52 protein-coding genes and 2 pseudogenes (2 of these 54 running past the window's edge) are annotated in these 56240 nt (G+C 73.7%); 28 read left to right on the top strand and 26 right to left on the bottom strand.

Features of this window, described 5'->3' with window-relative positions; all coding sequences use genetic code 11:
* From OIE51_RS26320 to OIE51_RS26310, 3 genes are all read left to right on the top strand, one after another.
* On the top strand, window positions 1-152 hold the 3' portion of the coding sequence (locus OIE51_RS26320; protein WP_326600372.1) for a hypothetical protein. It extends 124 nt beyond the left edge of the window; 152 of the gene's 276 nt are visible here — the last part of the coding sequence; its start codon lies off the left edge, out of view; it ends in the stop codon at window positions 150-152.
* A 155-nt stretch (window positions 153-307) separates the two neighbouring features.
* Window positions 308-643: an ArsR/SmtB family transcription factor gene (locus OIE51_RS26315; RefSeq protein ID WP_326600371.1), complete on the top strand. Its 336-nt coding sequence runs from the start codon at window positions 308-310 to the stop codon at window positions 641-643.
* Between the two features lie 2 nt (window positions 644-645).
* A complete protein-coding gene (locus tag OIE51_RS26310; protein WP_326600370.1) occupies window positions 646-1377 on the top strand; it encodes a cation transporter in 732 nt (243 codons plus the stop codon).
* A gap of 509 nt (window positions 1378-1886) precedes the next feature.
* On the opposite strand, the gene OIE51_RS26305 is transcribed toward OIE51_RS26310, so the two are convergent.
* Window positions 1887-2276 (bottom strand): transposase family protein, encoded by a 390-nt coding sequence (locus tag OIE51_RS26305; RefSeq protein WP_326600369.1) that lies wholly within the window; start codon window positions 2274-2276, stop codon window positions 1887-1889.
* A 367-nt stretch (window positions 2277-2643) separates the two neighbouring features.
* On the opposite strand from OIE51_RS26305, the gene OIE51_RS26300 reads away from it, so the two are divergent.
* Both OIE51_RS26300 and OIE51_RS26295 read left to right on the top strand, forming a co-directional pair.
* Window positions 2644-3663, top strand: coding sequence for a Ppx/GppA phosphatase family protein (locus OIE51_RS26300; RefSeq protein ID WP_326600368.1), 1020 nt, complete (start codon window positions 2644-2646; stop codon window positions 3661-3663).
* Window positions 3664-3824: 161 nt separating this feature from the next.
* Window positions 3825-4139: a hypothetical protein gene (locus OIE51_RS26295; RefSeq protein WP_326600367.1), complete on the top strand. Its 315-nt coding sequence runs from the start codon at window positions 3825-3827 to the stop codon at window positions 4137-4139.
* A gap of 124 nt (window positions 4140-4263) precedes the next feature.
* Here OIE51_RS26295 and OIE51_RS26290 read toward each other — a convergent pair whose 3' ends face one another.
* The gene (locus OIE51_RS26290; protein ID WP_326600366.1) at window positions 4264-5256 is read right to left on the bottom strand and encodes an AurF N-oxygenase family protein; all 993 of its coding nucleotides are present in this window, start codon (window positions 5254-5256) and stop codon (window positions 4264-4266) included.
* The gene (locus OIE51_RS26285; protein ID WP_326600365.1) at window positions 5253-5975 is read right to left on the bottom strand and encodes a TetR/AcrR family transcriptional regulator; all 723 of its coding nucleotides are present in this window, start codon (window positions 5973-5975) and stop codon (window positions 5253-5255) included. Before OIE51_RS26285 ends, OIE51_RS26290 begins: the two co-directional genes overlap by 4 nt.
* A gap of 681 nt (window positions 5976-6656) precedes the next feature.
* On the opposite strand from OIE51_RS26285, the gene OIE51_RS26280 reads away from it, so the two are divergent.
* Complete coding sequence (locus tag OIE51_RS26280) at window positions 6657-7550, top strand: alpha/beta fold hydrolase (protein WP_326600364.1); 894 nt, start codon at window positions 6657-6659, stop codon at window positions 7548-7550.
* On the opposite strand, the gene tpg is transcribed toward OIE51_RS26280, so the two are convergent.
* The gene (tpg, locus tag OIE51_RS26275) at window positions 7529-7954 is read right to left on the bottom strand and encodes a telomere-protecting terminal protein Tpg (protein ID WP_326600363.1); all 426 of its coding nucleotides are present in this window, start codon (window positions 7952-7954) and stop codon (window positions 7529-7531) included. The two genes, OIE51_RS26280 and tpg, sit on opposite strands and share 22 nt — an antisense overlap.
* 156 nt (window positions 7955-8110) lie before the next feature.
* Here tpg and OIE51_RS26270 point away from each other — a divergent pair, with 156 nt between their 5' ends.
* A complete protein-coding gene (locus OIE51_RS26270) occupies window positions 8111-9796 on the top strand; it encodes an ABC transporter substrate-binding protein (protein ID WP_326600362.1) in 1686 nt (561 codons plus the stop codon).
* A gap of 51 nt (window positions 9797-9847) precedes the next feature.
* Here OIE51_RS26270 and OIE51_RS26265 read toward each other — a convergent pair whose 3' ends face one another.
* Entirely contained in the window at window positions 9848-10438 is a 591-nt protein-coding gene (locus OIE51_RS26265; protein WP_326600361.1) for a helix-turn-helix domain-containing protein, read from the bottom strand.
* An 82-nt stretch (window positions 10439-10520) separates the two neighbouring features.
* On the opposite strand from OIE51_RS26265, the gene OIE51_RS26260 reads away from it, so the two are divergent.
* The 7 genes from OIE51_RS26260 (at window position 10521) to OIE51_RS26230 (ending at window position 16895) form a co-directional block, all read left to right on the top strand.
* Window positions 10521-11621 carry an NAD(P)/FAD-dependent oxidoreductase gene (locus tag OIE51_RS26260; RefSeq protein ID WP_326600360.1) on the top strand — a complete coding sequence of 367 codons (1101 nt, stop codon included), beginning with the start codon at window positions 10521-10523 and terminating at the stop codon, window positions 11619-11621.
* A gap of 38 nt (window positions 11622-11659) precedes the next feature.
* A complete protein-coding gene (locus OIE51_RS26255) occupies window positions 11660-12322 on the top strand; it encodes a class I SAM-dependent methyltransferase (RefSeq protein ID WP_326600359.1) in 663 nt (220 codons plus the stop codon).
* 213 nt (window positions 12323-12535) lie between these two features.
* Window positions 12536-12952 carry a DUF2267 domain-containing protein gene (locus OIE51_RS26250; RefSeq protein WP_326600358.1) on the top strand — a complete coding sequence of 139 codons (417 nt, stop codon included), beginning with the start codon at window positions 12536-12538 and terminating at the stop codon, window positions 12950-12952.
* A 23-nt stretch (window positions 12953-12975) separates the two neighbouring features.
* The gene (locus OIE51_RS26245) at window positions 12976-13482 is read left to right on the top strand and encodes a DUF5709 domain-containing protein (RefSeq protein ID WP_326600357.1); all 507 of its coding nucleotides are present in this window, start codon (window positions 12976-12978) and stop codon (window positions 13480-13482) included.
* Between the two features lie 633 nt (window positions 13483-14115).
* Entirely contained in the window at window positions 14116-14898 is a 783-nt protein-coding gene (locus OIE51_RS26240) for an SGNH/GDSL hydrolase family protein (protein ID WP_326600356.1), read from the top strand.
* Window positions 14899-14908: 10 nt separating this feature from the next.
* On the top strand, window positions 14909-16339 hold the full coding sequence (gene purB, locus OIE51_RS26235; RefSeq protein WP_326600355.1) for an adenylosuccinate lyase: 1431 nt from the start codon (window positions 14909-14911) through the stop codon (window positions 16337-16339).
* 22 nt (window positions 16340-16361) lie between these two features.
* Window positions 16362-16895: a helix-turn-helix domain-containing protein gene (locus OIE51_RS26230; RefSeq protein ID WP_326600354.1), complete on the top strand. Its 534-nt coding sequence runs from the start codon at window positions 16362-16364 to the stop codon at window positions 16893-16895.
* A gap of 71 nt (window positions 16896-16966) precedes the next feature.
* Here OIE51_RS26230 and OIE51_RS26225 read toward each other — a convergent pair whose 3' ends face one another.
* Window positions 16967-17713 (bottom strand): GntR family transcriptional regulator, encoded by a 747-nt coding sequence (locus OIE51_RS26225; RefSeq protein ID WP_326600353.1) that lies wholly within the window; start codon window positions 17711-17713, stop codon window positions 16967-16969.
* Window positions 17714-17843: 130 nt separating this feature from the next.
* On the opposite strand from OIE51_RS26225, the gene OIE51_RS27070 reads away from it, so the two are divergent.
* The 3 genes from OIE51_RS27070 to OIE51_RS26210 all read left to right on the top strand — a co-directional run bounded on the left by OIE51_RS27070 (window position 17844) and on the right by OIE51_RS26210 (window position 21295).
* Window positions 17844-18809 carry a hypothetical protein gene (locus OIE51_RS27070; RefSeq protein WP_442812023.1) on the top strand — a complete coding sequence of 322 codons (966 nt, stop codon included), beginning with the start codon at window positions 17844-17846 and terminating at the stop codon, window positions 18807-18809.
* Window positions 18810-18896: 87 nt separating this feature from the next.
* Window positions 18897-19550 carry a GNAT family N-acetyltransferase gene (locus OIE51_RS26215; protein WP_442812022.1) on the top strand — a complete coding sequence of 218 codons (654 nt, stop codon included), beginning with the start codon at window positions 18897-18899 and terminating at the stop codon, window positions 19548-19550.
* Window positions 19551-19609: 59 nt separating this feature from the next.
* Window positions 19610-21295 (top strand): DUF885 domain-containing protein, encoded by a 1686-nt coding sequence (locus tag OIE51_RS26210; protein ID WP_326600351.1) that lies wholly within the window; start codon window positions 19610-19612, stop codon window positions 21293-21295.
* Window positions 21296-21392: 97 nt separating this feature from the next.
* Here the strand turns inward: OIE51_RS26210 and OIE51_RS26205 are convergent, their stop codons facing one another.
* The 5 genes from OIE51_RS26205 to OIE51_RS26185 form a co-directional block, all read right to left on the bottom strand.
* Window positions 21393-24443: an AAA family ATPase gene (locus OIE51_RS26205; RefSeq protein WP_326600350.1), complete on the bottom strand. Its 3051-nt coding sequence runs from the start codon at window positions 24441-24443 to the stop codon at window positions 21393-21395.
* A complete protein-coding gene (locus tag OIE51_RS26200; RefSeq protein WP_326600349.1) occupies window positions 24440-25603 on the bottom strand; it encodes an exonuclease SbcCD subunit D in 1164 nt (387 codons plus the stop codon). Before OIE51_RS26200 ends, OIE51_RS26205 begins: the two co-directional genes overlap by 4 nt.
* Window positions 25604-25787: 184 nt before the next feature.
* On the bottom strand, window positions 25788-26447 hold the full coding sequence (locus tag OIE51_RS26195) for an FMN reductase (RefSeq protein WP_326600348.1): 660 nt from the start codon (window positions 26445-26447) through the stop codon (window positions 25788-25790).
* 27 nt (window positions 26448-26474) lie between these two features.
* Complete coding sequence (locus OIE51_RS26190) at window positions 26475-27587, bottom strand: LLM class flavin-dependent oxidoreductase (RefSeq protein WP_326600810.1); 1113 nt, start codon at window positions 27585-27587, stop codon at window positions 26475-26477.
* Between the two features lie 79 nt (window positions 27588-27666).
* Window positions 27667-28338 (bottom strand): YigZ family protein, encoded by a 672-nt coding sequence (locus OIE51_RS26185; RefSeq protein ID WP_326600347.1) that lies wholly within the window; start codon window positions 28336-28338, stop codon window positions 27667-27669.
* 250 nt (window positions 28339-28588) lie between these two features.
* On the opposite strand from OIE51_RS26185, the gene OIE51_RS26180 reads away from it, so the two are divergent.
* A complete protein-coding gene (locus OIE51_RS26180; RefSeq protein WP_326600346.1) occupies window positions 28589-29002 on the top strand; it encodes a CoA-binding protein in 414 nt (137 codons plus the stop codon).
* A gap of 713 nt (window positions 29003-29715) precedes the next feature.
* Window positions 29716-29979: an SHOCT domain-containing protein gene (locus OIE51_RS26175; protein ID WP_326600345.1), complete on the top strand. Its 264-nt coding sequence runs from the start codon at window positions 29716-29718 to the stop codon at window positions 29977-29979.
* Between the two features lie 54 nt (window positions 29980-30033).
* Here the strand turns inward: OIE51_RS26175 and OIE51_RS26170 are convergent, their stop codons facing one another.
* From OIE51_RS26170 to OIE51_RS26160, 3 genes are read right to left on the bottom strand one after another with little or no spacing between them, the layout of a single operon-like run.
* Window positions 30034-31032: an Acg family FMN-binding oxidoreductase gene (locus OIE51_RS26170; RefSeq protein ID WP_326600344.1), complete on the bottom strand. Its 999-nt coding sequence runs from the start codon at window positions 31030-31032 to the stop codon at window positions 30034-30036.
* A 29-nt stretch (window positions 31033-31061) separates the two neighbouring features.
* Window positions 31062-32411: a nicotinate phosphoribosyltransferase gene (locus OIE51_RS26165; protein WP_326600343.1), complete on the bottom strand. Its 1350-nt coding sequence runs from the start codon at window positions 32409-32411 to the stop codon at window positions 31062-31064.
* Between the two features lie 37 nt (window positions 32412-32448).
* Window positions 32449-33102, bottom strand: a complete 654-nt coding sequence (locus tag OIE51_RS26160) for a helix-turn-helix domain-containing protein (RefSeq protein WP_326600342.1) — start codon at window positions 33100-33102, stop codon at window positions 32449-32451.
* A gap of 164 nt (window positions 33103-33266) precedes the next feature.
* Between OIE51_RS26160 and OIE51_RS26155 the strand changes: the two genes are divergently transcribed.
* A complete protein-coding gene (locus OIE51_RS26155) occupies window positions 33267-34973 on the top strand; it encodes an NAD(P)H-dependent oxidoreductase subunit E (RefSeq protein WP_326600341.1) in 1707 nt (568 codons plus the stop codon).
* Window positions 34970-37735, top strand: a complete 2766-nt coding sequence (gene fdhF / locus OIE51_RS26150) for a formate dehydrogenase subunit alpha (RefSeq protein ID WP_326600340.1) — start codon at window positions 34970-34972, stop codon at window positions 37733-37735. Before OIE51_RS26155 ends, fdhF begins: the two co-directional genes overlap by 4 nt.
* A 56-nt stretch (window positions 37736-37791) precedes the next feature.
* Here the strand turns inward: fdhF and OIE51_RS27065 are convergent.
* The 4 genes and pseudogenes from OIE51_RS27065 to OIE51_RS26135 all read right to left on the bottom strand — a co-directional run.
* A pseudogene (locus OIE51_RS27065) lies at window positions 37792-38301 on the bottom strand (GNAT family N-acetyltransferase); the annotation flags it as partial.
* Between the two features lie 117 nt (window positions 38302-38418).
* On the bottom strand, window positions 38419-38862 hold the full coding sequence (locus OIE51_RS26145; RefSeq protein ID WP_326600338.1) for a CBS domain-containing protein: 444 nt from the start codon (window positions 38860-38862) through the stop codon (window positions 38419-38421).
* 122 nt (window positions 38863-38984) lie between these two features.
* Window positions 38985-39200 carry a cation transporting ATPase C-terminal domain-containing protein gene (locus OIE51_RS26140; protein WP_326600336.1) on the bottom strand — a complete coding sequence of 72 codons (216 nt, stop codon included), beginning with the start codon at window positions 39198-39200 and terminating at the stop codon, window positions 38985-38987.
* Between the two features lie 143 nt (window positions 39201-39343).
* Window positions 39344-39733 (bottom strand): annotated as a pseudogene (locus OIE51_RS26135) (cation-translocating P-type ATPase C-terminal domain-containing protein); the annotation flags it as partial.
* A 645-nt stretch (window positions 39734-40378) separates the two neighbouring features.
* On the opposite strand from OIE51_RS26135, the gene OIE51_RS26130 reads away from it, so the two are divergent.
* Complete coding sequence (locus tag OIE51_RS26130; RefSeq protein ID WP_326600335.1) at window positions 40379-40981, top strand: TetR/AcrR family transcriptional regulator; 603 nt, start codon at window positions 40379-40381, stop codon at window positions 40979-40981.
* Window positions 40982-41495: 514 nt separating this feature from the next.
* Here OIE51_RS26130 and OIE51_RS26125 read toward each other — a convergent pair.
* A complete protein-coding gene (locus tag OIE51_RS26125) occupies window positions 41496-43073 on the bottom strand; it encodes an APC family permease (RefSeq protein ID WP_326600333.1) in 1578 nt (525 codons plus the stop codon).
* 581 nt (window positions 43074-43654) lie between these two features.
* Between OIE51_RS26125 and OIE51_RS26120 the strand changes: the two genes are divergently transcribed.
* Complete coding sequence (locus OIE51_RS26120; protein ID WP_326600332.1) at window positions 43655-45124, top strand: aldehyde dehydrogenase family protein; 1470 nt, start codon at window positions 43655-43657, stop codon at window positions 45122-45124.
* A gap of 70 nt (window positions 45125-45194) precedes the next feature.
* The gene (locus OIE51_RS26115; RefSeq protein ID WP_326595381.1) at window positions 45195-46730 is read left to right on the top strand and encodes a GMC family oxidoreductase; all 1536 of its coding nucleotides are present in this window, start codon (window positions 45195-45197) and stop codon (window positions 46728-46730) included.
* Here the strand turns inward: OIE51_RS26115 and OIE51_RS26110 are convergent.
* Entirely contained in the window at window positions 46723-47058 is a 336-nt protein-coding gene (locus OIE51_RS26110; RefSeq protein WP_326600330.1) for a hypothetical protein, read from the bottom strand. The genes OIE51_RS26115 and OIE51_RS26110 overlap by 8 nt on opposite strands.
* A gap of 50 nt (window positions 47059-47108) precedes the next feature.
* Window positions 47109-48119 carry an alcohol dehydrogenase catalytic domain-containing protein gene (locus tag OIE51_RS26105; protein WP_326600329.1) on the bottom strand — a complete coding sequence of 337 codons (1011 nt, stop codon included), beginning with the start codon at window positions 48117-48119 and terminating at the stop codon, window positions 47109-47111.
* A 228-nt stretch (window positions 48120-48347) separates the two neighbouring features.
* Here OIE51_RS26105 and OIE51_RS26100 point away from each other — a divergent pair, with 228 nt between their 5' ends.
* The gene (locus tag OIE51_RS26100; protein ID WP_326600328.1) at window positions 48348-50078 is read left to right on the top strand and encodes a sensor histidine kinase; all 1731 of its coding nucleotides are present in this window, start codon (window positions 48348-48350) and stop codon (window positions 50076-50078) included.
* A 5-nt stretch (window positions 50079-50083) separates the two neighbouring features.
* On the opposite strand, the gene OIE51_RS26095 is transcribed toward OIE51_RS26100, so the two are convergent.
* The 3 genes from OIE51_RS26095 to OIE51_RS26085 form a co-directional block, all read right to left on the bottom strand.
* Window positions 50084-50539, bottom strand: a complete 456-nt coding sequence (locus OIE51_RS26095) for a Crp/Fnr family transcriptional regulator (protein ID WP_326600327.1) — start codon at window positions 50537-50539, stop codon at window positions 50084-50086.
* Between the two features lie 30 nt (window positions 50540-50569).
* The gene (locus OIE51_RS26090; protein ID WP_326600326.1) at window positions 50570-51265 is read right to left on the bottom strand and encodes a CBS domain-containing protein; all 696 of its coding nucleotides are present in this window, start codon (window positions 51263-51265) and stop codon (window positions 50570-50572) included.
* A 157-nt stretch (window positions 51266-51422) separates the two neighbouring features.
* Entirely contained in the window at window positions 51423-51812 is a 390-nt protein-coding gene (locus OIE51_RS26085) for an STAS domain-containing protein (protein WP_326600325.1), read from the bottom strand.
* Window positions 51813-52005: 193 nt separating this feature from the next.
* On the opposite strand from OIE51_RS26085, the gene OIE51_RS26080 reads away from it, so the two are divergent.
* Window positions 52006-52878 (top strand): universal stress protein, encoded by an 873-nt coding sequence (locus tag OIE51_RS26080; protein WP_326600323.1) that lies wholly within the window; start codon window positions 52006-52008, stop codon window positions 52876-52878.
* A gap of 24 nt (window positions 52879-52902) precedes the next feature.
* On the opposite strand, the gene OIE51_RS26075 is transcribed toward OIE51_RS26080, so the two are convergent.
* Both OIE51_RS26075 and OIE51_RS26070 read right to left on the bottom strand, forming a co-directional pair.
* Window positions 52903-53922 (bottom strand): 2-hydroxyacid dehydrogenase, encoded by a 1020-nt coding sequence (locus tag OIE51_RS26075; RefSeq protein ID WP_326600322.1) that lies wholly within the window; start codon window positions 53920-53922, stop codon window positions 52903-52905.
* A 16-nt stretch (window positions 53923-53938) separates the two neighbouring features.
* Complete coding sequence (locus OIE51_RS26070; protein ID WP_326600320.1) at window positions 53939-54628, bottom strand: response regulator transcription factor; 690 nt, start codon at window positions 54626-54628, stop codon at window positions 53939-53941.
* Window positions 54629-54849: 221 nt separating this feature from the next.
* Between OIE51_RS26070 and OIE51_RS26065 the strand changes: the two genes are divergently transcribed.
* Together OIE51_RS26065 and OIE51_RS26060 are read left to right on the top strand one after the other, a co-directional pair.
* Window positions 54850-55437, top strand: coding sequence for an Rv1733c family protein (locus OIE51_RS26065; RefSeq protein WP_326600319.1), 588 nt, complete (start codon window positions 54850-54852; stop codon window positions 55435-55437).
* Window positions 55438-55639: 202 nt separating this feature from the next.
* Window positions 55640-56240, top strand: the 5' portion of a protein-coding gene (locus OIE51_RS26060; protein ID WP_326600318.1) for a universal stress protein. Its footprint extends 89 nt past the window's final position; only the first 601 of its 690 coding nucleotides appear in the window; it begins with the start codon at window positions 55640-55642; its stop codon lies beyond the right edge, outside the window.

Genomic DNA, 56240 nt, shown 5'->3' with positions numbered 1-56240 from the left:
CCCGCGCCGTGACCGACGCCGTCCAGGGCGTCCGCCGTCGCCTCCTCTCCCCACGCGCCAGCCGGAAGTACCCCCGGGCCATCAAGAAGCCGCCCCGGTGGCCGGTGCAGCGGACCCGGGCCGACCGCGACAAGGCCGAGCGCAGCCGGTGAGCCTGGCGCCCACTGCGAAGACGAAGTCCGACCGCCGAGCCGGAAGGGCCTACGGCAGCAGGCCCAGCGCCCGCCACGTCTCACCGCCCCGGTGAAATCCGAACTTCGGGTTCACGAGAGTGTGAATTCACCAATCCCTGTACTAGCGTGGTGGGGTGCTGACTGTTGCTTCCGACATCAAGGTGCTGGTCCGGTTCGGCCGCGCGCTCGCCGACCCGATCCGCTGCCGCATCCTGCTCGCCCTGCGCGAATCGCCTGCCTACCCCTCCGACCTCGCCGACGCGCTGGGGATCTCCCGTACGCGGCTGTCGAACCACCTGGCGTGCCTGCGGGACTGCGGCCTGGTCGTCACCGTCCCCGTGGGCCGCCGCACCCGCTACGAGCTGGCCGACCCCCGCCTGGGCCATGCGCTGGACGACCTGCGCACCGCCGTGGTCGCCGTGGAGACCGACCGGACCTGCCCGGACGCCAAGGAGAAGGGCTGCTGCTGACCATGACCGACGGCATACCGATGTCCCTCGGCCCCGGCCTGGCCCGCCGCGATGTGCTCACCGGGCGGATACGGCTGCTGGTGGCCGCGACCATCACCTACAACGCCATCGAGGCGGCCGTCGCCCTCACCGCCGGCGCCCTCGCCTCCTCCTCCGCGCTGATCGGCTTCGGCCTGGACTCCCTCATCGAGGTCTCCTCCGCCGCCGCGGTCGCCTGGCAGTTCTCCGCCGCCGACCACGCGGCGCGCCAGGCCCGCGAGAAGACCACCCTGCGGATCATCGCGGTCTCCTTCCTCGCGCTGGCCGCCTACGTCACCCTCGACGCCACCCGCGCCCTGGCCGACGCCAGCGAGGCCGACCCCTCCCTCCCCGGCATCGTCCTGGCCGCGCTCTCCCTGCTCGTGATGCCCTTCCTCTCCGCCGCCCAGCGCCGCGCCGGGCGCGAACTCGGCTCCGCCAGCGCGGTCGCCGACTCCCGGCAGACCCTGCTGTGCACCTACCTGTCCGCCGTCCTCCTGGCCGGCCTGGTCGCCAACGCCACCCTCGGCTGGACCTGGGCCGACCCCATCGCCGCCCTGGCCATCGCCGCCATCGCCGTCAAGGAAGGCCGCGACGCCTGGCGCGGCGAAGGCTGCTGCGCCACGCCCCCGCCCGGCACCACGGCGGCGATCCCCTCCCCCCGCGCCGAGACCGACGCCTGCGGCTGCCGCCCCGGCTGCGCCTGCTGCACCTGACCCTCCGCACCCCCGCAAGGAGCCCCGGCCGGTACCGGTGCTCTGCGGCTGCTGCTGCACTTCCGAGCTCGGCCTCACAGCGGCCAAAGGCAACTGAATTGCCCCTGCGGGCCCCTGCTCCAGCCGCTGACTGCGGCAATGGCGACCCGCCGGGCGCGGATGCCGGAAATGAGTCCGGAAGTGCCTTGACGTGGCGGTGACAAGACCGGCCAGCGGGCGGGCGGCCGACACCCCGGTGTCCACCACCACAGGCGCCAGCACACCACCGGGCCACCCGCCGCCTGGTCCCCGCCGTCCGTACCGTCCGTGCCGTCCACGACCACCGACGCCACGCCCCGGGCACGCCATGCCGCACGGCCCGGGCGGGCCGCTTCCCCGGACAGTGCGCAAACGGGTGAGGTCACGTCTCCGCGGCCGGTGTTCCCGCTGGTCAGGCGCGGTGCGGTGTGCTGGCCGGAGCGCAGCTTCGACATACGTGAAAGCACACCCGGCCGGGCGGGTCCGGCCGCCTACTGGCCCAGGTCGACGTCCAGGTAATCGACGTCGGTGACCGTGACGTCCAGGTCGATCGCGCCCAGGGCCGAGCGCAGCCGCTCGGTGGCCTGGCCGTGGCGGCGGGTCAGTCCGGGCACCTGCTCGGCGAACGTCCGCCGAGGGCACGAAGAGGAGGCGCACCAGAACCGGCGGACGCGCAAGGCCAGCACCGCGCGCCGTCCGGCGCTGGGAAGATCCGCCGGAAAGCGCAGGTACGAGCTGTGGACGCGCTCCGACCAGTCGCCACAGTCCGGACAGGCCGGACCTGCCGCCGCGCATCGGGCCTCGACGCGTATCGCCTCACCGGCCGTCTCGATGGACACGACCGCGACACCGGCGACCGACGGCAACAGCAACTTCTGCAACTTGGGGCAACACCTGGCTCACGGCGACCGAATGTCAGCCACACCAGCCGATCGAGGAGCGAAAACAAGGCGACTTCCACACTGCCCCAACCGGGTCAACAACTACGACCCGTCACCATCGCACGGAACTTGGGCCAGAGCCGTACCTCGTGGACAAAGCCACTCGTCAGGCGATTGCATCCCGTAGTTCGGAAAACTTGACGCTGCTTGCACTGCGGGTGGGGCCGGGCCGCTGCCGGAAGAAAAGTACAACGTCCACGGCAGAAGGTAAAACGCTTTCTGCAAAAACGGGCTCGGCCGCGGCGTTCGCGGGGCGCGCGGTGGTGTCGGCGGCGTACCGGGCACGGGGCCGGGTACAGGGGCGGGCATGCGGATGAGCGTGGTGGACGTGGGATCGAACACGGCGTGTCTGGTCGTCGCGGACGTGGCGGGCGGGTGGCCCGTACCGGTGCACACGGCCAAGTACCGGCTGCGTCTGGGGCAGCACCTCGACCGCGGCGGGCGGCTGCCCGAGCGGCAGATCGCGCAGGTCGCGGAGGCGGTCGGCGCGGCGCGGGCGGAGGCGGAGCGGTGGGGAACGGCGCGGCCGCTGACCTTCGCGACCGCCGTCGTGCGGGACGCGCCCAACCGGGCCGAGGTGCTGCGGGCGGTACGGTCCGGGACCGGGACGCGGCTGTGCGTCCTGCCGGGCGAGCTGGAGGCGGAGCTGTCGTTTCTGGCCGTCCGGCGGTGGATGGGCTGGCAGGCCGGGCCGCTGACGCTGATGGATCTCGGCGGCGGGACGCTGGAGGTGGCGTTCGGCCGGGGACGGCTGCCGGACTACGCGGTCTCGTTGCCGCTGGGGGCCGGGCGGCTGACGCGGGAGCACTTCACCCAGGAGTCGCGTGACCCGCCGCCGGCCGAGGCGATCCGGGCCGTGCGGCGCCGGGTGCGGACCCAACTGCGGGACGTCGCCGCGCGGATCCGGCAGGAGCGGACGCACACGGCGGTGGCCGCCTCGCGCACGTTCCAGCAGCTCGCCCGCCTGTGCGGGGCCGCCCCTGAGCGGCAAGGGCCGTTCGTTCCACGGCAGTTGTCCCGGCCGGATCTGCGCCGGGCCGTGGACCGGCTCGCGGATCTGCCCGTCGACCGGCGGGCGTCGCTGCCGGGGATCTCGGCGGCGCGTTCCCGGCAGGCGCTGGCGGGCGCGGTGGTGGCGCACGCGACGATGAAGCTGATCGGGGTGGGAGCGGCCACGATCTGCCCGTGGGGGCTGCGCGAGGGGATCATGCTGCGGCACGTCGAGGATGGAGCCGACTGGTGGGCGGCGGCGGACCTGGGCCACGGGGCGGGCGACGCGGGCGGGCGGGACGCGCCGGCCGGGCGGCCGGTGCGGGCCGGGGAGTGAGTGAGGTCCTGGCCAGGTCGGGGGTGTCCTGGCCAGGACCGGTCCGGCTGACGTGCGGGCCGGTTCGCGAACCCGCACGACCGGTTGAATAGTAAAGCAGTGGTGGGCGACGTGGCGGTCGGATGCGGAATGTGTGCGATCGGGGTGGGTACGCGGGACGCATGGAAAAGGGTAAAGGCGAAGAAAATCGAAAGAAGCTGGACAAAGCCGTCGAGGAGCAGCGGGAGACAGACCGCGAGCGCCGCGTGTCCCGCCCGTTCGACTATCCCTACGCGGAACGGCGGGCCGGGGTGCGGGCCCGGCGTCACATCAGCAGGGACCGGGCGGACGCGGACATCCCGCCCGGCATCACCGGCGGCTACGGGGCGACCGGCGGCGAGCAGTCGGCCGGCGGCCCGACCGGGCAGAAGGAGGGCGCGGAAGGCCGCGGGAAGCGCGGTGAGAGGGGCCGGAGCGGCGAGGGCGGGAAGGGCTGACCCTCGGTGACCTTCCGGTGCGGCCCGTCCCCCTCGTCGCACCGGGGGCGCCGTGCCGCGCCCCCGGCCCGCGGCGCGGGTGGGCGCCGGGGGCCGGGCGGCCGGGGGCGGCGGCCCTGTCCGGTCAGGCCGCCCGGGCGGCGGCGCGCCCGCCGGGCTTGTACCAGATGCCGAACGCCTTCCACACCCGCTTGTTGACCGGTGTGACGACGCCCAGCTCGGCCATCAGGTCGCGGATCTTGCCGACCGAGGAACGGATCTCGTCCTGGGCCGCCTCGCTCTTGTACGCCTCGCGGACGACTGCGGCGGGGATCTTGAAGTGGCGGACCATCGGGCCGGGCGGGGAGAGCATGATCCGCGCCATGACGCCGAGGATGGCGGGGGTGGCCAGGCCGAGGGCGCGGCGCCTGAGACGGGCCATGCCCGGCACCCGGTACTTCAGGTAGTGCCGGGCGAAGGAGATGTGCCGGGCCTCCTCGGCGATGTGGATACGCATGATGGTCTCTTCGAGGGGGTGCTTGATGTGCCCGCCCTTGAGGGACTTGCGCTGGACGTAGTCGATGGGGTCCTCACCGCCGAGCACGAACACGAAGAACAGCTCGGTGTTGATCAGCGGTATCAGCGGGGTGAGCTGGGCGATCATGCTCAGCGACCGGGGCATGCCGCGGATCGGGAGGGCGGTGCGGTTGACGAACTCCTGGAACATCATTCCGTGATGACATTCCTCGGTCGTCTCGTGGTAGACGTACCGGAATTCGGGACGGCCGTTGGGCAGGCGGTAGGCGTAGTTGAGCAGCCCCCGCTTGAGCAGGTTCTCGAACTGGAGGCCGATCTTCATGGCGGTGGCCACCCGCCAGAGCCCGATCTGGGCCTGGATCTCGGGGGGTTGCGACTGGTACCACGTGGTCTGGCCGAGCCGGTCGACCGGCGGCAGGATCCAGCGGGGGTCGTTCTTGTCGACCGCGAAGTCCGGGTCGTCCCACGGGATGTCGGTGTACGCCTCCCAGTGCTTGTCCACCGACGCCTTGTTGAGGCGATCGATGACGCCCAGGTAGGCCGTGCGGTCCTTGACCTGGAGGCGCAGCTCCTCGGCGAGGTCCGTCGGGGGTTTCGTCATGTCAGGCGCTCCCTTGCGCTCGTTCGGTCGGATGCGGCGTCGGGTTCGTCGGTGAGGGGCGCGGCGTCGGGCGCGGCGCCGGGGACGAGCAGCCGGGCGAAGTTCTTGACCTGGGTCAGCACGTCCCGGTGATGGCCCTCGGCGTCGTCGTCGAGGGCGTTCTGCACGGACAGGCCGATGTACAGCGCGAACAGGCTGCGCAGCAGCGTCGGCACGATCTCGGGGTGCAGGGGGTTGCGGGGGAAGAGCCGCTCGAAGGTCGCCAGGATGGTGGCCAGGATCCGCTCGTTGAGGTCCAGGCACAGGCCGCGCAGCTCCTCGTCGGTGCGGGCGGCCATCGCCAGCTCCAGCAGGGCCCTGGCCGGGCGGCTGCGGAAGACCTCCCACAGCAGGTCAAGGGCGCCCTCGACGTTGTGGCGTTCGGGCGGCAGCTCGGTGAACGCGGCCTCGTAGGCGAGGCGTTGGGCGGCCAGCAGGTGTTCGAGGGCGGCGGCGACCAGCGCCATCCTGGTCGGGTAGTGGTGCTGCTGCGCGCCCCGCGAGACGCCGGCCCGGCGGGCCACTTCGGTGGTCGTGGTGCCCGCCCAGCCGAGGTCGGCGAGACAGTCCATGGTGGCGTCGAGCAGCCGCGCCCTGGTGCGCGACCGCCGCTCGTCCTGGGTGCGGCGGGCGGGGCGGTCGGGGACACGGGTGTGGGGCTGACGGCTGCTCACTGACACGTGACGACGGTAAGAGCGCCACATACAAGCAAGCAAGCCTGCTTGTATGTGGCGCGCGTCACAGCCCCGGCACCCCGGCGCCGGCGGGGAGACCGCGACCGCCGGGCGCCGGGGCGTGGGGCGGCCGGCCCCCGGTGCCGCCGCCCCCGCCGGCGACCCGGCCGCACCTCTCACTCTGGCGGCGGGCCATAAACAGCCGATCAACGTCCGCTCGCGGCGCGGGCCGTCACTGGCCGCCGGCCCTGCCGCTCGCCGACGGCGGGGCCGCCGGAACGGACGGGTGACGACGCGGACCGCGCCGGCCCCGGCGACCACCGACTCATGACCTCCGGCCTCCGACCCGGACGGGTCGGAACACGGCCGGTCGTGGGACCACTTGCGCGGTCGGGTCGGGTGTGTGGGGAGTCGCGGGTGTGTGGGGAGTGGCGTCGCAGATCCGCTGGTCGTCGTCCACGACCACCGTCACCGTGCCGTCGCGCGCCAGGCGGGCCGGCAGCTCGGCTTGGCGATCCGTGCCGGGCGGCGGTCGCGTTCCGCGCGCATCGGCAACGGGCCCGCGGGCAGTCCGTGGCGCGTCGGCCAGGTCTCGGTGTCCCGCCCGCATGACGGCGCCGGACCGGGACAACCGGGAGGGGAGCGACAGGAACACCGGAACGGAACGCGCGGACGAGGAGACGGGTCGTGTTCGAAGGATTCACACTGACCGACGCCGAGGGCGACGGGGTCCGGCTGCGCGTGCGGCACGGCGGCGGCGGGCCACCGGTGCTGCTGCTGCACGGGCATCCCCGGACGCACGCGACCTGGCACCGGGTCGCCCCGCTGCTGGCCGCCGCCGGGTACCACGTCGTCTGCCCGGACCTGCGGGGCTACGGGCAGTCCGCGAAGCCCCCGACCGACGCCGGGCACCGGCCGTACTCCAAGCGGGCCATGGCCCGCGACTGCCTGGCGCTGATGCGCGGCCTGGGGCACGAGCGGTTCGCCGTGGCCGGGCACGACCGGGGCGCCTACGTGGCCACCCGGCTGGCCCTGGACCACCCGCGCGCGGTGCGTTCGCTCACGGTGCTGGACGCGGTGCCGATCGGCGAGACCCTGCGCCGGTGCGACGCGGGGTTCGCGTCGAGCTGGTGGCACTGGTTCTTCCTGGGACAGACGGAGAAGCCCGCCGAACGGGTCATCGACGCCGATCCGGACGCCTGGTACGGGGGCGATCCGGCGCGGATGGGCGCCGAGGCGTACCGGGACTACCACCGCGCCATCCACGATCCGGCGACCGTGCACGCGATGTGCGAGGACTACCGGGCGGGGCTGGGCGTGGACCGTGACCACGACGAGGCCGACCGGCGGGCGGGGCGGCGCGTCGCCTGTCCGGTGCAGGTGCTGTGGGCGACCGGGGACGATCTGCCGGAGCTCTACGGCGACGTGGTCGGCGTGTGGCGGGACTGGGCGGGCGACCTGCTGGCCGGCGGACCCATCGACTCCGGGCACCACATGGCGGAGGAGGCGCCGCGCGAACTGGCCGGCGCCCTGCGGGCCTTCTGGCGGGCCCTGCCGGATCAGAGCTCGATGTCAAGGTAGTCGATGTCCTGGATGGCCACGTCCAGCCCGGCGGCGCGGCGGCCGTGGTCGCGGAAGTACGCCTGGCCCAGGCCCTGGGCCAGGATGTCGCGGAGCCGCCCCTCGTCGGCGCCGGCGTGGTAGGAGGCGAGCAGCCGGGCGGCCGTCTCGGCGGGCAGGGCCTCGGTGACGCGGCGGATGCGCGGGGCGTCGGTGGAGCCGGGCGCGGCGGTGAAGCCGAACCGGGCCCGGGTCTCGACGGTGATGCCGGTCTCGGCGGCCCGGCGGATGGCGCGCTGCCGGACCCGCGGCTGCCCATCGCGGCGGACCTCGCGTTCGGGCGGGGGCGGCAGCTCATGCCGCGCGGCGACCTGCTCCACGAGCGCGTCAACTGCCGCGAACAGGTCGTTTTCCGTCTCGGGCATGGCCACCTCCTCGGCTCACCTCAACGTCGCCCGCCGTGTGACGGATGAGGCGCGGGTAGGGTGCTGACCTGCCGATGGTGGCGATGCTCAACGTTGACGGTCCGGCGGCTCAACTCCCCTGTCAGAAGGCCGGGGTGAGCCATGAGAGGAACGAGCATGTCCCTGCACCTCAGGTCGCGGCACCTGCGAAGACTCGTGGCGCTGGCCGCCACGGCCGGGTTACTGGCCGCCGGCTGCGGCGGCTCGGGGAGCGGCACCCAGCTCCCCGATGACACCCTGGTGGTCTACGCGGGAGTAGCCGGTGACTTCCAGCGTAACTTCAATCCGTACGCGACGGCCCTGATGGAAGGGCAGGGCTCCATCTACGAGCCCTTGTTCTTCTACAACATCGCCCGGCAGGACGAGCCGGTCCCCCGGCTGGGCACCGAGTTCGCCTGGAACGACGACGGCACCCTGCTGTCGATCACCCTCAGGGACGGGGTGAAGTGGTCGGACGGCGAGGACTTCACCGCGGACGACGTGGCGTTCACCTTCGACATGCTGGTCGCGCACCAGCAGATCAACGCCATCGGCTACGACGGCGAGACCGAGGTGGTCGACCCCACCCATCTGCGGGTGAGGTTCGACGAGCCGTCCTACATGATGGCGCCCCAACTGCTGGGCAAGACCTGGATCGTGCCGCGGCACATCTGGTCGGCGACCGAGGATCCGGTCACCCATGTGGTCGCGGACCCGGTCGGCACCGGGCCGTTCACCCTGGGGGAGTTCGCGCCCCGGGAGTTCACCCTGGCCGCCAACCCGGGCTACTGGGACGGCCGTCCGGAGCTGCGCAACGTCCGTTACGTCTCCCTGTCCGGCCCCGACGCGGGCGTGGAGGCGATGGAGGACGGCGCCGTGGACTGGCTGACCCAGCCGGTGCCCGACCTCGCCGACGTGGAGAACGACTACCCGGGCTACAAGGTCATCACCATACCGATGAACCAGCTGGTGCTGATGTCGTGCTCCGACGCCGGACTCGGCTGCCGGGGCCCGCAGACCGACCCGGCGGTGCGGCGCGCGATCTACTACGCCATGGACCGTGAGGAGGTGAACACGGTCGCCTTCCAGGAGACCGGCAGCGAGATCTCGCCGGGATTCGCGCTGCCCGAGCGGGACGCGGCCTATGTCTCGGCCGCGCTCGGCGACCGGACCGCGCCGATGACCGCCGACCCCACCGCGGCGGCGGGAATCCTGGAGAACGCCGGGTACGTGCGGGGGCCGGACGGGATCTACGCCAAGGACGGCGAGCGGCTCGCGCTGACGGTCCGCGTCATCTCCGCCTGGACGGACTACGTCGCGGCCGTCACCACGATCGGCGAGCAGCTCCGCGAGGTCGGCATCGAGCTGACCGTGCAGCAGTCCTCGTACGTGGAATGGTCGGAGGCCCGCAACCGCGGGGAGTACCAGCTCCTGATGGACTCGGTCATGCAGGGGCCGGCGCCCGATCCGTACTTCGTCTACAAGTACTTCTTCCACGGCGAGAACACGGCCCCGGTCGGCGAGCACGCCAACCCGAACTTCGCCCGTTACACCAATCCGGAGGTCGACCAGGCCCTGGACGCGCTGGGGCGGCTGGATCCGGTGACGAGCGACCGTCGGCAGTCGTACTACGACACCGTGCAGTCCCTGATCGAGGAGGACATGCCCTACATTCCGATCCTCACCGGCGGTACCACCAGCGAGTTCCGCGCCGAGCGGTTCTCCGGCTGGCCGACGCTGGTGAACCTCTACGCGTTTCCCAACGCGTGGAGCCGCCCCGACCAGTCGCAGATCTTCCTGAATCTCTCGCCCGCCGAGCGGTGACGCTCCCCCGACGCCGGTCGCACGGGACCGACCGGCCGGGGCACGGACCCGTCAGGAGTCGGCCGGACGGGCGCGGACGTGCATGCGTTCGCCCTGGGGCCCGAACAGGCTGAGGAACTCCACGGGACGGGTCCCCGCGTTGCCGAAGCCGTGGGGGACGCGGGTGTCGAACTCGGCGGCCTCGCCGGCCGCGAGGACCAGATCGCGCTCGCCGAGTGCCAGCCAGAGCCGGCCGGACAGGATGTAGAGCCACTCGTATCCCTCGTGCGTCCGCTGCTCCGGGCGCGTGCCCGCCGCCTCCGGCGCCGGGAGGATCAGTTTGTAGGCGTGCAGACCGCCTAGATAGCGGGTCAGCGGCACGTAGGTCTGACCGCGCCGGGTGAAGGGGCGCGGGTGGATACGGGGGTCGCCGGTCGGCGGCACGCCCACCAGTTCGTCCAGTTGCACGCCATGGGCCTTGGCCAGCGGCAGCAGAAGCTCCAGCGTCGGCTTGCGCTGCCCGGACTCCAGGCGCGACAGGGTGCTGAGAGAGATCCCGGTGGCCTCGCTCAGCTCGGCCAGGGTCGCGCCGCGCTCGCGCCGCAGCGCCCGCAGCCGGGAGCCCACGGCGCTGAGCACGCTGGGGATGTCGTCGTCCGTCATGGGTCCATTTGCCAGTCCGGCAACAAAGTTTGTCAAATCGAGGGGTGCGGGCCGACGATCTCCGGTGAACGGAGGTAGAGAAATGGCGACGGAGAACGATCGGATTCCGGCGGCCGGGCTCCCTTACGACGTGGTGGTCGTCGGCGGTGGCGCGGCCGGGCTCAGCGGCGCGCTGACGCTGGCGCGGGCGCGGCGTTCGGTGCTGGTGGTCGACGCCGGGGAGCCGCGCAACGCCCCGGCCGGGGGCGTCCACACCTACCTGGGCCGCGAGGGCACTCCCCCGGCGGACCTGCTGGCGACCGGCCGGGCGGAGGTGGCCGGCTATGGCGGGACGGTCGTCGCCGGCCGGGTCGTGGCGGCCCGGCCCCTGCCGGGCAGCCGCGAGACGGCGCGCGGCTTCGCGGTGACCCTGGCCGACGGGACCGAGGTGATGGCGCGGCGACTGCTGCTGGCGACCGGCCTCATCGACGAGCTGCCCGACGTGCCCGGGCTGGCGGAGCGCTGGGGGCGCGACGTGCTGCACTGCCCCTACTGCCACGGCTGGGAGATCCGCGACCGGCCGGTCGGCGTGCTGGCCACCGGCCCGAAGGGGGTGGACCAGGCGCTGCTGCTGCGGCAGTGGAGCCCGGAGGTGACCCTCTTCCGGCACACCGCGCCCGACCCGACCGACGAGCAGGGGGAACGGCTCGCGGCGCGCGGGATCGCCGTGGTCGACGGGGAGGTCGCCGGGGTGGAGGTGACCGGCGACCGGCTCACCGGCCTGCGGCTGCGCTCCGGCCGGGTGGTGGCGTGTGAGGCCGTGGCCGTCGCGCCGCGGTTCGCCGCCCGGGACCAGGTGCCGGCCTCGCTGGGGCTGGCGGTGGCCGAACAGCGGGTCGGGGACCACGTGCTCGGCACCGCGGTGGCGACCGGCGCGGCCGGGGCGGCGGAGGTCCCCGGGGTGTGGGTGGCCGGCAACGCCGTCGACCTGGCCGCCGGGGTGATCGGCTCGGCCGCCGCCGGGTTCACGGCCGCCGTCGCGATCAACGCCGACCTGGTCGCGGAGGACACCGACCGCACGGTGGCGGTCCGCCGCGCGCGGGAGGCCGGAGCGCGGGAGGCCGGGGCGCGGCGGCCGTTCTCCGCGCGCGGCGAGGCCGAGGAGTCCGAGCGGGTGCTCGGCGCCCGGCGGCACGGCCTGTGACAGGACATCAGGGAATGACGGGACAGGAAGGACCCACGATGACGGAACGGACCGATGAGCCCGGCGGCGAGGTCGCGGCGGACGAGACCGAGCGGTTCTGGGAGGGGCACTACCAGGCGCGGGACCGCGTGTGGAGCGGGCGGGCCAATCCCGCCCTGGTCGATGTGGCCGGGGCGCTGCCGCCCGGGACGGCGCTGGATATCGGCTGCGGCGAGGGAGGGGACGGCGTGTGGCTGGCCGGGCGCGGCTGGCGGGTGACCGCCGTCGACGTGTCCGGCACCGCCCTCGGCCGGGCCTCGGCCAGCGCGGCCGGGGCCGGTGTGGCGGCCCGGATCGACTTCCAGCGGCACGATCTGGCACGCACGTTCCCGGACGGCGTCTTCGACCTGGTCTCGGCGCATTACCTGCACGCGCCGATCGAGTTCCCCCGCGAACGGATCCTGCGGGCGGCGGCGTCCGCCGTGGCGCCCGGCGGTCTCCTGCTGATCGTCGACCACGCCGGGCCCCCGCCCTGGGCCCGGGACCCGCACCCGCACGCCGTCTTCCCCGGCCCCGAGGAGGTGCTGGCCGGGCTCGCCCTGAGCCCCGCGGAGTGGCGCACCGAGCGACTGGGCTCCGCCGAACGCCCAGCCACCGGCCCGGACGGCGAGCCGGGCACGCTCACCGACAGCGTCATCGCGGTCCGGCGCGGCACGCGGTGACGCCGGGGCCGGACCTCGCGCGCGGGCGCGCGGCCCGGACCTCGCGCGCGGGTGCGTGATTTCCCGCGCGGGGTGGCACGCGCCCGCGCGAAAACGGCCGCCCGGGCGGCGGGGCCGGGCCCCGGCGGGGCCGAAAGGTGACCGGTATGCCGGTTTTGCTCCGGCGGGCGGGGGAACCCGGACCCCGCTCGACACCCGGAGCGGGAGGCGATCATGCAGCACGACGAGTTCATCGGACAGGTACAGGCACGGGCGCGACTCGACAGCAGAGGCGCGGCCGAGGCGGCGACACGGGCCAGTCTGGAGACCCTCGCCGAACGCATCCCGCCGTCGCTGGCGGCGAACCTGGCGGCCCAGCTCCCCAGGGAGATCGGTGAGCACCTGCTCCGCGTGGCGGCGGCGCCCGACCTGCCGGCCACCGGGATCCGGATGAGCCGCTCGGAGTTCTTCGACCGCGTGGCGCAGCGCTCCGGCGCGGACACGCCCAAGGCGGTGCACGAGGCGAGGTGTGTGGTGGAGGTGACGGGGGAGGCGACCGTCGGCGGGCTCACCGGGAAGATCCGGGACTCGCTGGACGACGAGTTGGCGGAGGTGCTCTTCGCGGGCAGCTCCGGCACGGCGGGCGCCTAGCGGGCGCCCGGAAGGAGGGAGACATGTCCGACGACCCCATGGGGGACGACGTCTATCAGCCGACCGGTTCCGACCTGCGGGACAACCCGGAGGACATCGACCACGACAACTCGCTGGACGAGCGGGGCCAGGACGACATGCTGGACGAGGGGTACTCACCGCCCGAGAAGCCGCTCGCGGTGACCGGTCACGGCACCACCGCGAGGGAACAGCACGACGGCGAGACGCTCGACCAGCGGCTGTCGGAGGAGGTGCCGGACGTCGGCGTGCGGGAGGGCAACGGGATCGGGGACCAGCCCGGGATGGAGGGCGAGCCCCGGTCGGAGCAGATCGCCGGCGACCGGCGCGCGGGACGGATCGTCGGGGACGACGACCGCTACCGGAGGCCCGCGAGCGACGTGGTGGCCTCAGACGTGGGAATCGACGGCGGCGCGGCGTCCGCCGAGGAGGCGGCGATGCACATCTCCGAGGAGGAGCCCGTCGAGGAAGCCGGGGAGGAGTACGGGGAGGGCGGGGAGTCGGCCGCCTGACCCGGGTTCCGTCCCGGTCCCGGGTCAGGCGGTCCGGCACGGTCGCGACGGGGGTCTCGAACGCCGGCGGGGTCGCCCGCCGGCCTCGCCCCGGGGGTTGAGGACGGACGGCGCGGTGCGATGGTCGCGTCGGCCCCCCGGGGCGGCGTCGCGTCCGGATCGCGTGCGGGGCGGTCCGGACGCGACGCGACCCACGGACGGCCGGCCGACGCACCCGGCCCGGCCCGGCCCGGCCCGGCATACGCCCTGCCCCGTCGGGCCGCCGACCACGCCACCCGGCGGGGGCCGCGCACAGCGCGCCACGCGCCGGGAGCGCGACCGGCGCGTTGACGCAAGGAACGGCGCGGTCCGACGGCTCACACCAGCGGCACCGCGGGATCGGCCCGCGGCGAGGTCCATGGATGGAGCGGGCGCCCTTCGACCAGCGGCATCGTCGCGTCGTCGCGGAGCCGGCCGCGTGGGCTTCGGCGAGCGGCTCTTCCAGGAGCCGCTCGTCGGCGAAGGGCACGGGCGTGTCGTGCGCCCTGCCGTCGGTCACCGTCATCACCCCGCGGGCAGCGGCACCAGTCCCGCCCCGGAGCGCGGGTCCCGGCCGGCGAGCGGCCGGGGACCGCTGATTACGATGGGGGCGCCATGCACAGCACACCTGATCTCCGCAGTTTCGTCGCGCTGGGCGACTCGTTCAGCGAGGGCATGTCGGATGTCCGGCCGGACGGCACGTACCGGGGGTGGGCCGATCTCCTCGCCGGGCGACTCGCGGCACGGCACGCCGGCTTCACCTACGCCAACCTCGCCGTACGGGGCAAGCTGATCGGGCAGATCGCCCGGGACCAGGTGCCGGTGGCGGCGGCCATGGGCGCGGATCTGGTGACGCTGGTCGGCGGCATGAACGACGTGCTGCGCCCGCGCTGCGCCATGGACGAGATCCACCGCCGGCTCCAGGAGGCGGTCGAGCGGCTGGCACCGTCGTGCGGCCGGCTGGTGCTGATGCGCAGTCCGGGGCGGCGCGGTCCCGTGCTGGAGCGGTACCGGGCGCGGATGGAGCGGCTGTTCGCGTTCATCGACGGACTGGCGGAGCGGCACGGGGCGCTGGTGGTCGACCTGTACGGGTCGCGGGCGCTGGCCGATCCGCGGCTGTGGGCGGCGGACCGGCTGCATCTGACCGGTGAGGGGCACCGCCGGGTGGCGGAGGCGGTGTGGCAGCGGCTGGGGTTCGAGCCGGCGTTCGACTGGGACGGGCCGCTGCCGCTCGCGGTGCCGGGCACGTGGGCCGCGCGGCGGGCGGCGGACGCCCGGTTCGCGCGGGAGCACCTGCTGCCGTGGATCGGGCGACGGCTGACCGGCCGTTCCTCGGGGGACGGGCGGCTGCCGAAGCGTCCGCAGCTGGCGCCCTGGGCGCTGGAGGAGAGCCCGTAGAATCCGTGGCGTGACTGACAAGCCGCGCATTCCGAACGTTCTGGCCGGTCGCTACGCGTCCGTGCAGCTGGCGACCCTGTGGTCCCCCGAGTACAAGGTGGTGCTGGAGCGCCGGCTGTGGCTGGCGGTGCTCCGGGCCCTGGCGGATCTGGGGGTGCCGGTGCCGCCCGGGGCCGTCGCCGACTACGAGCGGGTCCTGGAGCGGGTGGACCTGGCGTCGATCGCGGAGCGCGAGCGGGTCACGCGGCACGATGTGAAGGCGCGGATCGAGGAGTTCAACGCGCTGGCCGGGCACGAGCAGGTCCACAAGGGCATGACGTCGCGGGATCTGACGGAGAACGTCGAGCAGCTGCAGATCCGGCTCTCCCTGGAGCTGGTGCGGGACCGCGCGGTGGCGGTGCTGGCGCGGCTGGGGCGGCTGGCCGGCGAGTACGCGGAGCTGGTGATAGCGGGCCGGTCGCACAACGTCCCGGCACAGGCGACGACGCTGGGGAAGCGTTTCGCCACGGCCGCCGACGAGCTGCTGGTCGCGCTCGGCCGGGTCGAGGAGCTGCTGGCGCGTTATCCGCTGCGCGGGGTGAAGGGACCGGTCGGCACCTCGCAGGACATGCTCGATCTGCTGGGCGGCGACGAGGCGCGGCTGGCGGAGCTGGAGGGGCGGATCGCCGGGCACCTCGGCTTCGGGCAGGCGTTCACCTCGGTGGGTCAGGTCTATCCGCGCTCGCTGGACTACGAGGTGGTGACGGCCCTGGTGCAGCTCGCGGCGGCGCCGTCGTCGCTGGCGAAGACGATCCGGCTGATGGCCGGGCAGGAGCTGGTGACGGAGGGGTTCCAGCCGGGGCAGGTCGGCTCGTCCGCGATGCCGCACAAGATGAACACCCGGTCGTGCGAGCGGGTCAACGGGCTGGCCGTGGTGCTGCGCGGGTACGCGTCCATGACCGGCGAGCTGGCGGGCGACCAGTGGAACGAGGGCGACGTGTCCTGTTCCGTGGTGCGGCGAGTGGCGCTGCCGGACGCCTTCTTCGCGCTGGACGGGCTGACCGAGACGTTCCTGACGGTGCTGGACGAGTTCGGCGCGTTCCCGGCGGTGGTGGCGCGCGAGCTGGACCGCTATCTGCCGTTCCTGGCGACGACGAAGGTGCTGATGGCCGCCGTGCGGGCGGGCGTCGGCCGGGAGACCGCGCACGAGGCGATCAAGGAGCACGCGGTGGCCTCGGCGCTGCGGATGCGGGAGGGCTCGGAACGCAACGAGCTGCTGGACCGGCTGGCGGCCGACGAGCGGATTCCGCTGGACCGGGCCGGTCTGGACGCGCTGATGGCCGACCGGCTGTCGTTCACCGGGGCCGCGGCCGGGCAGGTGGCGGCCGTGCTGGCCCGGGTCGAGGAGGTCGTCAAACGCTATCCGGAGGCGGCGGCGTACACTCCCGGATCGATCCTCTGAGAGCCGCCGGAGGACGGATCAGGTGAGTGCCACGGGCGGCGACCGGGCCCCGGCCGCCGGCCGGGGGAACCCGCAGCTGCTGCGGAAGATCAACTCGGCGGTGATGCTGCGGGCGTTGCGCGACGCGGAGGCGGCGCGCTCGCTGACCGATCTGGCCCGTGAGACCGGGCTGTCGCGGCCGACCGTGGAGGGTGTGCTCGACGGCCTCACCCGGGCCGGTCTGGTCGCCGGGACCGGGCAGGCCGCGGGCGACGGATCGGACGGGGAGCGGCGGGCGGGGCGGCCGGCACGGCGGTTCCGGTTCCGCGCGGAGGCCGGGCGGCTGCTGGGCGTGGAGACCGGGGCACGGCGGATCTCGGTGGTGCTGGCCGATCTGCGCGGCCGACGGCTGGGCGAGCTGAGCCGCGAGGTGTCCACGCGGGCGACGGCGGACGAGCGGCTGGCGCGGGTCGAGACGGTGTCCGGTGAACTGCTGCGGGAGTGCGCGGTGGAGCCGGGGGCGCTGCAGCTGGCGCTGGACCGGGTGGAGGGCGAACTGTTCGCGGTGACGGCCTGAGGGACTGACAGGCTGAGGGACTGACAGGCTGACGGCCTGCCGGCCGCCGACCCCGGTCCCGGGTCCCCGGATCAGCTCGCGCTGAAGGGGAACGCCGGCTGGTTGCCGAAGGTGAGGCGGCAGGTGTCGGCCCGGTACGTGGCGACGGCGGCGGCGACCGGGCGGCCGGCCGCGACGTAGCGGGTGGTGACCACGAGCACCGGTGAGCCGGGCAGCCGGTCCAGGCGGCGGGCCTGCTCGGCGGTGGCCGAGCCGAGCTCGATCGCGCGGTCCTGCTCACCGGGCTCCAGCAGCCGCAGCCGCGCCAGGACGCCGTGGCCGCGCTCGGCGCCGTGCGGCGCGCCGCGGTCGCCGACCGGGGGCAGCGCGGCGGGCGGCACGTACAGGAGCTCCTCGGCGACGGTCTGGCCCTGCGCCACGAGGCTGCGGCGCACCGTCTCCACGGGGGCGTCGGGGGCCGTCTCCAGCAGGCGGGCCACGGCGGCGGGGGGCGGAACGCAGACGCAGTCGGTGGTGATCCAGGTGTCCCCCGGGCCGCCGGGCCAGGTGTGGTGACGGGGGCTGACGTCCACGCCGACGCGCGGCGGGGCGACGGTGGTGCCGACGCCGCGGCGGCGCTGGAGGCGGCCTTCCAGCTCCAGCTGGTCCAGGGCCTGCCGGAGGGTGGCGCGGGCGACGCCGAACCGGGCGGCCAGCTCCCGCTCGTTGGGCAGGGCCTGACCCACGGCGAACTCGGTGTCCAGGGCCGCCGACAGCACGGTCTTGAGGTGCCAGTGCTTGGGCTCCGGCTGCTGCTGGTCGAGCTGAGTGGTCCCCACCCTTGCCTCCACGGTGGCCGTCCCGGCGGGGGACGCCCGGCGCGATTATGAAAGGTTGTTGCGTATGGAGAGGACCCTAGGCCGGGCGGGTGGTCTGGTCAAGACCAATGGGGAGGTCCACGGTCTCTCTGTGCGACAGGAGAATCCCGAGGTCACCGGGGTCACCGGGGTCACCGGGGTCACCGGGGTAACTGCGGTGACGGGCGGCGGCCTCGGCATCGGGGCGGCGATCGCCGCGCGGCTGGCGGCGGCGGGCCACGACGTGGCGATCGGCTACGCGCGCGACGCCGACGCCGCGGAGCGGGTGGCCGCCATCCACAGACGCCCCGGGCGGGAACGGGCTCCCACAAGTCGCGTCATCGGCTCGCAGAGCACCCCGAGGAGACAGAACGCCCTGGCCACGGGGGGCAAGGACTCAGCAGGGCGCAGGGGAACGCGCGGGATGTCGCACGGGCGGGAGTCGTCGGCGTGGGTGAGAGGCGTCGATGCGCTGCTCGTGGAGGACGACTACGATGGGGAATTCCGTTACGACCGGGCGCCGGTGGGTGCCTCGCAGGGGCAGGATCCGCGGCGGGTGGCGTACACCGGCTCGGTGAGCAAGTCGCCGGCACCCGGACCGCGGCTGGGGTGGCTGGTGGTGTCGGAGGGGCTGCTGAGGGATGTGGTGGCACGCACACGCATGATGGATCCGGGCCATCCGGTGGTGGATCAGGTGCTGTTCGCCGAGTTCGCGACGGGCGGCGCGTACGACCGGTGGCCGAGGGGGTGTCAGCGCGCGTACCGCGAGCGGCGGGATGTCCTGGTCGCGGCGCGGGCCGAGCACTGCCCGGGAGCGGTGGTGACGGGCATCGCGGCGGGTCCGCACATCATCGTGGGGCTGCCCCGGCGGTTCGGCCCGGAGCGGGAGTTCCTCGCGCGGACCGCGCGGGCCGGGGTGGCGGTCCGGCCGCCGGCGGCGTACGGCGGCGCGGTGCCGGACGACGGCCCGGTGCGGCTGGTGCCGGGGGGCGCCCACCCGCCGCCGGCCCGGATCGCCGAGGCCGTGCGACTGCTGGCCACGGCCACCGCCGACGGGGGGCGATCACGCCTGCGGTGAAACGAACAATTCGCTCCGTAAGCCTCCTTTACCCACCGGTCACAGGGCGTTCGTGATCACGCAATAACAAAGGACGACAGTGCTTGCATGGCTGACTCCGATGTGCCCCGCAGCTCGATTCACTTCCCGCGGCGCCGGCTTCGCCGGGTCGAGGGCGGGTACCTGGCGGGGCGCCCCTGTGCGGGGGCGGCACCGGCCGTGGACGGCCGCGTCGTGACGCGCCGCCGGACGGTGACGGCGGGCGGGCACCCGATCGTGCTGCGGGCGGCCGGTCCCGAGGACCTGGACGCCGCGCGGGACATGCACCGGCGCTGCTCCGCCCCGTCGCTGGCGCGGCGCTACCACGGCCCGCTCGGCGACGCCGACCGGTATCTGGGGCACCTGCTGACGCCGCGTTACGGGCACAGTGTCGTCGCCGAGACCGCCGCCGGGGACATCATCGGGCTGGGCCATCTGCTGTGGGACGGCGACGAGACGGAGGTCGCGCTCCTGGTGGAGGACGTCTGGCAGGGGTACGGCGTCGGTACGGCGCTGCTGCGGGAGCTGCTCCGACTGGCCGTGGAGTCGCGGCGCGACGTGGTGTACGCGGTCACGCAGGCCAGCAACACGGGGATGATCGCCCTGATGCGCGGCACCGGGCTGCCGCTGGACCACCAGGTCGAGGGGGGCTCGCTGGTGCTGACGATCCGACTTGCCCCACTGCGCTCCGGCACGGCCCGGCCGGTCCGGGCCGGCGGGTGAGCCGGGGCACCTCCCGGGCCGGTGGTGACGAACGCCGCTCCGCGTACAAGGATGGGTGCATGTCAGAAGACCCCCATACCGTGCTCCCCCGGCGGCTCGCCGACTCGTATGTCGACGCGCTCGTCGAGCTCGACCCGCTCACCGGCACCTTCCTCGGTGTCCCGGGCAGCGACCACCGGCTGCCCGACTTCTCCCCCGACGGCCAGGCGGCCGTCGCCGGCCTGACCCGGGAGACCCTCGGGCGGCTGGCGGAGTCGGAGTCCCTGCCCGGCGCGGACAGCGCCGCCGAACGCCGCTGCGCCCGGCTGCTGCGGGAGCGGCTGACGGCGGAGATCACCGTGCACGAGGCCGACGAGCCGCTGCGCGCGGTGAGCAACCTCCACTCGCCGCTGCACGCGGTCCGCGAGGTGTTCACCATCATGCCGACGGACACGGACGAGGAGTGGGCCACGATCGCGCGGCGGCTGCGGTCCGTGCCGGACGCCCTGGCGGGATACCGGGCGTCGCTGGCCGAGGGGCTGTCCCGGTCGCTGCCCGCCGGGCCGCGCCAGGTGTCCACGGTGCTCGGGCAGTTGAGCGAGTGGCTCGGGGCGGCGGACGGCGGGTGGTTCGCGGCGTTCGTGTCCGCGGGTCCCGAGGCGCTGCGCGGGGAGCTGGACACGGCGGCGCGCGGCGCGACGGGCGCGATCGCCGGCCTGCGCGACTGGCTGCGTGACGTCTACGCGCCTGGCATCGAGGGCGCGCCGGAGATCGTGGGCCGGGAGCGGTACGCCCGCTGGGTGCGGTACTGGAACGGCACCGACCTGGACCTGGACGAGGCGTATGCCTACGGCTGGGCGGAGTTCCACCGGCTGCACGCGGAGATGCGGGCCGAGGCGGAGAAGATCCTGCCCGGCGCGTCGCCGTGGGAGGCGCTGCGGCACCTGGACACCGCGGGCGAGGCGGTCGAAGGCGTCGAGGAGGTCAGGCGCTGGCTCCAGCGGCTGATGGACGAGGCCATCGAGGCGCTGGACGGCTCCCACTTCGAGCTGGCCGACCGGGTCAAGCGCGTCGAGACGATGATCGCCCCGCCGGGGAGCGCGGCGGCGCCGTACTACACGGGCCCCTCGCTGGACTTCTCCCGGCCGGGCCGGACCTGGCTGCCGACGATGGGCGCCACCCGTTTCCCCGTATACGACCTGGTGTCGACGTGGTACCACGAGGGGGTGCCGGGCCATCACCTCCAGCTCGCGCAGTGGGCGCACGTGGCGGACGACCTGTCGCGGTACCAGACGACCGTGGGCATGGTGAGCGCCAACGCGGAGGGCTGGGCGCTGTACGCCGAGCGGCTGATGGACGAGCTGGGCTTCCTCCACAACGCCGAGCGGCGGCTGGGCTATCTGGACTGCCAGATGATGCGCGCGATACGGGTCATCATCGACATCGGGATGCACCTGGAGCTGCCGATCCCGGCGGACTCGCCGCTCGCGCCGGGCGAGGGGTGGACCCCGGCGCTGGCGCAGGAGTTCTTCGGGCGGCACAGCAGCCGCCCGGCGGACTTCGTGGAGAGCGAGCTGGTGCGGTACCTGGGGATGCCGGGGCAGGCCATCGGCTACAAGCTCGGGGAACGCGCGTGGCTGCGGGGCCGGGAGGCGGCCCGGCGGGCGCACGGCGCGGGCTTCGACGCGAAGAGGTGGCATATGGCGGCGCTGTCGCAGGGGTCGCTGGGTCTGGACGACCTGGAGGCCGAGCTGTCGGCGCTGTGACGCCGTCGGCGCGGGGCGCGGACCGGTCGTGGTCCCCGCCCCGCGCCGCGGGAACCCCGTGTGTCGGGGGTTTCCCACTCCGCTCCCCGCCGGCCGCTCACCGGCTGAGCGGCGCGGTGCGGTGCCGGACGGTGGAGCCCCGGCGGGTCTTGACGACTTCGAGCTGGACCGGGATGCGGGCGCGCAGGTCCGGCACGTGGCTGACGATGGCGACGCTGCGATCGTGCTCGCGCAGCGCGTCGAGCACGTCGAGCACCTCGTCGAGGGACTGTTCGTCGAGGCTGCCGAAGCCCTCGTCGATGAAGAGGGTGTCCAGGCGCCGGCCGCCCGCCTCCTCCGCGACGACGTCCGCGAGACCGAGGGCCAGCGCGAGGGAGACGAAGAACGACTCGCCGCCGGAGAGGGTGGCGGTGTCCCGGGCCCGGCCGGTCCAGGCGTCCATGACGTGCAGACCCAGGCCGGAACGGAGGCGGCCGGGGGTGCGGGCGTCCGAGTGGACCAGGGTGTAGCGGCCGGCGGACATCCGGTGCAGTCGCACGCCCGCGGCGGCGGCGACCTGTTCGAGCCGGGCGGCCAGCACGTAGGTCTCCAGCCGCATCTTGTACTCGTTCTCCGGTGAGGTGCCGGCGGTGAGGTCCGCCAGGCGTTTGACGCGGCGGCTCTCGGCGCGCAGCGGCGCGAGCGCGGCGGCGTCGGCGGCGGCCTCGGCGGACAGGGCGTCCAGCTCGGCGCGGCGGGTGCGGGCCGCGGCCTCGGCGGCGGACGCGGCGCGCAGCCGCGCGGTGGCGGCGTCGAGGGCGGCGCGGGCGGCCTCGGGATCGGCGGCGGGCAGCGCGGCGGCGACCGTGGCGCGGGGGTCGGCGAGGGCGGCGGCCACGGCGGCCTCCTCCGCCTGCCAGGCGTCGAGGCGGTGCTGGAGCTCCCGCTGCCGGGCGCGGTCCAGGACGGCGCGGGCGGCGGCCTCAGGGGTGTCGAATCCGGCGCGGTAGGCGGCGTCGGACGCTGTGTCGTCCGCCTGTTTGAGCCGGGCGGCGGCCTCCTCGGCGGCGCGGGCGGTCGCGGCGGCCGTCGCGAGGGCGTCGGCGAGCCGGGTCAGCCCGGCGGCGCGCTCGGCGACGGCGGCGGCGCCGTCGCGGGCGCGGTCGATCTCGTGGCGCAGCCCGGCGAGCTCGGTGTCGAGGGCGTCGCGGCGGGAGGCGCGGGCGGCTGTCCGGCGCTGGAGGTCCTGGCGGGTGGCGAGGAGGCTCTCGTGGCGACGCTCGGCGGCGGCCAGGGCTGCGTCGGCGGCCGGGCCGTCGGCGGCCCCGGCCTCGGCGGCGGCGTGGGCGGCGCGCAGCTCGGCGGCTTTGGCGGCGAGCCGGGCGGTGTCGGCGGCGGCGTGGGCGGGGCCGTCGGCGGCGGGGCCGTCCGCGTCGTCGGCGGCGGCGGCGGCCGTCGCGTGGGCCTCGCGGAGGGCGGCGAGCCGCCGGCCGGTCGCTTCGCGGGTGGCGGCGGCGTCCTGATGGGCGGCGAGGGCGGCCTCCTCGGCCCGCCGGTCGACGTGGCCCTCGGCGGGGCGGGCGGGCCGGGGGTGGTCGGGTGAGCCGCAGACCGCGCAGGGCTCGCCGGGGCCGAGTCCGGCGGCCAGCTCGGCGGCGAGGCCCAGGAGCCTGCGTTCCTTGAGGTCCAGCCAGTGGACGTGGGCCTCGGTGGCCCGCTCGCGGGCGCGCAGCTCCTCGTCCTCGGCGGTGCGGAGGGCGGCGGCCAGCTCGTCGCGGCGCCGGGCGGCGGTCAGACGGCGTTCGGCGGGGTCGAGGAGCCGGGCGGTGCGCGCGGCGGTCAGGGCGGCGTCGCGGGCCCGCTCGACGCGTTCCCGCAGCCGCCGGTGGTCCTCGGGCCAGGGGGCGAGACGCCGCTCGGTGTCGGCCGCCGACTCCTCGTCGGCCGCGGCCTCGGCGTCGAGCCGGGTGAGCTCGGCGGTGAGCTGTCCGGCGCGCTCCTCGGCCCGCCGGGCGGCGGCGAGGGCGCCGAGGCGTTCGCGGGCCGCGCGCTCGCGTTCGGCGAGGCGGGCGGCGGGCGCGTCGACCGGCGCGCCGGACGGCTCGCGGGCCAGCAGGTCGCGGGCGCGGCGTTCGGCGTCGGCCGCCGCCCGGTGCTCGGCCTCGGCGGTGTCGCGCAGGCCGAGGGCGGGGGCGACCGCGTCGGCGGCGCGGGCGCGCTCCAGCAGGGCGCGGGTGGCGTCCCGTTCGGCCGCCGCGCCGGCCAGGGCGGTGGCGCGGGCGCGGGCCTCGGCGTGAGCGCGCTGGAGGCGGGCGCGTTCGGCGGTGTCGGCCTCGCGCCGGCGGGCGAGGCCGTGGGCGTCCTCGGCGGTGGTCAGGGCGACGGCCGCGCTGTCGTGCCGTTCGCGCGCGGCGCGGCGGGCCTCGGCGGCCCAGGCGAGGACGGCGTCGGCGTCGGCCTCCTCCGCGTCGGGGGGCGGCGGGGTGCCGGGGCCGGCGGCCTGCTGGAGGCGGTGGGCGGTGGCGCGCAGCCGCTCGTCCCCGGCTTCCAGGCGCTGGGTGGCCCGGACGCGCAGCTTCGCGAGGTGCTCCTCGGCGGCCCGGAAGCGGCGGGTGTCGAAGAGCCGCCGCAGCAGCTTGCCGCGCTCCTCGGCGTCGGCGCGCAGAAAGCGCGCGAAGTCGCCCTGGGGCAACAGCACGACCTGGCAGAACTGGTCGCAGCTCATGCCCAGGAGCTGGGACAGCTCCTCCCCTATCTCCTGCTGGGAGTGGCTGAGGGCCCGCCAGGTGCCGGTGGCCGGGTCGTGCTCGCGCAGCAGGGCACGGGAGCGGTCGCGGGTGGTGCCGGTGCCGCGCTTCTTGGGGCGCTCCTGCTCGGGGCGCCGGGTGATCTCCAGGCGGCGGCCGGCCACGGTGAGGTCGAGCACGATCTCGGTGGGCGTGCCGGGCGCGGCGTGGTCGCTGCGCAGGGACAGGGCGCCGCTCTTGTGCCGAGCGCCGGGCACCTCGCCATAGAGGGCGAAGCAGACGGCGTCCAGGACGGACGTCTTGCCGGCGCCGGTCGGGCCGTGGAAGAGGAACAGCCCGGCGGCGGAGAGGCTTTCGAAGTCGATGTGCTGGGTGCCGCCGAAGGGGCCGAACGCGGTGAGGGTGAGCCGGTGCAGTCTCAACGGGCCGCCGCCTCCTGGTGCTGCGCGCGGGCGGCGGTCAACGCGGCGCGCAGGGCGGCGCGTTCGGGCTCGTCGGGGCCCTCGCCGCCGCGCACGTGGGCGACGAAGTCGTCGGCGATCTCCTCGTCGGTCCGGCCGCGCAGGCGCTGCGCGTAGGAGTCGGCGGGGGCGCCGGGCGGCCGTTCGGGGTCGAGAACGAGGCTGAGGATGTGGGGGAAGCGGGCCGCGAGGCGGGCCATGGGCTCGTCGGGCCGGGCGGGATCGGTGAGGGTGGCCTCCACCCAGGCGTCCTCGTGCCGGGCGAGGGCGGGGTCGGTGAGCAGCTCCTCCAGGCGCCCCCGGACGCGGGCCAGCGACCTGGGGACCGGGCAGTCGACCCGTTCGGCGTGGACCGCGCCCCGGGCGTCGAGGTCGACCAGCCACACGGACTTGCGGTGGGCGGCCTCGGAGAACGAGTAGGCCAGCGGCGAACCCGAGTACCGCAGGCGGTCGTTGAGGGTCTGGCAGCCGTGCAGATGGCCGAGCGCGGCGTAGTGCGCGCCGGCGAAGACGGCGGCGGGCACGGCGGCGGCGCCGCCGACGGTGATGTCGCGTTCGCTGTCGGAGGGTTGGCCGCCGGTGACGAAGGCGTGGGCGAGGACGACGGCGCGGGTGCCCGCCGGGCGGGTCGCCAGGTCGGCGCGGACGCGGTCCATGGCGGCGCCCAGGACGGCGGCGTGGCCGGTGGTCTCGACGCCGAACTCCTCACGGACCAGGGCCGGTTCGAGGTAGGGCAGGCCGTAGAACGCGATGTCGCCGTGGCGGTCGGGCAGGACGACGGGGATGGCGCAGGTGGCCGGGTCGGTGCGCAGGTGGACGCCCGCGCGCTCGATGAGGCGGGCGCCGACGCCGAGGCGGCGCGGCGAGTCGTGGTTCCCGGAGATCATCAGGGTGGGCACGCCGAGGGCGGACAGCCGGTGCAGGGCGTCGTCATAGAGCTCGACGGCGGGCAGCGGGGGGACGGCCCGGTCGTAGATGTCGCCGGAGACCAGCACCGCGTCCACGCGCTGCTCGCGGGCGGTGGCGACGAGGTGATCGAGGAACGCGGCCTGGGCGTCGCGGAGGCTCACGCGGTGCAGGGAACGGCCCAGGTGCCAGTCCGAGGTGTGCAGGAACCTCACCGCACCGCCACCCATCGTGCCCGATCCCGCACCCGCACCCGCCGCTCCATGTGTCTTCCCGCTCCCGCCCGCCGGCCGCGATCGCGCGCTCGCGCGGTCGCGGCCCTCAGTGTGCCACCGGGCACCGACAGTGCGCCCGGCGGCCGGGGCGGCGGGGGGCGCGCCGCCCGGGGCCGCGCCGGGGTCAGTGCGGGCGGAGGGCGGCGAGTTGCTGCTCGAAGGGGATGACGGTCTCCTCGACGGCGGCGGCGTTCCCCCTCCCGGCCCCCTCGCTGGTCCCCTCCCCGGTCCCCGACAGCCGCAGCAGGGCGGCCAGTTCGCGGCCGGCGCGGTCCACGCGGGTGGGCAGCGTGTCGGTGAGCGGGTCGCCGTTGCCGCCCCAGTCCTCGGCGGCGGCGAACACGGCGGTGGGCACGACGGTGGCCCGCAGGTAGACGAAGAGCGGGCGCATCGCGTGCTCCAGCGCCAGGGAGTGGCGGGCGGTGCCGCCGGTGGCGCCGAGCAGCACGGGCGTGCCGGTGAGCGCGTCGGGCTCGATCACGTCGAAGAACGACTTGAACAGCCCGCTGTAGGAGGCGGAGAAGACCGGGGTGACGGCGATGACGCCGTCGGCCCCGGTGACCGCCTGGATGGCCTCGCGCAGGGCGGGGGCGGGGAAGCCGGTGACCATGTTCCCGGCGATGTCGGTGGCCAGCTCCCGCAGTTCGGTCACCGTCACGTTCAATTCCGCGCCCGCCTCGGCGAGATGGCGGCGGGTCGCCTCAGTGAGCCGGTCGGCCAGCAGCCGGGTGGCGGACGGCTTGCTCAGGCCGGCCGAGACCACCGCGAGTCGGTACGTCGTCATCGCTCTCTCCGTCACTCTCGTCGGGGGTCAGGTGGTCGGGACGGACGTGCCCCGCTCGGCGGCCGTGGCCTCCGCCGCCGCGACGCGCGCCGCGTGGGTGGGACCGTCCGGCACCTCGGCGGGCCGGGCGGCGGCGAACTCCCGGCGCAGCACGGGCAGGACCTCCTCGCCGAGGATGTCGAGCTGTTCCAGGACGGTCTTCAGCGGCAGGCCCGCGTGGTCCACCAGGAACAACTGCCGCTGATAGTCGCCGAAGCTCGCGCGGAAGGTGAGGGTCTTCTCGATGACCTCCTGCGGGCTGCCGACGGTCAGCGGTGTCTGGTCGGCGAAGTCCTCCAACGACGGACCGTGGCCGTAGACGGGGGCGTTGTCGAAGTAGGGGCGGAACTCACGGACGGCGTCCTGGGAGTTCTTCCGCATGAAGATGTGGCCGCCGAGCCCGACGATCGCCTGTTCGGCGGTGCCGTGGCCGTAGTGCGCGTACCGCTCGCGGTAGAGCTCGATCAGGCGCTGGAAGTGCTCCTTGGGCCAGAAGATGTTGTTGGCGAAGAAGCCGTCGCCGTAGTAGGCGGCCTGCTCGGCGATCTCCGGGGAGCGGATGGAGCCGTGCCAGACGAACGGCGGCACGCCGTCGAGCGGGCGCGGGGTGGCGGTGAAGCCCTGGAGCGGGGTGCGGAAGCGGCCCTCCCAGTCCACGACGTCCTCGCGCCACAACCGGTGCAGCAGCGCGTAGTTCTCGATGGCGAGCGGGATGCCCTGACGGATGTCCTGGCCGAACCAGGGGTAGACCGGGCCGGTGTTGCCGCGCCCCATCATGACGTCGACGCGCCCCTCGGCCAGGTGCTGGAGCATCGCGAAGTCCTCCGCGATCTTCACCGGGTCGTTCGTGGTGATCAGGGTGGTGGACGTGGACAGGATGAGCCGCTCGGTGCGGGCCGCGATGAAGCCGAGCATCGTGGTGGGCGAGGAGGGGACGAACGGCGGGTTGTGGTGCTCGCCGGTGGCGAAGACGTCCAGGCCGACCTCCTCGGCCTTGAGCGCGATGGCGACCATGGCCTTGATGCGCTCGTGCTCGCCGGGCGTCGTGCCGGTCGTCGGATCGGTCGTGACGTCGCCGACCGTGAAGATCCCGAACTGCATGATGTCCACCTCACCCATTTAGTTGACTGTTCAACTATAGCCGCTCAACGCCCTCCCCGGTCCCGCTATTCCGGGCGGTTCACGCCGTGCCGTTCTCTCCGCGCCGCCCGTTCCGTGCCGGCCGTTCCGTGCCGTCGTACGTCTCGCCGCCCAGCTCCAGCCGGGCCGCGCCCGCCGTGGCCCCGGCCAGCCAGTGCCGGAACGCCTCCACGTCGGCCTCCGGCAGCCCGACCTCAAAAATGACCTCGGCGCCGTAGGTGACCGCCCGCACCGCGCGCCCGGTGGCGCGCAGGTCGTTCTCCAGCCGACCGGCCCGCCCGTGATCGGCGGTGATCAGCGCGACGCGCAGCCGACGGCGGGCCACGGTGCCCAGCGCGTCCAGCGCCGCGCCTACGGCGCCGCCGTAGGCCCGGATCAGACCGCCGGCGCCGAGCTTCGTGCCGCCGAAGTACCGGGTAACCACCGCGACCGCGTATCGCACCTCCCGGCGCAGCAGCATCTGGAGCATCGGCGGCCCGGCCGTACCGCCCGGCTCGCCGTCGTCCCCACCGCGCTGGACGCCCGCGTCGGCGCCGATCACGTACGCGAAGCAGTGGTGAGTGGCGTCCGGCCGCCGGGCGCGGACGCGGGCGATGAACGCCTCGGCCTCCGCCTCGGTGGCGGCCGGGGCGAGCGAGCAGATGAAGCGCGACCGGCTGACCTCGGTCTCATGCTCACCCTCGCCGGCCACGGTCAGATACCCCTCGCGCATCGAGCCATCCTAGGCGGACGCCCGTCGGAACGGACGCCCATCGGAACGGACGCCCGTCGGAACGGTTGGGGCGCGGGGGACTCTGCCACGGCCACGAGGTGTGCACGGACAACACCTGGGTCAGCGGCGACTGATCCTTCAGCGCTGCGACGGCTCCTCGGCCCAACGCCTCGGGTGAGGGAATCCCCGGCGGACGGAACCGGTTGTGCCACGATGATTTGATCGGTTCCGTTCCGGCAGGAGGCAGGACATGTACGGCGATCCGAAGACGATCCGCAAGATCCTCACGGAGTCCGGGGACACCTGGGCGGTCGTGGGCCTGTCGTCGAACCGGCAGCGCGCGGCGTACGGCGTCGCGGGCGTCCTGCAACGCTTCGGCAAGCGCGTGGTACCGGTGCACCCCAAGGCCGAGACGGTCCACGGCGAGCAGGGGTACCCGTCGCTGGCCGACATCCCGTTCCCGGTCGACGTCGTGGACGTCTTCGTGAACAGCGCCCTGGCAGGCCCGGTCGCCGACGAGGCCGTCGCCATCGGCGCGAAGGCCGTCTGGTTCCAGCTCGACGTGATCGACGAGCAGGCGTACACCCGCACCCGCGCGGCGGGCGTCGACATGGTGATGGACCGCTGCGCGGCGATCGAACTCAACTCCCTCGGTTACGCGTAGTCACGCGCGATCCCCGTCACGACTCTTCCCGGTCTCCAGCCCGCGGCCAGCCCCTGGGGCGCGCCGTCGGCTTCGGTCGACTCATCGGCCGGAGCCCCGACTTGTCGAGACGAGTGGCCCCGGGTCGAGTCCGGTTCGGGCCGCGGCCGGGGCCACTCCAGGGTGATGACTGGCTCCACATAGTCTGAGGGGATTGCCCGAGGGGGTGACGTGCCGCACCGCCGACAGCCGCAGAGCACAGCGGGCGGAGCCCCCGCGCGCGTTGATTCAGCTCGCGCCCGGAAGGGACCGCGGCGGCCAGCGACCAGGTACCCGACCGAAGGGAGAACAGTCCCCGTGCGGGGTCGTCCTCAAGCTGGAAGACGACAGTGGTCACCGGACACGACCCCCGGCCGCTCCGTGCCGCAGCCCGCGCCTCGGCAAGCCCGGTGGATCCGCCGCGAAACTCCCATGCCCCGCGCGCGCGGGGCATGGGCTCCCGACATCCTGAGCACCCGTGCACGGCTCGCCTTCCTCGTGGCTCGTCCTGTGCCCTCGCCCTGGGCCGTGCGCTCGGGTACCCGGATCCAGCGGGGCCGAACAGCCCACGGGCCAGGACCATCCGGCCCCGCCCCCGGCGCACGCGGCCCGGAGATGATGCACGCTGGAGACGGGAGTCCCCACGGACGCCGGGCCTCCGGTCCGCGCCGGTCTGCGGAAGCGGGTGAGTAGCGATGATGTTCTGGTACAACCACGACGTCAGCGGATGGGGCTGGTTCGCGATGACAACCAGCATGATCCTTTTCTGGGCACTGATCATCACCGGCGCCATTCTGCTCTTCCGCGCCCTCAGCCGTCCGCACGAGCACCCCCACTCCCCCGCCGCGCCCACACCCGAGCAGATCCTCGGTGACCGATTCGCCCGCGGGGAGATCGACGAGGAGGAGTACCGGCGCCGTCTGAACGCACTGCACGGCGGTCCCCTCACCAAGCCCTGAGAACGGGCCGCCCACGGCGGCTCCTGGCATGAGCCCGGCGGCCGCGGCGGTCTCCTACCAGGTGGAGCGGGGGGACGCGCGGAACGCCTGCCGCACGGGTCGACGGGCGGTGGGCTCGCCCGCGGGGCCGTAACCGAGGCGGATCAGCATCTGGACCGGGCCCGGGTCGTGGCGGGGATCGCGCAGGGCGGCGCGCAGGTCGGGCCATTCGAGGGCCTGGTGAAGCAGCGAGGTGCGGACCGAGTGCGCCGTCGCCACGAGCAGGGCGTGTTCGAGGGCCTCGCCGGCGTGGAGCCAGTCGGCGCGGCGGTCGTGGGCGGTGGACAGGACGGCGATGGTCGGGTTGGTCTCGAAGACCTCGGTGGGCAGGATCTGCGGCGCCCCGGTGAAGTCCCGCACGGGGAGGTGCCCGGAGACGTCCTGCGGACCGGTGGCCGTAGGAGGCAGTCCGAACGAGCCGGTGTCGCGGAGCCAGCCGCGGCTCTCCGCGCGCCGCTCGGGGTCGTGCGCGTTGCGCCACTCGCCGTCCGCCGTGATGCGCAGCAGCCGCTGGGTCTCCTCGGCGTCGGGCAGACGCAGCGAGGCGCCCTCGTACCGGGCCGCCTCCGTGAGGGCGGCGGCGACGCGCTGCGGCAAGGGGCGATTGGCGTAGGGGAAGCGGCTGCTGTGCCGGTGCCACACGGCGTCGTACAGGTCGTGCTCCGGTGGCTGGGCCGGTTCCGCCGCGCCGTGGCCGGGCGTTCCGGTCACCTGGAGGGCGGCGAGCAGCCCCGGGGTCGCCGGGTCGGGGAGAAGCCGCAGGGCCAGGTGCCAGCCGAAGTGGGCTGCGGCGACGCGCAGGTTGAACAGCGCGGCGCCGGCGGACAGGTGCAGGGCGCGCCCGGCGGGGTCGGTGTGGGTCAGGCGCCGTTCGGGGACGGCTTCGAGGAGAACCGTCCCGGCGCGGGCGTCGCCGCGGAAGCGCCAGGGCTGGGTGTTGTGGATGGACGGGGCGGCGATGGCGGCGGAGACGATCTTCTCCAGGGTGGCGGCGTCGGGCTCGGGGCGTTCCATAGTCGTTGTCTCCTGCCTGGGATGCGGCCTCATCGGACCGTCGACGGGCTGGTCCCGAGGTCGTGCTCGATACGGTGGCGCCGCACGCGCTCGGTGAGGCGGGCGAGCCGGGCGGAGGTCATGACGCCCGGGGGCACGGGGCCGCGGATCCGCCGGGCCGGCGGCGGGAGTTCCGCCAGGTCGGCCGTGAAGCGCCGACGGGCGTTCTCCAGGGTGTCCGGGTCCGCGGTGCGCCGCCCCCTCGCCATGACCTGTCGCAGGAGGGGCTCCCCTCGCGGGGGCGGGTCCTCGTCCCGGACGCCGACGGTGTCGTCGATTCCGCGGCGGCGCCATACCTGTTTGGGACCGGGGGAGGTCACCTTCGCGGTCGACAGCTTCATCACCGGGACGCCGTCGTGAGCCACCAGTTTGTAGGCGGAGTCCAGATAGGGCGCGTCGGCCGAGACGCCGACCTTGGTGCCGACGGCGAAGACATCGAGGGGGGCTTGGGCCCGGACCAGGTCGTCGATGGCGTACTCGTCCAGGCCGCCGCTGGCGACGATCCGGACCTCGGGCAGCCCGGCGTCGTCCAGGATGCGGCGACAGCGGACGGCCAGGTCGCCGAGATCGCCGCTGTCGAGGCGGATGCCGCAGCCGGGCCCCCGGCCGAGCCGACGCAGGACACGGGCGGCCGTGGCCGTCCCCGCCTCGGTGTCATAAGTGTCGACCAGGAACGTCACCGGGCCGGGGTGGGTGCGGGCGAAGGCGTGGAAGGCGCTCTCCTCGTCGGGGAATGCCTCGACATAGGAGTGGGCCATGGTGCCGGTGGCCGCCAGCCCGTACGCGGTGGCCGCGGCGACGTTGCTGGTGGCGGTGAAACCGACCAGGCCGCCCAGGCGCGCCGCCTGGGCGCCGGCGTCCAGGCCGTGAGTGCGGCGCAGCGAGAAGTCCACTACCGGGCGGCCGCCGGCGGCGATGACGCACCGCGCCGCCTTGGACGCCACCGCGGTCTGGTGGCTGACCAGGTTCAGCAGGCTGGTCTCGACGAACTGGGCCTGGGGCAGGGGCGCCGTCACCTCCAGCAGGGGCTCCCCCGGATGCACGATCCTGCCTTCGGGGACCGCCCACACGTCGCCGGTGAAGCTCATGTCCAGCAGGGGAACGAGGTCCTCATGGGGCCGGTGCAGCGCGGCGGCGAACGCCGCCGTGTCCCCGGCGGTCACCCGCAGGCGGGACAGGTGGTCCAGTGCCGACTCCAGGCCGGCGGCCACCAGGAAACCCCGGTTCGGCGGCGCGTGGCGGACGAAGAGGCTGAAGGTGGCGGGGCCCGTCATCCCCTCGCGGAGATACGACAGTGCCATGGTGACCTCGTACAGGTCGGTGGTGGTCGCGTCGGACATGGCCGTCTCCTGTTCCGCCGGTGCCGCCCGGCGCCGCTCAGGGGGTCCGGACGCGGCGTCCGGTGACACGCTCCGCGTCGATGCACAGCCACTGGGGACGGTCCCCGCCGGCCCAGGGGCCGCTGTGGGCCCGCGCACCCAGGTGCCGGACGGTCGCCGGGTCCGTGACGCGCCGGGCAGTGCCGACGAGAAGCACACTCCAGCCCTGGCTGAGCGCCTCGTCGATGTGGTCCACCTCGAAGGCGACCCGCTGCCCGGCGGCCCGGTCGGGGACGCTGCCGGGCGCGGTGCGGAACGCGACGGTGCCGTCGACGACGCTGTAGTTGACCGGCAGGACGGCGGGTGCTCCGTCCTCGCACACCGCGATCCGGCCCACCCCGTGGGTGGCAAGCCGGGAGCGGCATTCCCCGGGGTCCATCTCCAGCAGTTCGGGGTGGCGGGCCTCCCTGCCGAGGCCGGGCGGCAGATCCGTGCCCTCCCCGCGCAGCGCGGCGGCCGAGGTCTCCAGTGCGCCGGCGAGCCGGAGCAGCGAGCCGACTCCCGGAGTGACGGACTGCTCTTCGAGGTAGCGGACGTAGGCGGGCGCCATCCCGGCCCGGGCGGCCACCTCCTCCTGGCTGAGCCCGAGCTGGCGACGCCGCAGTGCCGCCCGCCGACCGAGATCTCCGCGTCCGCCTGAGGCCGTCGTCATACCGAACGTCTCCTCCCTCCCCCGACAAAAACTCCCGTATCAGGACATTGTCATCCTGCTGACTTGCTCGGGCGACCCGGTCGCCCGCGGCGGCCCGACCCCGTTCGCCACGGCGGGCGGGTGTCCGGAGTGCGCCGCGGTGGGCCGACCCCGACGATGAGGCCATGACCACTCCGCCCTCCCCTGGCCCGGGGCCCGCTTCCGCCGCCCGCTTCGACGCCTTCCGTGCCCTGGCCGGGCGGGGCGACCGGCCCGGCGAACGGCTCGTCGACGCGCTGGCCGCGGCGCGCCGGCCGACGCGGGAACCGCCCGGCGCGTGGGCCCCCCGCGTCGCGGCCGACTCGGGCCTGCCCGGCGCGGCGGGGCTGGGCCCCGCCTCGTACTACGCGGATCTGGCAACGCCCCGCGGGCGGCGGCATGTCCGGGTCTGTTCCGCCACGGCCTGCTTCTCCGTCACCGGTGGAGGCCATCTCCAGCAGGTCGAGGAGATCCTCGGGGTGACGGCCGACCACGTGCGCGACGACGGCTCCGTGTCCCTGCAGACGGTTCGCTGCCTGGGGTTCTGCTACGCGGGTCCGGCCGCGCTGGACGGCGACACGCCGTGCGCCGGCGCCTCCCTGCCCGCCCAGCTCGCCGGCCGTGAACCCGCGCGGGCCCCCGAGATCCCGGCCGCGGACGCCACCGGTGACCCGGTGCTCCTCGGTGGGGTGCTGGGCGGTGAGCGGCCCTGGCAGGTCTGGCCGGGGGTCGTGACGTCAGGGACGCGCGACGGGGTGCTGGCCGAGGTGGCCGCGTCGGGGCTGCGCGGCCGGGGCGGAGCCGGCTTTCCCGTGGCCGCGAAGTGGGGATCCACCGGGGGTGCCCTGGACGCCGTGGTCGTCGCGAACGGGGACGAGGGAGACCCGGGATCGTTCGCCGACCGGCTGCTGATGGAGGCGGACCCCGGACGGGTGCTGGAGGGCCTTGCCCTGGCCTGCTTCGCCTGCGGCGCCGCGCGCGGCGTCGTGCTGGTGCGCTCGGAGTACCCGCGGGCCCTGGCCAGGCTGCGCGAGGCGCTCGACGACGCGTACGCCGCCGGGCATCTCGGCCCCGCCGTGCACGGGACGTCCACCCGGCTGGACATCGGCGTCGTGGCGGGCGCGGGGTCCTATGTAGCCGGAGAGGAGACGGCGCTGATCGCCGGCCTGGAGGGCGCCCGGGGGTGCGCCCGGCCCCGGCCGCCATACCCCACCCAGCGCGGCGTGTGGGACGCGCCGACGGTGGTGCACAACGTCGAGACGCTGGCCGCCCTGCCCTGGATCGTGCGGCGGGGCGGGGAGGCGTACGCCCGCCGCGGGACACCCGACGAGAGCGGGACCAAACTGGTCTGCCTGTCCGAACGGTTCGCCCGGCCGGGGTGCTACGAGGTGGAGCTGGGCACCCCGCTGGAACGGATCGTCACCGGGCTGGGCGGTGGCCTGAAGGACGGCGCCCGGCCCGCCGTGGTGCAGGTCGGCGGGCCCCTGGGAGGCTTCCTGGCCGGTGACCGCCTGGACGTGCCGCTGACCGAGGTGGCGCTGGCCGGACGCGGAGCGGCCCTCGGGCACGCCGGCCTGGTGGCCCTGGACGACCGGGTGGAGCCCGCGGCGGTACTGCGCCATGTGTGGGAGTTCGCGGCGGCGGAGAGCTGCGGCGCCTGCTCCCCGTGCCGGGTCGGCTCACGCCGGGGGCTGGAAATCGCCGCCGCGGGCGGCCCGCCGGACGAGGACTACGGGCGGATGCTGCGGCTGCTGGCCGAGGCCAGTCTGTGCGCCTTCGGCCGCCGGATCCCGCCTGCGGTGCGCACCCTGGCCCGTGCCTACGGCGACCGGCTGCCGGGGTGGCCGCGGTGATCCGTCTCACCGTCGACGGCCTGCCGGTGGCGGTGCCCGAGGAGGCTTCCCTGCTGGCGGCGGCCGGGGCGGCGGGGGTGGAGCTGCCCGCGTTGTGCCACGACGACCGGATGAGCCCAGCGGGCTCCTGCCGCGCCTGCCTGGTGCGCGCCGACGGCAAGGTGGTCGCCTCCTGCGTGACCCCGGCCGTGGCCGGCGCCCGGGTGACGACCGACGAGGAGGAACTGCGCTCGCTGCGGCGCGACGCGGTCGCGCTGATCGCCTCCATCCTGCCGCCCCGGGCCCTGGCGGCGACGGACAGCGAGTTGGCCCGTGCCTGCCGGTCGCTGGGCGTCCCCGCCGAGACCGCCCAGGGACCGGGCGGCCTGGGACGCGACGATTCGCACCCGTACGTGCGGCTGGACCGTGACCTGTGCATCGCCTGCGGCCGGTGCGTGCGGATGTGCGCCGAGGTGCAGGGCACCTTCGCGCTAACCCTGGCCGGCCGGGGCTCCGAGACGGTGGTGGCGCCGGGGACCGGCGGCTCGTGGGCCGAGTCCGACTGCGTGGCCTGCGGCGGCTGCGTCGACACCTGCCCCACGGGGGCGATCACCCAGCCGGGCCCGGGGGCCGGGCTCACGTCGGTCACCCGGCCCGTCACGGGAGTCACGCGCACCACCTGCGGGTACTGCGGCGTCGGCTGCTCCCTCGACGTCGTCACAGCCGCCGGCGAGATCCGCGCGGTGCTGCCGGACCGGGAGGGGCCTGTCAACCGGGGACACGCGTGTGTGAAGGGCCGTTTCGCCCATGGCTTCCTCCGCTCCGGCGAACGGCTGACCGGGCCGCTGCTGCGCCGGGACGGCCAGCTGGAGCCCGCCGGGTGGGAGGAGGCGCTGCGCCGGGTGGCCGACGGCCTGCGGGAGGCCGTCGCGGCTGGCGGGCCGGAGTCGGTCGCCGTGGTGTCCTCGGCTCGCGCCACCAACGAGGACAACTACCTGATCCAGAAGTTCCTGCGGGTGGTGATCGGCACCAACAGCGTCGACAACTGCTCCCGGCTGTGCCACTCCCCGTCCGCCTCGGGACTGACGGCGTCCTTCGGGCTGCCCGGCGGCACGGACAGCTTCGACGACGTGGCCGGGGCCGACTGCCTGCTCGTGGTCGGGGCCAATCCCGTCGAGGCGCACCCTGTCGTGGGGGCCCGGCTGCTGCGGCAGGCGCTGGGCGGTGCCCGCCTGGTCGTCGCCGACCCGCGGCACGTCGGACTCGCCCGGCACGCCGACGTACACCTGCGTCCCCGTCCGGGCACCAACGTCGCGCTGTTCCACGGGCTGGCCCACGTCCTGCTCGCCGAAGGGCTGGCGGACGAGGACTTCCTGCGCGAGCGGGCCGCCGGCCTGCCGGAGCTGTCCCGCCTGCTCGCCGACTACCCCCCGGGCCGGGTGGCCGACGTCACCGGCGTTCCCGAGGCGGACCTGATCGCCGCGGCCCGGCTCTACGGCGGGGCGCGGCGCCCCGCGATCCTGTACGGCCTCGGCGTCACGGAGCACTTGCACGGCACCGATGGGGTGCGCGCCCTGGCGAACCTCGCGATCCTCCGGGGGGCCATCGGCACCGACCGGGGCTTCGGGGTGAATCCGCTGCGCGGCCAGAACAACGTCCAGGGCGCCTCCGACATGGGCGCGCTACCGGACTTCCTGCCCGGGTACCAGAAGGTCGGCGACCCCGCTGCCCGGGCGCGTGCCGAGGCGGAGTGGGGCGCGCCCGTGCCGGACCGCCCCGGCCTGCGCATCCCGGAGATGTTCGCGGCGGCGCGCGAAGGACGACTGCGGGCCCTGTGGGTCATCGGCGAGGACGTGATGGCCACCGACCCCGACACGAACCAGGTCCGCGAGGCCCTGGCGCGATGCCCCCTGGTGATCTGCAACGAACTGTTCCTCTCGGAGGCCGCCCGCCACGCCGACATCGTCCTGCCGGTCACCTCCTGGCTGGAGAAGAACGGCACATTCGTCAACTTCGACCGGCGGTTCCAGCGCGTGCGCCCTGCCGCGGCGCCGCCGGACGGCACCCGGAGCGACTTCGACACCGTCCTGGCCGTCGCCGACCTGCTGGGAACGGACCTGCGCTGCCGGACGCCCGCCGCCGCCCTGGCCGAGTGCGCCCGCGTCGCCCCTCTCTTCGCCGGCATCTCGCACGAGCGGCTGGACCGCGAAGGGGCACTGCCCTGGCCCTGTCGCGACCCCGGTGGCCCGCCCGAGGCCAAGCTCTACACCCGGCGCTTCGCCACTCCCGACGGCCGGGCCCACCTGGCGGCCGTCCCGTACTTGCCGCCCGGTGAGGAGCCGGACGACGACTATCCCCTCCTGATGACCACCGGCCGCCGCTGGGCCCACTACAACTCCGGCAGCATGACCCGGCGTGGCGACAATCTGGTCATCGCCCCGGAGGACTTTCTGGATCTGCACCCGGACGACGCCGTCCGACTGGGGATCGCCGACGGCACGCCCGTGGAGGTGACCAGCCACCACGGCCGCGCCCGGCTCACCGCGCGCCTCACCGACGACACCTCGCCCGGCGAGGTGTTCTGCTCCTTCCACTTCCCCGCCCATGGCGTGAACAGCCTGACGTCCGGCCATGCCGACACGGTGACCTCGTGCCCCGAGTACAAGGTGACCGCCGTGCGGGTGACCGCTGCGGCGGACGCCGCCCCCGACGCCGGGAAACCGGCCCCGTTCGCCTCGCGGGGCGCCGAAGACGGTGGTGTGCTGAGGGAGGAACAACGATGACGGCGCGGACGGGAAGGCGACGGTGATGGGCGCCGCGACACGGGCAGCCCCAGATCGGAGAACACCTTCAGCACGGCGTGGTTGTCGGCCAGGGCGTCGGCGGTGAAGACGGAGACCCCTTCGTCGCGGGCGGCGTGGGCGAGATGTTCCATCAGCAGCGTGCCCACCCCACGGTGGTGCCAGGCGTCCGCGACCGTCAGGGACACTTCCGCGCTCGGTGCCCGGCGGGCGTCGCGCCGGTAGTCCGCCACGCCGGTAGTCCGCCACGCCGATCGCCCGGTCGCCGATGAGGGGACGAGCGCCAGGAAACCGGGGGCGGGAGCACAGCAGCGCGCGGCGGCCTCGTGGGCCGCCCCGGGGCTGACCGCGAAGAAACGCATGCGCAGGCTCGCGTCGGGCATCTCCGCGAAGAGCCGCTCCAACCGCTCCCGGTCGTCCGGCCGGACGGTCCGGACCCGCGCCTTGGTGCCGTCGGTCAGCAGCGCGTCCGCCTCCGGCAGGCGGCGTTCGGTGTGGATCACGGCGTGATCACCCGTCGTTCGTCGGCCGCCCCCGGGTCCCAGCATCCTCCGGGGCGGCCACCGGCGCCGCCCGGAGGACTCCGCATCGGCGGGACCGCCGGAATGTCCGCGCCCCGATCGCCGTCGTCCCGTATGACGGGCGGATCCCTCAGGACCGCCGGCTCACCGAGCGGGTGGCTGGTCCCGACGTCGCCGCGCGGCGTCGATGGGGGTCGTCAGGTCCACCAATTCCTGCGTCAGAGCCCACAGCAGGTCGTCGAACGACACCATGCCGACGACTCCGCCGCCGTCCGCGACCGGCAGGTGGCGGGCGCCCGCCGACCGCATGGACCGGATGGCCACGGGCACGTCCGTATCCGGTCCCACGGTCACCGACTCCCCGGCCATGACCGTCTCGACGGGACTGTCCGCCGACAGCCCGCGGGCCACCGCGTGCAGGGCGAGATCCCGGTCGGTGACGACCCCGACCACCTCGTCCTCGACGACCACGGGCAGCGCGGAAGCGCCGGTCTCGTCCATCCAGCGCGCCGCCTCCCGCAGAGACGCCGTCGGCGGGATGCCGGCCGGCCGCGTCCTCCGCGGGCCCATCGCCTCCTCGACGTCCATGCGGCGCACCTCTCCTCCGGCCGCGGGCGGGCATTCGGCGCCCGCCCCGTACGTCCCATCCTGAGGCCGACCGCGGGAACCGGCCAGCGTTGCGCCGCCCGCGAGCGACGGCCCCTTCCCGTTCACCGACCCCGTCCCGCCGCGAGGCGCATCGCCCCGTACCCGGCGCAGGCGAGCCCGGCGGCCAGCAGGAAGGCCGCCGGTGGCAGGGGCTCGGTGTCCAGCAAGGCCCGCAGGGGTGACAGGAAGATGCCGGCGAACTGCAGGGCGAGCGCCACCGCGACCGCCACGAGCAGAAGCGGATTGGCCAGGCTGCGCGGACGGGCCCGGGAGCCCACCGCCAGCCCGAGCGGGGTAGCCCGGGGTCCTGGTGCGTCACTGGAACGCCTCGTGGATCTCCCGCTCGGTCGTGGCGTGCGACACGATCAGCAGCTCGTCCCCCGGGCGCAGCCGCAGGCCCGCGCCCGGGCTGCTGGAGCGGCGGCGCGTAGCTGATGGCGGCCATGACGGCGATGCTCACCAGTCCCGCCGCCAGCAGACGCGGATTGGACCGCAGGCCCACCCGGAGGACGCTCTGCCGTTCCGTGCGCACCGCTTGGGCGTTGAAGAACTGGCTGACCACGATCGACGCCTGGGTCAGGGTGATGGCCTCCCGGTAGACGCGGTCGTCGGAGGTGAAGGCGTCGAAGGGGATGCCGGAGGCGTGGATGTGCCAGAAGAACACCGTGCAGGCCCCGACCGCCTGCAGGGAGCCGAGGAACAGGAAGCGCCGCACGACCGTGCCGGAGAACAGCGGCTCCCGCCGGGAACGGGGCGGCCGGTCCATCACATCCGGCTCGGGTGGCTCGGTGCCGAGGGCGAGCGCGGGCATGACGTCGGAGCCGAACCGACTCCGACCGCGGTTCCGTCCACTTGGCCGGGGCCGCGCTGGGGAGACATCCCCGGCCAGACCCGCCGAGAGCCGCTCCGGGTCCCGCAGCTCCGTTGAGCCCGAGCGCCGTGCTCTCGTCCGACGGACCACGTCCATGGCCCAGCGTGAGGGCGTCGGCGCTCTGTGCTCGACCTTCGTACGGTGCTGCGCGGAGGAGAGCGGCCGACCGTGGCATCAAGGGTCTTGATCTGTGACGGGCGGCGCGGGCCGGTGGTGCGGACCGGTCGTGGCCGGTGGCCAACAGCGCGGTGCTGTCGGCGGCCTCACACGCTCCGAGCACCACCACCCGCCACGGCCGCCCGCCCCCACCGTGACACTGGTCGGCCCGACCCAGGCCAGACCCACACCCGGAAAGACACCCGAATCACCGGTAGTGGGTCCAGGGGCGTAGTACTGGCAAGACGGCTCTGACGTCATCGACGTCGGTGCGGCCTTCGGTGAGCGACGTGCCGGCGTCGAGGCTTCCGGTGCGCGCGAGGTCTTCGCTGTCGCGTCGCAGCGGGTCGGCGATGCGGTTGAGCAGTGTGGTGCGTTCGTAAAATAGGGTGCAGACGAAACGACGTCGGTGAGCAGGATGGGGGAGTGATGGCGACGCGACAGGGCACCGGGTCCCGGCGGATGCGTCCCAACGATCCGGACCGGCGTACGCGCATCGCGCAGGCGGCCATCGAGGTGGTCGCCGAGCGAGGGATCGAGGGGCTCACGCACCGTGCCGTGGCCGCCGCGGCTGGGGTTCCGCTCGGGTCGACGACCTACCACTTCCAGACTCTCGACGATCTGCTGGACGTGGCCCTGCGCCAGGCCGCCGAGGACAACGTCCGCCGCCTGCGGGAATGGGAGCAAGCCCTTCCCCCGGATGCCGAGTTCGCGGTCGCGCTGGCCGAACTGGTGATGGGATACCTGCGGGACCAGCAGCCGAACACCGTTGTCGAGTACGACCTGTATGTCGCGGCGCTGCACCGGCCGCGGTTGCGCACGGCGAGCATGGCGTGGGACCAGGCGTTGATCGAGCTGTTCGGTTCGCGCACGGACCTGATCACCGGCCGGCTGCTGGCCGGCCTGTTCTGCGGCCTGGTCATGCAGGTCGTCATAGCCGACCCCTCACCGTCGTACAGCGAGGTCGAGGCGCTCTTCCGCCGTGCCATCGATGGTCCGGCAGCACATTCCGGCCGCCCGAACCGGCCGTGAACTCAGAGCGGGTCACGGACATGGCTGATCGAGCCGAAGCCATGAGCGGCTCTCGTCACCGCAGTCCGCGCATGGCGGCGAGGCCGGAGGCCGCGCGAGAGCCGAGGGCGACAGGCGTCCACGGCGGGACAGGCCGCCGGCAGCCCGCGGTGCACCCCCAGGTCCGAGAAGGTGGGGAGACGCGCCGCGGGCTGTCGGCCGCCCCGCGGCGGGCGGTTGCCGGAGGCAATGCCTCCTTGTCATCGAGGCACTTGTCGTGGACGAGAAGGATCACGTCGCCAACCGCCGGAGGAAGAAGGCGGCCAGGGTGGCCGGCGCGTCAGCCACGATGCCGAATCTCCGCGAGGAACGGAAGGCCGTTGAGCGGCAGATCGGCGAACTGAGGGCAGGGCGAGGCACCGCCACCGCGGTGACAAGCCCCCGCAGCTACCTCGCCGGCCTTCACCTTCGCATCTGGATGATGTGGATCAAGGATCTCAGCGGACCATCCTTCGGTCACGACTCGATATGCGCCCTAGTGATCGCCGGTGACAGCGGCGGGCTCGGCCGACTCCCCTGGTCCTGTGGCGGGGGCGGCCAGCGCGTGTTCCGGCAGGATGCCGGTGCGGTGGCGGATCCTCAGTCGGTAAAGCAGCAGGCCGATGACGGTCACCGCGCCGACGAAGAGGACGCCGCCCCACTTGAGGTACCAGTGGTAGGGAGGCGCGGAGTTGTAGATCTCGTTGCGGGGCCAGATGAGGTTGACGATCACGACGGCCCCCCAGAGCACGGCGACGATGTTGACCGGCAGCCCCCACCGGCCCAGGGAGAACTCGCTCTTGGCGGCGGCGTCCGCCAGAGGCCACCGCTTGCGCAGCCGACTGCGGAGCAGCGGCACGGTGACCAGGAGGTAGGAGCCGTAGATGAGCACGATGCTGATGCTGGACAGGACCGTGAAGATCGCGGGCTCCTTGATGTTCACCAGGAGCAGGGCGATCGCCAGGACGCCGATGACGATGGCGGCGTTGGTGGGCGACTTCCGGGTGGGGTGGACCTTTCCGAGCCAGGAGCTGAAGGGCAGGTTGTTGTCCCGGGCCATGGCGAACATCATGCGGATGGCCGCGGTGTGGACGGCCAGGGCGCACACGATGATGGCGACGACGATGCAGACCAGGATGAGCTTGCCCATGGGGCCGCCCAGCACCGAGAGCACGATGTATTGCAGGCCGCCGTCGGCTGACCCGATCTTCGGGTCGTTCAGGTCCGGTGCCGCGAGGATGCCGAACAGCAGAATCAGGCCGCCCAGGATGAATGAGGCCGTCACGGCCCGGATGACCGCGCGCGGCGCCGTGCGCTTGGGGTCCACCGTCTCCTCGCCCATGGAGCTGGCGGTGTCGAACCCGTACATCACATAGGTCGAGGCGATGGAGGCCACGAGGAAGACCCCGAAGTAGCCGAGCTCGTGGCCGTGGCCCAGGCCCTGCGTGTCCAGCAGCGCCTCAGGCCCGCGCTGGGTGTGCCAGGCGAGCGCGACGATGAGAAGGACGGCCGCGGCGAGTTCGACGAAGACTCCGACGCTGTTGATGAGCGCGGTGAGTCTCACGCCGAAGGCGTTGATGAGCGTGGTGACCACGATGAGCAGCCCGCCCAGAATGACGGCGTTGATCGAGAAGTCGTAGGTGCCGGTGCCGTCGCCGACGAACTGGAAGCCGTCCCAGAGCTGCGGCAGGGTGATCTGGAGGGCGAGGGCCACCGCACCCAACGTACAGATGGAGGAGATCAGCAGCAGCCAGCCGGCCAGCCACGATGTCGTGGCGGACGACAGCTTCTTGGCCCAGTTGTAGACCGATCCGGCGACCGGGTAGCGGCTGGCCAGCTCGGCGAAGCACAGCGCCACCATCAGCTGGCCGGCGAAGACCAGCGGCCACGACCAGGCGTAGGCGGGCCCCGCGGCACCGAAGCCGAAATAGAAAAGCTGGAAGACGCCGGTGAGTATGGAGATGTAACTGACGCCGGCGGCGAAACTGGCGAATTTGCCGATACTGCGATCGAGGGTCGGGGCGTATCCGAAGTCGGCGACGCCGTCAGAGTCCGGGGTCGGTGTGGGTCTCATAAGTCCTCTCGTCCGTTCACGGAGCAGCCGGCGAGCCGGCGGGGGATCTCACGGAAAGGCGCATCCGGGACGGGCGCCCGGCGGTGTGAGGCGCTCTCCCGCGCCACGTGGGGACATGTGCGTCCGACCCGTAGACGTGGAGTCCACGGCGGAAGGGAGCCTGGCCAGGCAGCAGAACCCGGATGGCGTGAACTCGTGTCGCGGTCGGCCACCACAGCTCAGATGGGCCGCGGTGTTTCACTTGGTGCAACACGTACCTGCATAAGCAACCGTGCACAGATTTCGACAGTATGAACAGGGTGTATCGAAGGTGTCAATAGAGTGAACTTCTCGTGTTGACTGGCGACGCTGACCGTTAACGGGGATGTGCGCCTGCCGCTTGAAGCCGGTGTTGCGGCCGGTCGACCACGCCCAGCCCCGGACTGCCCGCCGCGCCTGTCGCTACGTCCGCCGCGATGCTGTCCGGCCGCGGAAAACGTCCGACGACCCCTTGACGGCCACTCCTCGGCGCCCCATAGTGCGTACATCTGTACAAGCACGGTGTTCCGTCATCCGCAACTACCGGGGAAGGCTCGGCTCCCTTGACTAACCTGTTCATCAACGGGCGGTGGACGGCGTCCCGCACCGGACGCGAGTTCGACGTACTCAATCCCTACGACCAGAGTCTGGTCGCCAAGGTGGCGGACGCCGGCCCGGACGACGCCGCGGAGGCGATCGCCTCGGCCCGCCGCGCGTTCGACCAGACGGACTGGGCGTACGCGCCGTCCCGCGTCAGGGCGGGTGTGCTGCTTCGCACGGCCGACCTGCTGGCGCGAGACAAGGAGGAGATCGCCCGCATCGAGACGCTGGACACGGGCAAGACCCTCCTCGACAGCCGGGTGGACATCGACGACGTCATCGCCGTCTTCCGGTACTACGCCGAGCTGGCGAACAAGGACCCGAGCCGGGTCGTGGACACCGGGCGGCCCGACGTGATCAGCCGTGTCGTGCACGAGCCGGTCGGGGTCTGCGCGCTCATCACCCCGTGGAACTACCCGCTCCTCCAAGCCGCATGGAAGGTGGCCCCCGCCCTCGCGGCCGGAAACGCGATCATCCTCAAACCCAGCGAGGTCACCCCGCTGACCACGATCCGGCTCGTCGAGCTCCTGGCCGAGGCGGGCGCTCCGGACGGCGTCGTCAACCTGCTTCTCGGAACGGGCCAGGCCGTCGGCGCCCCGCTTGTCGAGAGTTCCCAGGTCGACATGGTCTCCTTCACCGGCGGGCTGGCCACCGGGCGGTGGATCATGCAGGCGGCCAGCGGCAACGTGAAGAACATCGCGCTGGAACTCGGGGGCAAGAACCCCAACATCGTCTTCGCCGACGCCGACTTCGAAACCGCCGTCGACTACGCTCTGACCGCCGTCTTCGTCCACGCCGGGCAGGTGTGCTCGGCCGGCGCGCGACTGATCGTGGAAGATTCCATCCACGACGCCTTCGTGGCCGAAGTGGCCCGCCGCGCCGAGTTGATCAGGCTCGGCGACGGCATGAAGGAGGGGACCGAGAGCGGCCCGCTGGTCTCAGCGGCACATCGCGAGAGAGTCGAGTCCTACGTCGAGCTCGGCCTGTCGGAGGGCGCCCGGCTGCTCGCCGGGGGACGTCGGCCGAGCGATCCGGAACTGCAGGCCGGGTTCTTCTACCGCCCCACCGTGTTCACCGACTGCCGCCGTGACATGCGCATCGTGCAGGAGGAGGTCTTCGGGCCGGTCCTGACCACCGAACGCTTCCGCACCGAAGAGGAGGCCGTCGCCCTCGGCAACGACACCGACTACGGTCTCGCGGGCGCGGTATGGACCTCGGACGCCGGACGGGCGGAGCGGGTCGCCAACCGCCTGCGCCATGGCACGGTGTGGATCAACGACTACCACCCCTACCTGCCTCAGGCCGAATGGGGCGGCTTCAAACAGTCGGGTATCGGCCGGGAACTCGGTCCCCGCGGCCTGGACGAGTACCGCGAAGCCAAGCACATCTACCGCAACATCGCGCCCAGCCCACAGCGTTACTTCGCCGGCTGACCGGTCGTGTGACCGGCCGGGCCGGCGCCAGGCAGGCGCCACCACCACCAGTGGGAACCAGGAGAAAACGTTGACTCAGCACACCCACGAGACCTACGACGTGGTCGTCGTCGGCGGCGGTACAGCGGGCTCGGTCATCGCCTCGCGGCTGACCCAGAACCCCGACCTGCGGGTCTGCGTCATCGAGGGCGGCCCCAGCGATGTCGGTGACGAGCGGGTGCTGAATCTGCGCAACTGGATCAACCTGCTGGAATCCGAACTCGACTACGACTACGGCACCACCCCGCAGCCACGCGGCAACTCCCACATCCGCCACTCCCGGGCCAAAGTCCTCGGTGGCTGCTCATCCCACAACACACTGATCAGCTTCCTGCCACTCCCCGGCGACTTCGCGGACTGGGAGAAGGCCGGCGCCACCGGCTGGGACTACGGGACCATGCTCCCCTACTTCCACCGGCTCGAACTCAACCTCACCCCGGTCGCACCACACCACCGCAACGACCTCAGCCAATCCTTCGTAGCCTCGGCCTCGACCGCGCTCGGCGTCCCGGTGATCGACGACTTCAACGCCCAGCCCTTCACCAACGGGACAGGATTCTTCACACTCAGCTACGACCCGGAGACCGGGACACGCTCCTCAGCCTCCGTCGCCTACCTCCACCCCCATCTCGACCGGCCCAACCTCACCCTGCTCACCGACACCTGGGCCTACAAAATCGACGTCGACCCGCAAGGACAGGCGACCGGCGTACGCGTGCGGCACACCGACGGCACCACCCGAACCATCCGGGCGCGACACGAATACGTACTGTGCGCCGGAGCCATCGACACACCACGACTGCTCATGCTCTCCGGGATCGGCCGCACCCAGGACCTGCGGGACCTGGGCATCGACACGGTCGCCGACGTGCCCGGAGTCGGCGAGAACCTGCTGGACCACCCGGAGTCACTCATCCTGTGGGAAGCCAGCCGGCCACTGCCACCCAACTCCGCGATGGACGCCGACGCCGGCCTCTTCGTCGTCCGCGAACCCACCGACGGCCGACCGGACCTCATGTTCCACCTCTACCAGATCCCGTTCACCCTCCACACCGAACGCCTCGGCTACGACGTCCCCGAGCACGGCTTCGGCATGACCCCGAACATCCCACGACCCCGCAGCACCGGCCGGATGTGGCTCACCAGCTCCGACCCATCGGTCAAGCCGGCACTGGACTTCCGGTACTTCACCGACCCCGAGGGCTACGACGAGCAAACCATCGTCGACGGACTCCGCCTGGCCCGCGAGATAGCCGCCACCGCGCCGTTCAAGGACTGGATCACACGCGAGATCGCCCCCGGCCCCCACCTGCGGACCGACGAAGAACTCTCGGCATACGGACGGGCCGCCCACCACACCGTCTACCACCCCGCCGGCACCTGCCGGATGGGCTCCCCCAACGACCCCCTCACCGTCGTCGACCCCCACCTACGCCTGCGCGGCACCAGCAACATCCGCATCGCGGACGCCTCGATCTTCCCCACCATGCCCACCGTCAACCCGATGATCGCCGTCCTGATGATCGGCGAACGCGCCTCCGACCTCATCACCGACACCCTCACGTGACAACACCCACCACAACAGCCTTGGCCATCTGCCGGCGCAGCCGGTCCTGGAGCTTGTCGATCGTCTCCTGGAAGGTGGCCTCCTCGGCGACGGCGACGAGCAGCCGGGTGCCCATCCGGACCTCCGCGGTCGCGGACCACGGGTGCCCGGCGTGGCGCGTGGCGGCCCTGACGAGCTTCACCTCGCCGGTGACTCCCGGCGTGCCCGGCCGGCTGACCAGGGCGTCGATCTTCCGGCGGGCGTACCCGAGGACATCCTCGTCGATGTCTCCCTCGGCGCGGACCCGCACCGGCTCGGTGCCCGGAAGGTTTTTCTCATCGCTGCTCATGGACTTCTTTCCTCCTCGGAGTGGTGCCGGTGTGCGGCTCGGTGTCGGGTTCACATCTCGAAGACGACACGGGCGGTGACCTGGCCGTCGAGGATGTCCGTGATGGACTCGTTGACGGTGGCGAGGGGACGGGTCTCGCGGACGACCCGGGTGCGGCCGGCGGCGTGCAGCGCGAACACCTCGGCCAGGTCCTGGCGGGTGCCGACGATGGACCCGATGACGGAGGTGCCGTTGAGGACGGTGTCGAAGATCGGGACCTGGATGGTGCCGCCGGCGGGCAGCGCGACCATGACCAGCGTGCCGCCGCGCCGCAGCCCACCGTAGGCGGCGGCGAACGCCTGCTCGTTCACGGCCAGGGCGATGGCGGCGTGCGCGCCACCGTGCCGCTTGAGCACCTCGGCCGGGTCCTCCTTGCGGGCGTCGATGAGAAGGTCGGCGCCGAGTGCCCGGGCGAGCGCGAGCTTGTCGTCGGTGACGTCGATGGCCGCGACCGTGGCGCCCGCGATCTTCGCGTACTGCACGGCGAGATGGCCCAGTCCGCCGACGCCGGAGATGGCGACCAGGTCGGTCGGCCCGACGCCGGCGACCTTCAGCGCCTTGTAGGTGGTGACGCCCGCGCAGGTCAGTGGTGCGGCGTCGGCCGGGGTGATGCCTTCGGGCACCGGCTGGGCGAAGTCGGCGGCGGCGAGCATCTTCTCGGCATGACCGCCGTCGCAGCCGTAGCCGGTGTTGATCTGCCGCTCGCACAGCGTCTCCCAGCCGGACAGGCAGTGGTCGCAGTGTCCGCAGGCCCAGCCCAGCCAGGGGACGGCGACGCGTTGGCCGAGGGAGAGGCGGGTGACGCCATCGCCGAGCTTCTCGACGATGCCCACGCCCTCGTGGCCGGGCACGAACGGCGGCGTCGGCTTGACGGGCCAGTCGCCGCGGGCGGCGTGGATGTCGGTGTGGCACAGTCCCGACGCCTCGACGCGGATGCGGACCTGCCCGGGGCCCGGCTCGGGATCGGGCCGCTCCTCGATGACCAGCGGCGCACCGAGGGCGCGGACTACGGCTGCCTTCATGATGGATCCCCTCTCGCTCGGACAGGCTGCGTTCGCCTTCTGTCCCCAGGATTTCGCCGGCCCGAGGCGGCGGGCAGGTCCCCTACGTCCCGGCCGGAGGCCGTCCGGCCCGGGGCCTCCCGGGCCGGACGGCCCCATGCCGGTCGCGGCCGGGGCCGGACTGTCGCGGCCGGATGGTGGGCCGTAGGCTGTCGGCGGATCGTGCCGGGCGCTCGGACGGAGAAGACGGTGGGGAAGGGCGGCACGTCGGGGACCGGTGGCGGGCCGCTGCCGCGGCTGCGGCTGGACGAGCTGCTGGAGGAGCTCCAAGTCCGTATCGACGAGGTGCGCGGCACCCGGGACCGAGTGCACGGACTGCTGGAGGCCGTCCTGTCCGTGGGCCGGGAGCTGGACTTGTCCCAGGTGCTGCGCGGGATCGTGGAGGCCGCCGTCGTGCTGGTGGACGCGGAGTACGGCGCGCTGGGGGTCATCGACAAGGAGCACGAGCAGCGGCTGTCGCAGTTCGTGCCGGTGGGCATCGCGGCGGACCGGATCGAGGCGATCGGGCCGTTGCCGTCGGGGCACGGTCTTCTGGGCGAGCTGATCCGGCATCCGCAGCCGCTGCGCCTGCGGGAGTTGTCGGAGCATCGGGCGTCCTACGGTTTCCCGGCGAATCACCCGCCGATGCACTCCTTCCTGGGGGTGCCGATCCGGGTCCGGGACGAGGTGTTCGGCAACCTCTATCTGACGGAGAAGCGCGGTGGGCGGGAGTTCGACGCGGAGGACGAGACGCTGCTGTCGACACTCGCGGTCGCGGCGGGGGTCGCGATCGAGAACGCACGGTTGTACGAGGAGGCGCGGGACCGGCAGCGGTGGCTGGAGGCGAACGCCGAGGTCGTCGGGATTCTGCTGTCCGGAGCCGATGAGGCACGGGTCCTGGAGCTGATCGTCGGACACGCCCGCCGCATCCTGGCCGCGGACCTCGGTGTCCTGTGCCTGACCGAGGAGGGCACGGACCTGCTGCGCGTCGCCCTGGCCGCGGGATCGCGCGCCGCCGCTCACTCGGATCTGGTGCTGCCGCGCGAGGACTCGTTCGCCGGTTCCGCCGTCACCGCCGGGGAGCCCGTGCTCACCGCGGGCATCGGTACCGACGCCCGCTTCGTGGGCGGGCCGGAGGACTGGTCCGGGCTGGGCCCGGCCGTGGCGGTGCCCATGGGGACCAGCGGCGGACTGCGTGGGGCGCTGGTGCTGGCCCGCGAGCAGGGGCAGGCACATTTCACGGTGCGGGAGACGGCGCCGCTGCTGGCGTTCGCGGGCCAGGCGGCGCTGGCGCTGGAGCTGGCCGAACGCAGGCGGGCCGCCGAGCAGGTGGCGCTGCTGGAAGACCGGGACCGGATCGCGCGCGATCTGCACGACCTGGCGATCCAGCGGCTGTTCGCGACCGGCATGACGTTGCAGAGCTCGATGCGGTTCGTGGAGCATCCGCAGGCGGCGGAGCGGCTGTCACGGGCGGTGGACGATCTGGATGAGACCATCAAGATCATCCGGTCCACGATTTTCGGGTTGCGGGTCCACGAGGGCGGCCCGGCCGCACAGGGGTTGCGGGTGCGGGTGGCGAAAACGGTGGAGGAGGCCGTGCCCACGCTGGGGTTCACGCCGTCGCTGCGGATGGAGGGGCTGGTCGACACCGATGTCCCGGCCGAGGTCGCCGACCATGCCGTCGCCGTGCTGGGGGAGGCGCTGTCCAACGTCGCCCGGCACGCGCGGGCCGGTGCCGCGAGCGTGTCGGTGGTGGTGGGGGACGGCGCGTTCGCCCTGGCCGTGGTGGACGACGGCACGGGTCTCCCGGAGAGCGGGCGGCGCAGCGGGTTGCGGAACCTCGCGGAGCGGGCGGAGGGGCTCGGCGGCTCCCTGACGGCCGGTCCCGGACCCTCCGGCGGCACCCGTCTGGAGTGGCGGGTACCGCTGACCGGGGGCTGAGCCGTTCAGCCGCCGTCGCCGTACACGCCACCCGCGTTCAGGAGCCGGGCGCGGGAGGCGCGCAGCCGGCGGACGACGGTCCGGGCGACTTGCCGGTAGACCGCGCGACCCAGGACCGGATCGGAATCGCACAGGGCCCGCACGGCGAGCGCGTCGAACTCCAGGGCCCGGACCGGGCTGAGTGTCTCGCCGCCCAGTTCCCAGGTGTGCGGCGGGAACAGCCAGGACCAGCCCAGCAGTTCGCCGGGCCCGACCGTGTCCACGACCGCCGCCCGGCGGCCGGGCCGGTGGAGGTCGAGGGTGACCGTGCCGGATCTGAGGACCCAGAACCGGTCGGCCCGCCGCCCTTCCTCGAACATGCGGGTCCCGGCGGGGAAGGACACCTCGCGGGCGTAGGCGAGGAGGTGGTCGGTACCCGCCCCGGGCAGGGCGGCCAGGAAGTGCTTCGTGATGGGTCCCATGGTGTCCGTCTTCTTCCGGGATTCGCGCGGTCAGTGGTCGGCGACGCCGTGCGGTTCGGGGATTCCGGTGCCCAGCCGGCTGTCGTCGCGAGCGGCCGTGAGGCGGTCCACGACACCGACGACGCCCTCCATCCGTCCGGTGAGGCTGAGCGCGATGGGGATCTCGCTCTCCCGCTCCACGACACCGTCCAGGGTGACGACGCCGTCCTCGACGGTGACGCGGACGGCGTCCCGGGGCAGCCACAGGGAGCGGATCAGGACCTCGTCGGTGACGGTTTGGCGGATCTCGGCGTCGGGACGCAGGAAGACGCCCAGCACATCGCGACGGCTCACGATGCCGACCAGGCGGTCCTCCTCATCGAGCACGGGCAGGCGTTTGACCTGGCGGTCGGCCATGACGCGGGCGGCGCGCGCCACGGAGTCCACGGCCCGGACGGTGATGGCCGGGGCGGTCATCAGCTCACCCGCCGTCATGGCGCCGGCCAGGGCCGTTTCCCGGCGCGCGACGCGGGTCGGCGGCCAGTGGTGCCGCCGTCCGCTCTTCGCCTGACGGGCCATGAGGTCCTGCTCGGAGACGACTCCGAGCACCTTCTCGTCGTCGTCCACCACGGGCATTCCGCTGACGCGGTGCTCCGCGAGCTGTTCGGCCACCCGCTTGAACGGCACCTCGGGCGTGACCGAGACGACGTCACCGGTCATCACGGTGCCGACCATGCGCTGCTTCATGACACGTCCTCGATTTCGGTGGAAGGGCGCGGACCGGGTCCGCGACGGAGTCGGCGCGGACCACAGCCGACGGACGGTGCGCGGTGCGCGGAGTCCGTCATCGTGGTCCGCTCTCCCTCGCGTCGGTTCCCACGGTGCGCCCCGACGCCCGCGTTCCCTAGGGCCGAACGGGGCCGAGTGCGGGACCGTCGGGTCCGGTCGGGGCGCCGGGCAGGTGGGGGTGGACGTCGAAGAAGGTCAGCAGGCCGGCCACGCCGAGCAGGCGCAGCACGAAGGAGGAGTCGGCAACGACGCGGAGCCGGCCGCCGCGTTCGGCCAGCCGGGCGTGGGCCCGGCACAGCACCCGCAGCCCGCTGCAATCGATGAACGTGACTGGCCGCAGGTCCACCGTCAGCCGGTCCGTCCCGGCGGCGATCGCCTCCTCGAACCGGTCCCACACGGTCGGCGCGGTGGCGAGGTCGATCTCGCCACGCAGTTCCACCACGGCACCCGGTCCGTTCCGCCGGTGCGACACAGGGTTCTCGGTCGGTGCGTCGCTCGTGGCCATTCCGGTCTCCTCGGCCGCTGGATGTCTGTTCGCCGGTCACCAGGAAAGGCGGTCGGGCTCAGGGACCGACAGGGCCGAACGGCCCCGAGGGGAGTCCCGGGCGGCCCACCGGTGGGGGCCTGTGGCCCCTGCCGTGGACGCCCGGCCCGGCGGGATGCTGACACCACGTCAACGACTCAAGGAGGCAGCCCCCATGTTCCCGACCGTCACTGTGGGTCTGGATGGTTCATTGGAGAGTCTCGCCGCCGCCGGATGGGCGGCAGGCGAGGCGCGGCGCCGCGGGCTGCCGCTGCGGCTGGTACATGTGTGGGAGGGCGGCGCCCACTGCGCGCTGCCTTCGGTGGACGAGCGGACCTTCCGGTACTGGGCGGAGCGGATACCGCGTGAGGCGGCCGAGGATCTGCGCGGACGGTTCCCGGGAGTGGACATCTCCTACGAGCAGCTCACCGGTGCCCCGGCGCGGGTGCTGACCGAGGAGACGGCGGAGGAAACCGGGTTGCTGGTGCTCGGCACCCGGGGGCTGGGCGGCCTCACCGGCTTCCTGCTCGGCTCCGTGGCACAGTCCGCCATCGCCCAGGCCCACGGCCCCGTCGCGCTGGTCAGGCCCGGAACCGACGAGAAGGCCGCCCCGCCGCCCACGACCGACGTCGTGCTCGGGCTGGACGTAGCGGACTCACCCGACGCCCTGATCGACTACGCCTTCGACACCGCCGCCCTGCGCGGCGCCCGGCTGCGGGTGGTCCACGCCTGGCAGGTGCCGCCGGTGTACGGGTTCTCGGCGGCCACCGTGGAGCCCGGCATCGCGGCGGTCTTCGCCGAGGACGTGGCCAGGGAACTGGCGGACGCGCTGCGCCCCTGGCGGGCGAAGTATCCGGGTGTGGAGGTGCTGGAGCAGCCGGTGATGGGGCGGCCGGGCCGGGAACTGGCGAAGTCCGCGTACGACTCGGCGCTGCTGATCGTCGGCCGCCGGGCCCGTCGGGCGCGCACCGGCTCGCACATCGGGCCGGTCACCCACGCGGTGATGCACCACGCGATCGCACCCGTGATCGTCGTCCCCCACGAGTGACGCGCCCCCCGGCCGCCCGCCGGCTCAGGAGAGGCCGGCGGGCGGCACCAGCGTGTTCTCCCCGGTGCGGCCGGTGAGGTAGTCCGCGACGTTCCGCGCGGTCGCCTCGACGATCTGACCGACGGCGTCCCGCGTGAAGTACGCCTGGTGCGAGCTGACCAGCACGTTGCGGAAGGTCATCAGACGGGCGAGGACGTCGTCGGTCATCACGTCCAGCGAGTGATCGAAGAAGAAGACACCGGCCTCCTCCTCGTAGACGTCCAGACCCACACCGTCCAGCCGGCCCGCCCGCAACGTCGCCACCAGCGCCTGGGCGTCGATGAGGCCGCCCCTGCTGGTGTTGATCAGGATCGCGTCGTCCTTCATCCGGGCCAGGGCACCCGCGTCGACCAGGTGGTGGGTCTCCGGGAGGAGCGGCAGGTGCAGACTGATCAGGTCCGCCTCCGCGAACAGGCGATCGGTCCCGGCGTACTCCATGCCGAGCGCCAGACACTCCGCGCTGGGCGCGACGTCGTAGCCCAGCAGCCGCATGCCGAAGCCGGCGGCGACGCGGGCGAACGCGGTCCCGATCTTGCCGGTGCCCAGGATCCCGGCGGTCCGGCCGTGGAAATCGCGGCCCATCAGGCCGGTGAGGCGGAAGTCGAAGTCGCGCGTGCGGGTCACGGCCCGCGGCACCCGCCGGTTGGCCGCCAGGGCCAGGGCCCAGGCGAACTCGGCGACCGCGTAGGGGGAGTAGTACGACACTCTCGCCACGCCGATGCCCGCCGTCCGGGCCGCTTCCAGGTCGATGTTGTTGTAGCCGGTGGCGCGCTGGGTGATCATGCGGGTGCCACCGGCGGCGAGCCCGCGCAGCACACCGGCGTCCAGGACGTCGTTCACGCCGCTGCAGACGATCTCGTGGCCCGCGGCGGTCGTCACGGTGTCCGCGTCGAGAGTGAGGTCGAGGCAGCGCAGCCGGTGCTGTCCGTCGAACGCGGCCTGGAGCAGCGGTCGTTCGTCGGCTGTCACGCCGTAGGCGATGATGCCCGTCGGGTCCGTGTTCACGCCGGCCACCGTAGCCTCACTTCGCGGGCGGTGGGGTGACCTTGCTGACCAGCACGGCTGCCTGGACGCGGCGTTCGACGCCGAGCTTGGCCAGCAGCCGTGAGATGTGGTTCTTCACCGTCTTCTCGGACAGGAAGAGACGCCGGCCGATCTGACGGTTGGTCAGGCCCTCGCCGATGAGGACGAGGATCTCCCGCTCGCGGGGCGACAGCGAGGCCAGGGCCGCGTCCTCCGGTTCGGCCGGCCGCGCGTCGTCACCGCGCAGACTGCTCATCAACCGCGCGGTGGTCGCCGGGTCGAGCATCGACTGCCCGGAGGCGACGGTACGCACCGCGGCGATCAGGTCGGAGCCCTTGATCTGCTTCAGCACGTAACCCGCCGCGCCCGCCATGATGGCGTCCAGCAGCGCGTCGTCGTCGTCGAAGGAGGTCAGCATCAGGCACGCCAGCTCCGGCATGCGCGAGCGCAGCTCCCGGCAGACGGTGATGCCGTCGCCGTCGGTCAGCCGCACGTCGAGGATCGCCACATGCGGGCGCAGCGCCGGGCCACGGGCCAGGGCCTGGTCGGCCGTCGACGCCTCACCGACGACCTCGATGTCCGGCTCGGCGTCGAGCAGGTCGTGCACCCCTCGCCGGACCACCTCGTGATCGTCCAGCAGGAACACCCTGATCGGCGCCTGCGGGGAGAACTGGGGTGCGTCGCCCATGTCGTGTGTTCCTCGTGTCTCTCTCGGCCTCGTCGCCCCGATGGTCACCCACGCGACGGCCGGATGCCAGGGCCGAACGGCCCCATCGGGGCCGGTGCCGGAAGGCCGGAAGCCCCGGCGGTGGGGCCCGTCCGGCTCCAGCGCCGCGCCGTTCGGGCGTGGGACGGTCCCGTCACGGGCCACGGAACATCGTGGCGACGACCGAGGCGGGGACACGTGACATGGAGAGCACTATCCGGCTGTGGCGCTGGCGGCGCAACCCGCTCAGGCGCCGTTCCGACATCGCCGAGGCATGGCTCGGCCTGGCCACCGGCCTGGTCATCGCGGTCGGCGCCCCCTTGGCCGGCGCGGCGACCACCATCGGTACCGCCCACGTCATGCTGGCGCCCGGTGCGGATCTGAACGAGACGGCCGCCCTGGTCACCGGCTCCGCCGACGAGGCCGGCGGCGCCGGGGCGGACGCGGACACCGTCGGCTACCCGGCCCACGGCCGTGAGGTGGTGACCGTCGACTGGACGACACCCAACGGCACCACCGGGACGGGCTCCGCCTGGGCGGACGCCGACGCCGAACCCGGCGACCGCGTCACAGTGTGGCTCGACGACACCGGCGGACTCCGGGAGCCGCCCGTCGCGACGACCACCGCCTGGGCGGCCGGCGTGCTCCTGGGAGCCTCGGCCGCGGCGGGCTTCTGCCTGATGGCCGTCGCCACGCGGGCCGGATTGCAGAACCGGCTGGACACCCGCCGCACGGCCGCCTGGGAACGCGCCTGGGCCGAAGTGGCCCCGGGCTGGTCCCAGCACGCCTGACCACCGGACCGGGCCAGCCAGCCGGGGACCACCGGCCACCGGCCTGCCCACCCGGCCCCTGCCCGCACCATCCGCCCACCGACAGTATCTGAGGCGCAGTCACGCGGAAGGGAGACGGCCGCCAGCCCCCCGAGCCCCGACGGCCGCCCGCCGCGCTCGATGCCGACACCCGGAAGACAGACACGAAGAGAGGACACAGGCCATGACCCGACACCACGTCGTCGTGGGAATCGACGACACCGCCACCGCGTTCCGGGCACTCGACCGGGCGGCGGAGGAAGCGGCGCGGCGCGATGCCGTGCTGCACATCGTGTACGCCGTGCCGGACCCGGACGAGGCGAAGCCGATCCTGTCGGCCGCCCTGGCCCGCGTCTACGACCGGCATCCCGCGCTGACCGCGCTGCCGGTGCCCCTTCCCGGCTCCCCGGCGGCGGTGCTCGCCGAACGGAGCCGTGACGCCCTGCTCACCGTGGTCGGCACCCGCGGACTGGGCGGCGTGGCCGGGCATCTGCTGGGTTCGGTCGCCCGGGACCTGGCTGAGCGGACCAACGGCCCGCTGCTGATCGTGCGCGGTGATCCGCGCGAGTTGCGGCACGCCCCCGGCCACGGTGACGTGCTGCTGTGCGTCACGAGCGACGGCGACGCCGAGGCCGCGGCGGTCGCGTTCGCCGAGGCCGAACGCCTGGGCACGGGCGTGCGCGTGCGGACCACGCGCCCGGGCATGGTCCACGCCGCGCTCCAGGCGGCCCTCGGCTCCGCCCTCGTCGTCGTCGCCCTGCACCGGGACCCACGCGTCGGGTCCC

Origin of the sequence: Streptomyces sp. NBC_01803 (assembly GCF_035917415.1) — a bacterium.
Lineage (GTDB): Bacteria > Actinomycetota > Actinomycetes > Streptomycetales > Streptomycetaceae > Streptomyces.
The sequence above is the reverse complement of the archived record's forward strand: the minus strand, read 5'-3'. Positions and strand labels throughout refer to the sequence as shown.

Bases quoted from the DNA above. Each gene is read 5' to 3' on its own strand.
- OIE51_RS26310 (WP_326600370.1), top strand. From the start codon at position 646: ATGACCGACGGCATACCGATGTCCCTCGGCCCCGGCCTGGCCCGCCGC.
- OIE51_RS26300 (WP_326600368.1), top strand. From the start codon at position 2,644: ATGCGGATGAGCGTGGTGGACGTGGGATCGAACACGGCGTGTCTGGTC.
- OIE51_RS26295 (WP_326600367.1), top strand. From the start codon at position 3,825: ATGGAAAAGGGTAAAGGCGAAGAAAATCGAAAGAAGCTGGACAAAGCC.
- OIE51_RS26290 (WP_326600366.1), bottom strand. From the start codon at position 5,256: ATGACGAAACCCCCGACGGACCTCGCCGAGGAGCTGCGCCTCCAGGTC.
- tpg (WP_326600363.1), bottom strand. From the start codon at position 7,954: ATGCCCGAGACGGAAAACGACCTGTTCGCGGCAGTTGACGCGCTCGTG.
- OIE51_RS26270 (WP_326600362.1), top strand. From the start codon at position 8,111: ATGTCCCTGCACCTCAGGTCGCGGCACCTGCGAAGACTCGTGGCGCTG.
- OIE51_RS26265 (WP_326600361.1), bottom strand. From the start codon at position 10,438: ATGACGGACGACGACATCCCCAGCGTGCTCAGCGCCGTGGGCTCCCGG.
- OIE51_RS26260 (WP_326600360.1), top strand. From the start codon at position 10,521: ATGGCGACGGAGAACGATCGGATTCCGGCGGCCGGGCTCCCTTACGAC.
- OIE51_RS26255 (WP_326600359.1), top strand. From the start codon at position 11,660: ATGACGGAACGGACCGATGAGCCCGGCGGCGAGGTCGCGGCGGACGAG.
- OIE51_RS26250 (WP_326600358.1), top strand. From the start codon at position 12,536: ATGCAGCACGACGAGTTCATCGGACAGGTACAGGCACGGGCGCGACTC.
- OIE51_RS26245 (WP_326600357.1), top strand. From the start codon at position 12,976: ATGTCCGACGACCCCATGGGGGACGACGTCTATCAGCCGACCGGTTCC.
- OIE51_RS26240 (WP_326600356.1), top strand. From the start codon at position 14,116: ATGCACAGCACACCTGATCTCCGCAGTTTCGTCGCGCTGGGCGACTCG.
- OIE51_RS26215 (WP_442812022.1), top strand. From the start codon at position 18,897: ATGGCTGACTCCGATGTGCCCCGCAGCTCGATTCACTTCCCGCGGCGC.
- OIE51_RS26210 (WP_326600351.1), top strand. From the start codon at position 19,610: ATGTCAGAAGACCCCCATACCGTGCTCCCCCGGCGGCTCGCCGACTCG.
- OIE51_RS26195 (WP_326600348.1), bottom strand. From the start codon at position 26,447: ATGACGACGTACCGACTCGCGGTGGTCTCGGCCGGCCTGAGCAAGCCG.
- OIE51_RS26190 (WP_326600810.1), bottom strand. From the start codon at position 27,587: ATGCAGTTCGGGATCTTCACGGTCGGCGACGTCACGACCGATCCGACG.
- OIE51_RS26185 (WP_326600347.1), bottom strand. From the start codon at position 28,338: ATGCGCGAGGGGTATCTGACCGTGGCCGGCGAGGGTGAGCATGAGACC.
- OIE51_RS26180 (WP_326600346.1), top strand. From the start codon at position 28,589: ATGTACGGCGATCCGAAGACGATCCGCAAGATCCTCACGGAGTCCGGG.
- OIE51_RS26175 (WP_326600345.1), top strand. From the start codon at position 29,716: ATGATGTTCTGGTACAACCACGACGTCAGCGGATGGGGCTGGTTCGCG.
- OIE51_RS26170 (WP_326600344.1), bottom strand. From the start codon at position 31,032: ATGGAACGCCCCGAGCCCGACGCCGCCACCCTGGAGAAGATCGTCTCC.
- OIE51_RS26165 (WP_326600343.1), bottom strand. From the start codon at position 32,411: ATGTCCGACGCGACCACCACCGACCTGTACGAGGTCACCATGGCACTG.
- OIE51_RS26160 (WP_326600342.1), bottom strand. From the start codon at position 33,102: ATGACGACGGCCTCAGGCGGACGCGGAGATCTCGGTCGGCGGGCGGCA.
- OIE51_RS26155 (WP_326600341.1), top strand. From the start codon at position 33,267: ATGACCACTCCGCCCTCCCCTGGCCCGGGGCCCGCTTCCGCCGCCCGC.
- OIE51_RS26145 (WP_326600338.1), bottom strand. From the start codon at position 38,862: ATGGACGTCGAGGAGGCGATGGGCCCGCGGAGGACGCGGCCGGCCGGC.
- OIE51_RS26130 (WP_326600335.1), top strand. From the start codon at position 40,379: ATGGCGACGCGACAGGGCACCGGGTCCCGGCGGATGCGTCCCAACGAT.
- OIE51_RS26125 (WP_326600333.1), bottom strand. From the start codon at position 43,073: ATGAGACCCACACCGACCCCGGACTCTGACGGCGTCGCCGACTTCGGA.
- OIE51_RS26110 (WP_326600330.1), bottom strand. From the start codon at position 47,058: ATGAGCAGCGATGAGAAAAACCTTCCGGGCACCGAGCCGGTGCGGGTC.
- OIE51_RS26105 (WP_326600329.1), bottom strand. From the start codon at position 48,119: ATGAAGGCAGCCGTAGTCCGCGCCCTCGGTGCGCCGCTGGTCATCGAG.
- OIE51_RS26095 (WP_326600327.1), bottom strand. From the start codon at position 50,539: ATGGGACCCATCACGAAGCACTTCCTGGCCGCCCTGCCCGGGGCGGGT.
- OIE51_RS26090 (WP_326600326.1), bottom strand. From the start codon at position 51,265: ATGAAGCAGCGCATGGTCGGCACCGTGATGACCGGTGACGTCGTCTCG.
- OIE51_RS26085 (WP_326600325.1), bottom strand. From the start codon at position 51,812: ATGGCCACGAGCGACGCACCGACCGAGAACCCTGTGTCGCACCGGCGG.
- OIE51_RS26080 (WP_326600323.1), top strand. From the start codon at position 52,006: ATGTTCCCGACCGTCACTGTGGGTCTGGATGGTTCATTGGAGAGTCTC.
- OIE51_RS26070 (WP_326600320.1), bottom strand. From the start codon at position 54,628: ATGGGCGACGCACCCCAGTTCTCCCCGCAGGCGCCGATCAGGGTGTTC.
- OIE51_RS26065 (WP_326600319.1), top strand. From the start codon at position 54,850: ATGGAGAGCACTATCCGGCTGTGGCGCTGGCGGCGCAACCCGCTCAGG.